At 61.9% G+C, this 48,220-nt stretch carries 47 protein-coding genes and 1 tRNA gene; 7 read left to right on the forward strand and 41 right to left on the reverse strand.

What is annotated here, in order from left to right; all coding sequences use genetic code 11:
* Nucleotides 1-157: 157 nt before the first annotated feature.
* The 21 genes from AC07VG_RS32600 to AC07VG_RS32700 all read right to left on the reverse strand — a co-directional run bounded on the left by AC07VG_RS32600 (nt 158) and on the right by AC07VG_RS32700 (nt 18,602).
* Complete coding sequence (locus tag AC07VG_RS32600; RefSeq protein ID WP_495003870.1) at nt 158-1,078, reverse strand: PfkB family carbohydrate kinase; 921 nt, start codon at nt 1,076-1,078, stop codon at nt 158-160.
* Nucleotides 1,071-2,537, reverse strand: a complete 1,467-nt coding sequence (locus AC07VG_RS32605; protein ID WP_495003869.1) for a purine-cytosine permease family protein — start codon at nt 2,535-2,537, stop codon at nt 1,071-1,073. Before AC07VG_RS32605 ends, AC07VG_RS32600 begins: the two co-directional genes overlap by 8 nt.
* Before the next feature lie 115 nt (nt 2,538-2,652).
* Nucleotides 2,653-3,657: an ADP-ribosylglycohydrolase family protein gene (locus tag AC07VG_RS32610; protein ID WP_495003868.1), complete on the reverse strand. Its 1,005-nt coding sequence runs from the start codon at nt 3,655-3,657 to the stop codon at nt 2,653-2,655.
* Nucleotides 3,654-4,367 carry a GntR family transcriptional regulator gene (locus tag AC07VG_RS32615; RefSeq protein ID WP_495003867.1) on the reverse strand — a complete coding sequence of 238 codons (714 nt, stop codon included), beginning with the start codon at nt 4,365-4,367 and terminating at the stop codon, nt 3,654-3,656. The genes AC07VG_RS32610 and AC07VG_RS32615 overlap by 4 nt, the downstream gene beginning before the upstream one ends.
* A gap of 195 nt (nt 4,368-4,562) precedes the next feature.
* A complete protein-coding gene (locus AC07VG_RS32620; RefSeq protein ID WP_495022505.1) occupies nt 4,563-5,126 on the reverse strand; it encodes a DUF1285 domain-containing protein in 564 nt (187 codons plus the stop codon).
* Nucleotides 5,127-5,128: 2 nt separating this feature from the next.
* Entirely contained in the window at nt 5,129-5,746 is a 618-nt protein-coding gene (locus AC07VG_RS32625) for a DUF4823 domain-containing protein (protein ID WP_495003865.1), read from the reverse strand.
* 244 nt (nt 5,747-5,990) lie between these two features.
* Nucleotides 5,991-6,959 (reverse strand): GTP 3',8-cyclase MoaA, encoded by a 969-nt coding sequence (locus AC07VG_RS32630; protein ID WP_495003864.1) that lies wholly within the window; start codon nt 6,957-6,959, stop codon nt 5,991-5,993.
* 198 nt (nt 6,960-7,157) lie between these two features.
* Nucleotides 7,158-7,796 carry a TetR/AcrR family transcriptional regulator gene (locus AC07VG_RS32635; RefSeq protein WP_100940748.1) on the reverse strand — a complete coding sequence of 213 codons (639 nt, stop codon included), beginning with the start codon at nt 7,794-7,796 and terminating at the stop codon, nt 7,158-7,160.
* A 553-nt stretch (nt 7,797-8,349) separates the two neighbouring features.
* On the reverse strand, nt 8,350-9,135 hold the full coding sequence (locus tag AC07VG_RS32640) for a TatD family hydrolase (RefSeq protein ID WP_495003863.1): 786 nt from the start codon (nt 9,133-9,135) through the stop codon (nt 8,350-8,352).
* Nucleotides 9,136-9,148: 13 nt separating this feature from the next.
* A complete protein-coding gene (locus AC07VG_RS32645; protein ID WP_103496781.1) occupies nt 9,149-9,505 on the reverse strand; it encodes a PilZ domain-containing protein in 357 nt (118 codons plus the stop codon).
* A gap of 43 nt (nt 9,506-9,548) precedes the next feature.
* Nucleotides 9,549-10,535: a DNA polymerase III subunit delta' gene (locus AC07VG_RS32650; protein WP_495003862.1), complete on the reverse strand. Its 987-nt coding sequence runs from the start codon at nt 10,533-10,535 to the stop codon at nt 9,549-9,551.
* Complete coding sequence (gene tmk / locus AC07VG_RS32655; protein ID WP_495022498.1) at nt 10,528-11,160, reverse strand: dTMP kinase; 633 nt, start codon at nt 11,158-11,160, stop codon at nt 10,528-10,530. Before tmk ends, AC07VG_RS32650 begins: the two co-directional genes overlap by 8 nt.
* A 19-nt stretch (nt 11,161-11,179) precedes the next feature.
* The gene (gene mltG, locus AC07VG_RS32660) at nt 11,180-12,436 is read right to left on the reverse strand and encodes an endolytic transglycosylase MltG (RefSeq protein WP_495003860.1); all 1,257 of its coding nucleotides are present in this window, start codon (nt 12,434-12,436) and stop codon (nt 11,180-11,182) included.
* 1 nt (nt 12,437) lies between these two features.
* The gene (gene pabC / locus AC07VG_RS32665; RefSeq protein ID WP_495022499.1) at nt 12,438-13,253 is read right to left on the reverse strand and encodes an aminodeoxychorismate lyase; all 816 of its coding nucleotides are present in this window, start codon (nt 13,251-13,253) and stop codon (nt 12,438-12,440) included.
* Nucleotides 13,253-14,497, reverse strand: coding sequence for a beta-ketoacyl-ACP synthase II (gene fabF / locus AC07VG_RS32670; protein WP_495003858.1), 1,245 nt, complete (start codon nt 14,495-14,497; stop codon nt 13,253-13,255). The genes pabC and fabF overlap by 1 nt, the downstream gene beginning before the upstream one ends.
* Nucleotides 14,498-14,608: 111 nt before the next feature.
* Nucleotides 14,609-14,845 (reverse strand): acyl carrier protein, encoded by a 237-nt coding sequence (gene acpP, locus AC07VG_RS32675; RefSeq protein ID WP_495003857.1) that lies wholly within the window; start codon nt 14,843-14,845, stop codon nt 14,609-14,611.
* Between the two features lie 196 nt (nt 14,846-15,041).
* Nucleotides 15,042-15,782 carry a 3-oxoacyl-ACP reductase FabG gene (gene fabG, locus AC07VG_RS32680; protein WP_121133400.1) on the reverse strand — a complete coding sequence of 247 codons (741 nt, stop codon included), beginning with the start codon at nt 15,780-15,782 and terminating at the stop codon, nt 15,042-15,044.
* Between the two features lie 16 nt (nt 15,783-15,798).
* Nucleotides 15,799-16,737, reverse strand: a complete 939-nt coding sequence (gene fabD / locus AC07VG_RS32685; protein WP_495003856.1) for an ACP S-malonyltransferase — start codon at nt 16,735-16,737, stop codon at nt 15,799-15,801.
* Between the two features lie 127 nt (nt 16,738-16,864).
* Nucleotides 16,865-17,875, reverse strand: coding sequence for a phosphate acyltransferase PlsX (plsX, locus tag AC07VG_RS32690; RefSeq protein ID WP_495022500.1), 1,011 nt, complete (start codon nt 17,873-17,875; stop codon nt 16,865-16,867).
* A gap of 3 nt (nt 17,876-17,878) precedes the next feature.
* Nucleotides 17,879-18,061, reverse strand: coding sequence for a 50S ribosomal protein L32 (gene rpmF, locus AC07VG_RS32695; RefSeq protein ID WP_003179396.1), 183 nt, complete (start codon nt 18,059-18,061; stop codon nt 17,879-17,881).
* Nucleotides 18,062-18,074: 13 nt separating this feature from the next.
* A complete protein-coding gene (locus AC07VG_RS32700; protein WP_495003854.1) occupies nt 18,075-18,602 on the reverse strand; it encodes a YceD family protein in 528 nt (175 codons plus the stop codon).
* Between the two features lie 106 nt (nt 18,603-18,708).
* On the opposite strand from AC07VG_RS32700, the gene AC07VG_RS32705 reads away from it, so the two are divergent.
* Nucleotides 18,709-19,287 (forward strand): Maf family protein, encoded by a 579-nt coding sequence (locus AC07VG_RS32705; RefSeq protein WP_495022501.1) that lies wholly within the window; start codon nt 18,709-18,711, stop codon nt 19,285-19,287.
* Nucleotides 19,288-19,420: 133 nt separating this feature from the next.
* Here AC07VG_RS32705 and sppA read toward each other — a convergent pair whose 3' ends face one another.
* From sppA to rluC, 3 genes are read right to left on the reverse strand one after another with little or no spacing between them, the layout of a single operon-like run.
* Complete coding sequence (sppA, locus tag AC07VG_RS32710; RefSeq protein ID WP_495003852.1) at nt 19,421-20,416, reverse strand: signal peptide peptidase SppA; 996 nt, start codon at nt 20,414-20,416, stop codon at nt 19,421-19,423.
* Nucleotides 20,417-20,436: 20 nt separating this feature from the next.
* On the reverse strand, nt 20,437-21,099 hold the full coding sequence (locus tag AC07VG_RS32715) for an HAD-IA family hydrolase (protein WP_495003851.1): 663 nt from the start codon (nt 21,097-21,099) through the stop codon (nt 20,437-20,439).
* On the reverse strand, nt 21,089-22,045 hold the full coding sequence (rluC, locus tag AC07VG_RS32720; RefSeq protein WP_495003850.1) for a 23S rRNA pseudouridine(955/2504/2580) synthase RluC: 957 nt from the start codon (nt 22,043-22,045) through the stop codon (nt 21,089-21,091). Before rluC ends, AC07VG_RS32715 begins: the two co-directional genes overlap by 11 nt.
* A 712-nt stretch (nt 22,046-22,757) precedes the next feature.
* Here rluC and rne point away from each other — a divergent pair.
* Both rne and AC07VG_RS32730 read left to right on the forward strand, forming a co-directional pair.
* Nucleotides 22,758-26,099, forward strand: coding sequence for a ribonuclease E (gene rne, locus AC07VG_RS32725; RefSeq protein WP_495003849.1), 3,342 nt, complete (start codon nt 22,758-22,760; stop codon nt 26,097-26,099).
* Between the two features lie 202 nt (nt 26,100-26,301).
* A complete protein-coding gene (locus tag AC07VG_RS32730) occupies nt 26,302-27,915 on the forward strand; it encodes a pesticin C-terminus-like muramidase (protein WP_495022502.1) in 1,614 nt (537 codons plus the stop codon).
* Nucleotides 27,916-28,298: 383 nt separating this feature from the next.
* Here AC07VG_RS32730 and AC07VG_RS32735 read toward each other — a convergent pair whose 3' ends face one another.
* The 12 genes from AC07VG_RS32735 to AC07VG_RS32790 all read right to left on the reverse strand — a co-directional run bounded on the left by AC07VG_RS32735 (nt 28,299) and on the right by AC07VG_RS32790 (nt 39,880).
* A complete protein-coding gene (locus AC07VG_RS32735) occupies nt 28,299-28,898 on the reverse strand; it encodes a nucleotidyltransferase family protein (RefSeq protein WP_495003847.1) in 600 nt (199 codons plus the stop codon).
* Complete coding sequence (locus tag AC07VG_RS32740; protein ID WP_495003846.1) at nt 28,891-29,877, reverse strand: XdhC family protein; 987 nt, start codon at nt 29,875-29,877, stop codon at nt 28,891-28,893. Before AC07VG_RS32740 ends, AC07VG_RS32735 begins: the two co-directional genes overlap by 8 nt.
* The gene (locus AC07VG_RS32745) at nt 29,877-32,195 is read right to left on the reverse strand and encodes a xanthine dehydrogenase family protein molybdopterin-binding subunit (protein WP_495022503.1); all 2,319 of its coding nucleotides are present in this window, start codon (nt 32,193-32,195) and stop codon (nt 29,877-29,879) included. The genes AC07VG_RS32740 and AC07VG_RS32745 overlap by 1 nt, the downstream gene beginning before the upstream one ends.
* Nucleotides 32,192-32,662, reverse strand: coding sequence for a (2Fe-2S)-binding protein (locus tag AC07VG_RS32750; protein ID WP_495003844.1), 471 nt, complete (start codon nt 32,660-32,662; stop codon nt 32,192-32,194). The genes AC07VG_RS32745 and AC07VG_RS32750 overlap by 4 nt, the downstream gene beginning before the upstream one ends.
* Before the next feature lie 362 nt (nt 32,663-33,024).
* Nucleotides 33,025-34,044 carry a UDP-N-acetylmuramate dehydrogenase gene (gene murB / locus AC07VG_RS32755; RefSeq protein ID WP_495003843.1) on the reverse strand — a complete coding sequence of 340 codons (1,020 nt, stop codon included), beginning with the start codon at nt 34,042-34,044 and terminating at the stop codon, nt 33,025-33,027.
* A complete protein-coding gene (locus AC07VG_RS32760) occupies nt 34,041-34,505 on the reverse strand; it encodes a low molecular weight protein-tyrosine-phosphatase (RefSeq protein ID WP_495003842.1) in 465 nt (154 codons plus the stop codon). Before AC07VG_RS32760 ends, murB begins: the two co-directional genes overlap by 4 nt.
* Nucleotides 34,505-35,269 carry a 3-deoxy-manno-octulosonate cytidylyltransferase gene (gene kdsB, locus AC07VG_RS32765; protein ID WP_495003841.1) on the reverse strand — a complete coding sequence of 255 codons (765 nt, stop codon included), beginning with the start codon at nt 35,267-35,269 and terminating at the stop codon, nt 34,505-34,507. The genes AC07VG_RS32760 and kdsB overlap by 1 nt, the downstream gene beginning before the upstream one ends.
* On the reverse strand, nt 35,266-35,451 hold the full coding sequence (locus AC07VG_RS32770) for a Trm112 family protein (RefSeq protein WP_007931663.1): 186 nt from the start codon (nt 35,449-35,451) through the stop codon (nt 35,266-35,268). Before AC07VG_RS32770 ends, kdsB begins: the two co-directional genes overlap by 4 nt.
* A gap of 25 nt (nt 35,452-35,476) precedes the next feature.
* Entirely contained in the window at nt 35,477-36,487 is a 1,011-nt protein-coding gene (lpxK, locus tag AC07VG_RS32775; protein WP_495003840.1) for a tetraacyldisaccharide 4'-kinase, read from the reverse strand.
* Nucleotides 36,487-36,915 (reverse strand): ExbD/TolR family protein, encoded by a 429-nt coding sequence (locus AC07VG_RS32780; protein WP_495003839.1) that lies wholly within the window; start codon nt 36,913-36,915, stop codon nt 36,487-36,489. The genes lpxK and AC07VG_RS32780 overlap by 1 nt, the downstream gene beginning before the upstream one ends.
* Nucleotides 36,912-37,547, reverse strand: a complete 636-nt coding sequence (locus AC07VG_RS32785) for a MotA/TolQ/ExbB proton channel family protein (protein ID WP_495003838.1) — start codon at nt 37,545-37,547, stop codon at nt 36,912-36,914. Before AC07VG_RS32785 ends, AC07VG_RS32780 begins: the two co-directional genes overlap by 4 nt.
* 116 nt (nt 37,548-37,663) lie before the next feature.
* Complete coding sequence (locus AC07VG_RS32790; protein ID WP_495003837.1) at nt 37,664-39,880, reverse strand: DNA internalization-related competence protein ComEC/Rec2; 2,217 nt, start codon at nt 39,878-39,880, stop codon at nt 37,664-37,666.
* A 136-nt stretch (nt 39,881-40,016) separates the two neighbouring features.
* Here AC07VG_RS32790 and AC07VG_RS32795 point away from each other — a divergent pair, with 136 nt between their 5' ends.
* Nucleotides 40,017-40,538 (forward strand): DUF2062 domain-containing protein, encoded by a 522-nt coding sequence (locus AC07VG_RS32795; RefSeq protein WP_495003836.1) that lies wholly within the window; start codon nt 40,017-40,019, stop codon nt 40,536-40,538.
* A gap of 6 nt (nt 40,539-40,544) precedes the next feature.
* Here AC07VG_RS32795 and AC07VG_RS32800 read toward each other — a convergent pair whose 3' ends face one another.
* The 3 genes from AC07VG_RS32800 to AC07VG_RS32810 all read right to left on the reverse strand — a co-directional run bounded on the left by AC07VG_RS32800 (nt 40,545) and on the right by AC07VG_RS32810 (nt 43,010).
* On the reverse strand, nt 40,545-41,324 hold the full coding sequence (locus tag AC07VG_RS32800; RefSeq protein WP_442438809.1) for an ABC transporter permease: 780 nt from the start codon (nt 41,322-41,324) through the stop codon (nt 40,545-40,547).
* Complete coding sequence (locus tag AC07VG_RS32805) at nt 41,321-42,253, reverse strand: ABC transporter ATP-binding protein (protein WP_495003835.1); 933 nt, start codon at nt 42,251-42,253, stop codon at nt 41,321-41,323. The genes AC07VG_RS32800 and AC07VG_RS32805 overlap by 4 nt, the downstream gene beginning before the upstream one ends.
* A gap of 133 nt (nt 42,254-42,386) precedes the next feature.
* Nucleotides 42,387-43,010 (reverse strand): glutathione S-transferase, encoded by a 624-nt coding sequence (locus tag AC07VG_RS32810; RefSeq protein WP_495003834.1) that lies wholly within the window; start codon nt 43,008-43,010, stop codon nt 42,387-42,389.
* Between the two features lie 309 nt (nt 43,011-43,319).
* On the opposite strand from AC07VG_RS32810, the gene AC07VG_RS32815 reads away from it, so the two are divergent.
* Together AC07VG_RS32815 and AC07VG_RS32820 are read left to right on the forward strand one after the other, a co-directional pair.
* Complete coding sequence (locus tag AC07VG_RS32815) at nt 43,320-45,767, forward strand: acyl-CoA dehydrogenase (RefSeq protein WP_495022504.1); 2,448 nt, start codon at nt 43,320-43,322, stop codon at nt 45,765-45,767.
* Nucleotides 45,768-45,869: 102 nt separating this feature from the next.
* Nucleotides 45,870-46,277, forward strand: a complete 408-nt coding sequence (locus AC07VG_RS32820; protein WP_100940784.1) for a PA2817 family protein — start codon at nt 45,870-45,872, stop codon at nt 46,275-46,277.
* Nucleotides 46,278-46,389: 112 nt separating this feature from the next.
* On the opposite strand, the gene AC07VG_RS32825 is transcribed toward AC07VG_RS32820, so the two are convergent.
* Nucleotides 46,390-47,325 carry a LysR family transcriptional regulator gene (locus tag AC07VG_RS32825; protein ID WP_495003832.1) on the reverse strand — a complete coding sequence of 312 codons (936 nt, stop codon included), beginning with the start codon at nt 47,323-47,325 and terminating at the stop codon, nt 46,390-46,392.
* Between the two features lie 115 nt (nt 47,326-47,440).
* On the opposite strand from AC07VG_RS32825, the gene AC07VG_RS32830 reads away from it, so the two are divergent.
* The gene (locus tag AC07VG_RS32830) at nt 47,441-48,079 is read left to right on the forward strand and encodes a LysE family translocator (RefSeq protein WP_495003831.1); all 639 of its coding nucleotides are present in this window, start codon (nt 47,441-47,443) and stop codon (nt 48,077-48,079) included.
* A gap of 65 nt (nt 48,080-48,144) precedes the next feature.
* Here the strand turns inward: AC07VG_RS32830 and AC07VG_RS32835 are convergent.
* A tRNA-Gly gene (locus AC07VG_RS32835) sits at nt 48,145-48,220 on the reverse strand.

Genomic DNA, 48,220 nt, shown 5'->3' on the forward strand with positions numbered 1-48,220 from the left:
ATAGATGCAACCGGGTAGCAGTGTTCAAAAGCGTGTTGACAGGGTGGGCGAGTCCATACATAGGAGCCGGCTTGCTGCGGACAGTACTCCGGGAACACCGTCAAAATCTCAGCCTATCGGCTGATCGCGAGCAAGCTGGCTCCTACCAAAATCGACTTCAGCCTTTAGCCAACAAGGCGTCCACTTCCTGCGTCCCGGGCGAAGTGGCCGGCCCCCAGCGCGTGACCGCCAGGGCCGCCGCCGCATTGGCGCGACGGGCCGCTTCGGCGGCATCGAGCCCGCCCGCCAGCCCAGCGAGGAACACCCCGGAATGGGCATCGCCCGCGCCGTTGCTGTCCACCGCCCGCACCTTGAAACCGGGCACATGCCGGTGCTCCCCCGCTCGGCTGACCCAGCAACCATTCGGGCCATCGCGAACCACCAGCAGCGCACCGTCGGCCAAACGTTCGGTCAGACAGTCGAGGGAACCGGCAATATCCGTCGCGCCGGTAAAACGCAGGGACTCGACACTGTTGCTGGTCCAGATATCGATACGCGGCAACAACGCGGCCATGGGGACAGCGTCCGGCGAGTTGACCAGAGGGCCCGGATCGAACACCACGGTTACCGCCTTCGGCAAGGCCAATACCCACTCCAGCAGTGCCGGCGCCTTGTCCGGGTATTGCAAGCTGTAGCCGCTGACATAGACGTAGTCGTCGGCCTGCACCGAAACCCGCGCCAGCTCTTCAGCCGAAACACCGCCCTCCGCGCCAATATAGGAAATAAAGGTGCGCTCGGCGCTGGCTTCAGTCAGCGATACGCAAAGCCCGGTGTCCTTCGCGCCATCGCGCTCAAGGGCGATCTCGACCCCTTCCGCCGCCATCGCCTGGCGGGCTATGTCACCAAAGCGCCCGTTACCGTGGCGCCCGAGATAGACCACCGACAAGCCATTGCGCCGGGCCGCGGCCATGACATTGAAACCCGCACCGGCTTCGAAGCTGGCGGCTTTCGCCAGCACGTCGCCACCGGTCGCCGGCAGTTGGTCGAGGGACATGACCAGGTCAACCATGACCTGGCCGGTATGCAGCAACTTAGCCATTGGCATTCTCTACAAAGGCCGCACGGCGATCCGCCGCACCGCCGAGCACGGCGTAAATACCGCCGGCAACCAGAAAGGTGACGATCCAGCCCAGGCCGTTGTGGCCCAGCCAGGAGTCGGACAGGAAACCGCGGAACCAGGTGGTCTCGGCGGTGGTGCCGATGGTGGTGAAGCTGAAGCCCAGGACAATCGCCACGGCCCAGGCGCCGAAGGCACGCCATTCGATGCCGCCGCTATACCAGTAGGCGCTGCTCGGACTGACGTCCAGCAGGTCCTTGGCGCTGTAGTGCTGGCGATGCACCAGGTCGACCACGAAGATCCCGACCCAGGCAGTGATCGGCACCGCCAGCAACGAGATGAAGGTGATGAACGGACCGTAGAAGCTGTCGGCGATCAACATGAAGTAGATAGAGCCGGCGAAGATCGCCACGATATCGACGATCACCGCGTGCACGCGCTTGACCTTCAAGCCCAGGGTCAAGGTGGTCAGGCCCGCCGAGTACACCGACAGGTTGTTCGACAGCAGCAGTCCACCGAATGCAGTGATCAGGTAGGGTACGGCCATCCAGGTCGGCAGCATGTCGCGGATCGCAATGATCGGATCAGTCGCCTGGGCCAGATCGTGGTTGCCTACCGACAGCAGGCCACCAAGGGTGATCAGCAGCACCAACGGGATACCCGCACCGAAGGCCGCCGAGGCCACCAGGCGGACCGCCTTGACGCTCTTGTGCTGGTAGCGCGACATATCGGCGCCGGCGTTGGCCCAACCGATCCCGGTACCGGCCGCCATGGTACCAATGCCGATGATCATCGCGCTCATCGGTGCCGGGGTGGCGTTGAACACCGCGCTCCAATCGATGGTCGCGCAGAGGAAACCGCCCACCAGGATGTTCAGGGCGCCGAAGACATAGGTCGCCCACTTCTGGATCACCAGCAAGGTGGCATGCCCCAGGCCCGAGACCGACAGGGTCAGCAGCACGAAGATGGCGATAAACAACAGGGTCAGCAGCGGGGCGCTCTTGGCCTCTACCGGCGAGTGGAACAGGATCGAACACAAGGACAGCAGCACGAATGCCGCGGTGGTGGTGTTGACCGTTTCCCAGCCCAGGCGCGACATCAGCGAAACGATGGTCGGGCCGATATTGCCGCGCACACCGAAAATCGCCCGCGACAGGGTCAGGCTCGGCGCGTGGCCGCGACGCCCGGCGATGGAGATGATCCCCACCACGGCAAAGGAACCCGCCGCGCCGAGAATCGCGACAATGATCGCCTGCCAGATCGCCAGCCCGCGAAAGGCCACCAGGGTCGCCCCCAGCGGCAGGCCGAGAATACTGATGTTGGCCGCGAACCAGACCCAGAACAGTTGCAGCGGATGGCCATTGCACTCGGCTTCCGGGACCGGCTCTATACCGCGGGTTTCCAGTTGGCCGGCACTTTGTCCGGCGTTTGATGAGGTCATGCTATTGCGCTCCTGATGCCAATTGTTGTGGTTGTTGGGCAGTGCGGAAGGTGTAGAAAACCCTGGGCCACTTCCGGGCCCCCTTCGTCTGCAGTCCATTGCGTGTTTTTATCTGTCAGACATTGCGCAGGGCGATCAGCCCTTGAACCAGGGGCACCAGCTCCAGCGCATTGACTTCAATGATTTTTGCAATCAGGTCGGCGGGCCAGCAGTCCAGGCCGTCGCAGGCCCCGAGCATGGCGCCGAGGATGCCGGCGATGGTGTCGGTATCACCGCCGATGCTGGCGGCCAGGCAGAGAGCGTCGAAGGCCTTGAGCTTGCCGAGCGCGACCCGTTGTGCCAGCGCGAAGGCCACCACCACCGACTCCTGGGACGCCACCGAGGTGCCGACCACGTCATACAGCAGGTCGGCCAGCTCGCTATCCGGGCAATCACGACTGAGTTCACGGGCCCAGCAGATGCGTGGCCCCAGGCGCCCGCCAGCGACCCAATGGCCATGCTGTTCGGCGGTAAAGGCCATCTCGGTGCCAATATTCAGCGCCTGCTCCAGGCCCTGGCGGTTGAGGCCGCTGGAAATCACCGCGGCGACCGCCGCCGCGCTGGAGATTCCCAGGCTGGTGTTGTGGGTGACCTGGCAGGCCTGGATCACCGCCGCGAGAAAGCGCTGAGGCTGGGCGATATCGGCAGCGATGCCCACCGGGGTGATGCGCATGGCCGCGCCGTTGGTGGTGCCGTAGCGCCCGGCTTCCTCGGGGCTGTGGCCGGCGAGGATCATTTCAATGGCGCGCTTGGTCGACGGGCCGAGCAGGTCCTGCGAACCCTTGGCCTGCATCTGCGCCTCCCAGGCGATCAACCGTTCGGCCAGCAGGGCCGGCTCGATATGGCCGTGACCGTCGATCAGCAACTGCCCGACCAGGATCGCCTGTTCGGTGTCGTCGGTGATGGAACCGGCGGGCATGTTCGGCGCGATCGGCTGGTCGGGACCGGCGTCAACCAGCGTGGTGATGCTGCCGAAGCGCACCTGGATCTGGGCGCGGCTCAGGGATTGGGTCGGCATGCCCAGGGCGTCGCCCAGGGCGAGGCCATAGAAGGCGCCAAGGGCGCGATGAATCGGGGTCATGTTGGGTTTCCAAATGCCAGGTGCAGGCGGAAATGCAGCGGATCGAGCAGGCTTTCGACCTGCTCCATAAAACGTCCCTGCTTGTCGTAGGTGGTGCGCAAGGCCTTGAGAAAAACCGTACCCGGTGGACGACCCAGCAGCTGCGCATCTTCGTCGGACAAGGGTTCGGCGCCGATCCATTGATCGCCGCGATCGCCGACATAGCCGTAGGCCGCCAGGGTAATGGTCAGGGAGTTGTCGATCAGGCCGATACTGGGCAAGCCTTCCAGGCCGCTGCTGGCCGGTATCAGCGAATGTTCGAGGGAGACCGCGGTGCCTTCGGTATTGCGCCGGCGCCGATCGAGGGCAACGAACTGCTCGGTACCGTAGCGACTGAACAGGTCCGGGCGCACCACCGCTTCCAGGCGCAACACCTCGGTGTTGATCAGCGCCCCGCTGTCCGCCAGGGCCTGAGCCCAGCCGGCGCGCTGGTCAAGGGGAATGCCATCGTAGGTGACGATGGAGCCCACGCCGCTCTGGGTCGCGATGTAATTGCGCCGCTTGAGCTCGGCCAGCGCCTCGCGCAGCGTGCCACGGCTCACCGAGAATTCTTCGGCCAACTGATGTTCACCCGGCAACAGCAAGCCGTCTCCAAGAAGACCGCTTTCGATGCGCCGGATCAGCTCATCGACCACCTTTTTTTTCTTATCAAATCGGACATGTCTAATCATGTACAAATTGATAACCGAAACAGGCCTTGGGAGGCAAGGGATTTATATTTCAGGGAGATGAATGGTGATGTTCTTCAGGGCGCCATCGCCAGCAAACTGGCTCCTACAGGTCAGGGTTCACCCTGGAAACAGCGCCCTACCCGACCCCTTTGTGGGAGCCGGCTTGCTGGCGATCCGCCGACAGGCGGAAATCACTCAAGGCTCGAGGCCGATCGGAAAAAACTCGCCGCCGCTCCACACGCCCAGCCAGGATTGGCCGTCGATTTGCCGGGGCACCGCCAGTTCCACCAGTTGGTAGAACACATTGCGGTGAATCAGGGCTTCGAGATTGCTGCGCACATGCACGTAAGGCGCCGGTTCCTGGCTGACCGGATCGATCACCACCCGAATCGGATGCTCGCCACCAGCCGTCACCTGCTCATCGACGTAAGTGGTAAATCGCAGCTGCTGTGCCTCGCCCTGCCCTTCGACCGTCAGGGTCACCGCGACAAAGGGCGCATCGTCGACCTTGATCCCGACCTTTTCCACCGGCGTGATCAGGAAATAGTCATCGCCGTCGCGGCGCATGATGGTGGAGAACAACTTGACCATCGGCTTGCGGCCAATCGGCGTGCCCTGGTAATACCAGGTGCCGTCACGGGCGATACGCATGTCGATATCGCCGCAGAACGGCGGATTCCACAAGTGGACCGGCGGCAGGCCCTTTTCCGTCTTGGGGATTTGTGCCAACAGGTCGTTGGCCTTGCCCGGCTCACTCATACTCAATCCGACATCCACTGTTCACCAATACCCAACAGACTACGCGCATATTCGGCCAAGGGGGCGGCGATCAGGTCTTCGGGCTTGTTGTTGTGGAACGTCAGCAAGCCACCACGGCTTTTGATCCGTGCGGTATCGATCAGGTATTGGCTACCGGTCTCGATCAACATGATCTGGATCACGCCGCTGTCCAAGCCCAGACGGTCGACGGATTCCTGGTCGGCCCATTCGTCGTAGTTGCCGATGCGGTCGTCCGCCTTGGCGAAGCGCGTGTACAGCAGGTAGTGGGCGCCGGCGGAACGGGCTTCGGCCATGGCCTGGTCCAGACCGAGGGGCCCACGGGCGCGGCGCACCATGGGGAAGTACTCGATGAAACCCTTGAAAGCTTCCTCGGCCACCACATTCGGACGCGGGTAGGCACTGCCGGGCGGCGTGAAGGCGCCCTGGGCAATGTAGATAAAGGAGTCCGGCTGGAGGCGGAACGAGTGGATCCGGCGCGTATCGCTATGGTCGAGCAGCCCCACATCGCTCATCTGATAGCGGACACCTTCGCCCATATCACTGACTTTCATGCAGCCGCCCAGCGCCAACAACGCCAGCAGCACAACCAGGCTACGCATCCTACCCTCCAGAGGCCGGTGACGGAAAACCGGCGAATAGTCGCCTGGATGCAGCTTCCGCGCCAGATCAACCAGGAAGATGATGCAAACCTGTGAGAGCGGTGCTTGTGTGAGAGCGGTGCTTGTGTGGGAGCGGTGCTTGCCCGCGAAGAGGCCCTTGAGATCGCTATAAGCTTCGCTGCGGTGCGGCGATCCGACAAGCACCGCGCCCACAATTAAATCGGCAGTGTTCTCAAAGCCGTGATCAGCCGCCGATGATTTTCATCACCGTCGCACCGCCCGAGAAGGCCACTTCCTGCTTGTCGCCCAAGGCCTTGACCAACAGCCGCTGCAGTGCCGGCAGCGCCTCGTGGCGGGGCTTGTCCAGCAGGTCACCGACATAATGCCGGTTGCTCGACGACAGACAGCCATGCAGCCAGCCGGTGGACGACAGCCGCAAGCGCGAGCAGGTCCGGCAGAATGGCACGCTTTCGTTGGCGATCACCCCAAAGTAACCGCGCCCCGGAATCGCATAACGCACCGCGGTGGCATCCACCGGCGCATCGGCCTGCAGGTATTCGTAGCGCTCGCCGATCAGGCCGAGCAACTGCTGGAGGCTGACGAACTGCTGGAGAAAAGCATTGCCGTCGCTGGCCAGGTGGCCCATGCGCATCAGCTCGATAAAGCGCAGCTCGTAACCATGCTCAAGGCAATAATCCAGCAGCGGCATCACCTGGTCCAGGTTCTGCCCGCGCAACGGCACCATATTGACCTTGATCTTCAGCCCCGCCGCCCGCGCCTGCGCCATGCCGTCGAGCACGCTGGCCAGATCGCCGCCACGGGCGATGCTGCGAAAAGCAGCGGCGTCCAGGGTATCGAGGGAAACGTTGATCCGCTTGATCCCGGCATCCACCAGCAAGGGCAGCTTGCGTGCCAACAACTGACCATTGGTGGTCAGGCTGATGTCTTCCAGGCCCATCTGGCCGACCGCGCCCATAAAGGCTTCCAGCTTCGGACTGACCAGCGGCTCGCCGCCAGTAATGCGCAAGCGCTCGATCCCCGCCGCCTCGATCAGGTAGGCCACGCCACGCGCCATGGCCTGCGCCGACAGCTCGTCCTGGGCAGCCACCAGCCGCTTGCCATTGGGCACGCAGTAGGTACAGGCATAGTTGCAGGCGGATGTCAGACTGATGCGCAGGTTACGAAAACGCCTGCCTTGACGGTCAACGATCATGGAACACTCCGGCGATGGACTGTGGCACGCGCAAAACTTGACCCATAAATCAAATTTTTACAAGCCCTATCCGTAGGAGCCGGCTTGCCGGCGATCCAGGCGACGCGGATTCAAGTTGCATCGCGTTATCGTTCATCGCCGGCAAGCCGGTTCCTACAGAACTCCACCGAGTATACGCCGCGCGCAGGGGCAAAGGGGTCAGGCGGCTGGCGTTTCGGGGTCGCGCTTGCGCTTGTTGCCCATGCGCACGCCGATGTCCATCAGGAACTGGAAGAAACCTTCCTGGTCCTCCAGCACATTGCTCCAGAACGGCGAGTGGTACAGCGCAACGGCGCCATGCACCAGGGCCCAGGCGGCGCAATAGTGGAAGTACGGCGGCACGTCCTCGAGCTTGCCTTCGCTGATGCGGCCCTTGATCAACAAGGTCAGGCGTTCGAAGTTGGAAGCACGGATCTTGTGCAGTTCCTCGACCATCTCTGGCACCTGGTGGCCCTTGACCACTTTTTCTTCCAGGCGGTCGAACAGGCGATAGCGCTGGGGATCGCGCATGCGGAATTCGAAGTAGGCCCGGGACAGGGCCTCCTTGTCCTTGTCGACATCCGCCGAATGCAGCAGCTCGTTCAAGTCACGCTCGTAGTCGAGCATCAGGCGCAGGTAGATTTCCGCCTTGGATTTAAAATGCTTGTAGATGGTGCCTTTGCCGATACCGACGGCATCCGCGATCATCTCGACGGTGACACTGTCTTCACCTTGCTCGAGGAACAGCTTTAGCGCGGTATCGAGAATTTCTTGCTCGCGGCGACGAAACTCACGGACCTTACGGGGTTCTTTGTGCATAAGAAAAGGTCTGTAGGGGCAAAATCGAAGCCAAGCATTATGCCTGACTCGCGCCAAATTGCACGAATCATCCGAGGCTTTTCGTTTTCACCGTCGACGAATCAGCCCGCGCTGGTCAGAAAGGCTTCGCAGTGGTCACCGATCGTCGCCTGCGGCGGCCACCGAAAAGCGTCCTGAGGCGATGAGAACTCAACAGAAGCGCCTGTATTCCAAATCTGTTTAAAAAATGAGCAATGCTGACTGGACGTCGGGCGATCCTGGCCAATACTTGAACTGTCGGCGCGACATCTCCCCCAAGTGACACGCCGATAAAGGTGCCGAAGGACCGCGTACCTTTGTTTTACTCCTAATGGTCTTAACCCGGATTCACCCCCCAGAACCCGGGTTTTTTTTGCCCGCGATTTGCAGGAGCCCCACAAACTGTGGGAGCCGGCTTGCCGGCGATGGCGACCGTAAGGACGACGCAAGACTCAAGGGCCTCATCGCCGGCAAGCCGGCTCCCACAAGATCGCGGCCCGACGATATGGTCGTGGTGAAACGCCCTTCGTTGCCCTCAGGAGCCTACATGCGCCAGCGGAAACAGGCGCTTGAAGTTCTCGGTGGTCTGTTCGGCAAGCTGCTCGTAAGGCACCCCGCGCAGCATCGCCAGGTAGTCCGCGACATCGCGCACATATTGCGGCAGGTTCGGCTTGCCGCGATGAGGAATCGGCGCCAGGTACGGCGAGTCGGTTTCCACCAGCAGGCGATCGGCCGGCACTTGCCGCGCCACATCGCGCAAGGCGTCGGCATTGCGAAAGGTGACGATACCCGAGAGGGAAATATAGAAGCCCAGGTCCAGTGCGGCCTTGGCCATCTCCCAGTCTTCGGTGAAACAGTGCAGCACGCCGGCCTGGGGCAGTTGTGCCTCGCGCAGCAACGTCAGGGTGTCGGCGCGCGCGCCACGGGTATGGACGATCACCGGCTTGCCGGTCTGCGCGGCCGCTTGCAGGTGCAAGCGGAAGGACGCCTGTTGCAGTTCGGCCGCCTCGGGTTCGTAGTGATAGTCCAGGCCGGTCTCACCAATGGCCACGACCCGTGGATGCTCAAGCTCGCGCAGCAACCAATCGAGCGCTGGCGCGGCGTCGGGTTTGACGTCCAGCGGGTGGACGCCGATCGAACAATCGACATCGGCATAACGCTCGGCCAGGGCCTTCACGTCGGCGGCGTTATCGACACTGACACCGATACACAGGAAGTGCCCGACACCGCGCTGACGCGCCGCATCAAGCGCTGCATCGAGGGAGCCCGAATGTTCGGCGAGATCAAGACGGTCGAGGTGGCAATGGGAATCTACAAGCATAAAAAGGCGACAACTACATCGTATGGGTGGGACGGTCGGACTTCAGGGCGCCGGCCAGATGGGTTTCGATCTTGCTGCGGGCGGTGTTGTCGCCGTCGTTGAATTGCACGCCGACCCCCGCCGCACGGTTACCCTGGGCCCCCTTGGGGGTGATCCAGGCGACCTTGCCGGCGACCGGGATTTTTTCCGGTTCGTCCATCAGGTTGAGCAACATGAACACTTCGTCGCCCAGCTTGTAGCTCTTGCTGGTGGGGATGAACAGGCCACCGTTCTTGATAAAAGGCATATAGGCCGCGTACAGCACGGACTTGTCCTTGATGGTCAGGGACAGGATACCGTTGCGCGGGCCGGGACCAATGGGTTCGTTCATACTCGCTCCGGTCTTGCAGATAGCCGATTCTAGGCCCATCGCCTCAGTGTTGGGTAGGTAAAGCTGCCCATTGCACCAACAGCGCTTCGAGCAACAGCACCCGGTTCAGGTTGGCCTTGCTCAGGACCTTCTGGCGCTGGGCGAGAATCCAGTCCTGGATCGACAGGACCTTGTCCCGGGCAGTTTTCTGCGCCAGGTATTGCACCACCTTGCGCATGTCCCCCAGACCCAGGCCAGCTTCGTCCTCGGTCAGTTGATAGCGCAGGATCAAGCTCGACCAATCGCAGAACCAGTCGAACAGCAACAACAATGGAATGGCGTTCCACCCCTCAGCCAACTGGGTGGCCGATTGCTGTTGCTTGAGCAATTTCTTCACCCCGTCGACCACCAGCGCCCGCTGTTCGCGAACGCCCTGGGCCTGGAGGCTGACAGCGGCCAGGGGCGAACCCGCCGCCAGGGTCAGCAATTCGACCCGCTCTTCTTCGCTGCTGTCCGGCAAGGCTCCAGCCAGCCATTGCAGGCTCATGGCCTCGCTCGGCAGCGGGCAGGCCTGTTGCACGCAACGGCTGCGGATGGTCGGCAACAACCGGCTGGACTGGTGACTGACCAGCAACAGCACGGTATCCCCGGAAGGTTCCTCAAGGCTCTTGAGCAAGGCGTTGGCGGCGTTGATGTTCATCGACTCCACCGGCTCGATCAGCACCACCTTGCGCCCGCCCAGTTGCGCGGTCTGGACCACGAAGCTGACCAGATCGCGAACCTGGTCGACCTTGATCGCCTTGTCGGCTTCTTCCGGTTCCAGGATGTAATTGTCCGGATGACTGCCGGCGTTCAGCAACAGGCAGGATTTGCAGTGACCGCAGGCATTGAGGTTTGCCGGGCTCTTGCACAGCAGCAGCGCCATCAGCCGTTCGGCCAGGGCGCGCTTGCCGATGCCCGCCGGACCGTGCAACAGATAAGCATGGGCATGCTGGGGCCGCCCGGCCATTTGCTGCCAGAGACCGTCCTGCCAGGGATAGGCTTCAGCCACGGTGCCGCTCCAGGATTTCCGGCAGCAGGCGGTCGAGGGACTGTTGCACCTGGGCCAGCGGCTGGGCCGCATCCACCAGCCGGTAGCGCGACGGATCGGCGGCGGCGCGCTTCAGGTAGGTGCTGCGCACGGCGTCGAAAAACACTCGGCCTTCCTGCTCGAAACGGTCCAGCCGCCCCCGAGCGCTGGCCCGAGCCAGGCCGACCTCCACCGGCAGGTCGAAGACCAGGGTCAGGTCCGGACGCAGTTGGCCCTGGACAAAACTTTCCAGGGTGGCGATACGCTCCTGGGACAGGCCGCGACCACCGCCCTGGTAGGCATAGGTGGCATCGGTAAAGCGGTCACACAGCACCACCGCGCCGCGGGCCAGGGCCGGGCGGATCACCGTGGCCAGATGCTGGGCGCGCGCGGCGAACACCAGCAGCAGCTCGGTGTCGGCACACATGACCTCGTCGCTGGGCGCCAGCAGCAGTTCGCGGACCTTCTCGGCCAGCGGCGTACCGCCGGGCTCGCGGGTCAGCAACACATCGACGCCTTGGGCCCGCAGGCACTCGGCCAGGTAATCGCGGTTGGTGCTTTTGCCAGCGCCTTCCGGGCCTTCCAGGGTGATAAACAAGCCAGTCACGGGCAATCCTTAATCAGGGTCATTGCGAGTCTTTCGTCTCGGCTTCGGGTGTCGCGGGTGTCGCGGGTACAGGTTCGACAACCGGGGCCGGTGCGGGGTTCGGTGCCGGCTCAGGCACCCCGGGAACCGGGCTCTGGACCGAGGCCGGTGCTGTCGCCGGGGCAGCCGGAGCGGGTGCCGTCGCCGGAGCAACCGGCGGAACCGTTGGAGCAGGTGCCACCGCCGGAGCTGTCGTCGGAACCGCCGGCGCGGGGCTGGAACGGTAGTCGGCCCGGCGCTTGAGCTGGAACTCGCGCACCGCGTTGTTATGCGAGTCCAGGTCGTCGGAGAAGACATGGCTGCCATCGCCGCGCGCCACAAAGTACAGGCTGTTGCCCGGCACCGGGTTCAACGCGGCGTGAATCGCCTCGCGGCCAACCATGGCAATCGGGGTCGGCGGCAGACCGGCGTTCATATAGGTATTGTAGGGGTTGGCCTCACGCAGGTGGGCACGGGTGAGCTTGCCGGTATAACGCTCGCCCAGGCCGTAGATCACCGTCGGGTCGGTCTGCAACAACATGCCTTGCTGCATCCGCCGGACAAACACCCCGGCGATCTGGCCACGCTCCTGGGGCACACCGGTTTCCTTCTCCACCAGCGAGGCCATGATCAGGGCCTGGTAAGGCTCGGTGTAAGGCGCATCAGGGGAGCGTTTCTGCCACTCCTGGGCCAGGACACTGTCAAGACGGTCGTAGGCCTTCTCCAGCAGCTCGGCGTCGCTCATGCCGCGCACGAAGCGGTAGGTGTCCGGGAAGAAGCGCCCCTCGGCGAACACGTCCTTGTGCCCCAACTTGGTCATGACCTCGCTGTCACTGAGGCCGGTCAGGGTTTGCTGGAGCTTTTCGTTTTTGGCCAGGGCATTGCGAACCTGGTGGAAATTCCAGCCTTCGACCAGGGTCAGGCTGTACTGCACCACTTCGCCGCGCTGCCACAGGGACAGCAGCCCGCGCACGTCCATGCCCGGCGTGAGCCGGTACTCGCCGCTATGGAAGGGTACGCCAGCAAGATTGAAGCGCCAGTAGAGGCGCAGCCAGAAGGCATCCTTGAGCAAGCCCTCGGACTCGAGGCGATTGAACGTGCCCGTCGGTGTCGCACCAGCCGGTACATCCAGCAGTTGTTCCTGCGTCAGGTTGAGGGACTGCTCCAGCGCCGAATGCAGCTTCCAGGCCGAACCGCCCAGCAGCAAACCGGCCAGCACCAGAACGGCTTGCAGCAGCACCAAGAATTTACGTCTCAATTCAAACTTCCAATAGCGCGCGGGCAATACCTTGCAGTTTACGGGTGAGCGGGCCAACCGACCAGCTCAGGTCGGCAAAAGCCCGAACGGGCCAGATGCCATAGACGCTGTTACAGAGAAAAACTTCATCGGCTTGCCGGAATTGCTCCAGGCTGATGTCGGAAATATCAACAGGGATTGCCAGTGCTTGGGCCTCTTCCAACAACTGCGCCCGCATCACCCCCGCCACACCACAACGGCTCAGGTCGGCGGTACGGAGCACACCCGCCTGCACCAGGAACAGATTGCTGAACACCCCTTCGATCACCCGACCCGAGGTGTCGAGCATCAAGCCTTCGGCATATTCGGTGCCCTGCCATTCTGCACGGGCCAGGACCTGCTCCAGGCGATTGAGATGCTTGAGCCCGGCCAGCAAGGGCTGCTCGGACAAACGCGTGGTACAGGGGAAAAGACCAATACCTTGCTGTTGGTAGGTCTGTGGATAAGTCGGCGACGGACTGCCTTGCAGGATCCGCCGCGGCAGCGTATCCGCCGACGCCGCATAGCCGCGCTGGCTGTCGCCACGGGTGAGAATCAGCTTGAGCACGCCCTCCCCCAGTGCGGCACTGTAGGCGAGCAGCTCGCAACGAACCCGTTCGTGATCCGCCACGATGCCCAGGCGTCGACAACCCTCCGCCAGGCGCTGCAGGTGCCGCTCCAGCAGCAGCGGTCGACCGCCTTTCACGGCGAGGGTCTCGAACAGACCATCGCCGTAGGCCAGGCCGCGGTCCTTGAGGGACAACGCATCGCCCGGCTGGCCGTCGACCCAGCTGTCCATCACTCGGCGAACCGGCGGAACACCAGGGAGCCGTTGGTACCGCCAAAGCCGAAGGAGTTGGACAGCACGACATCGATGGGCATGCGCCGGGCTTCGTGGGGCACGAAATCCAGGTCGCAGCCTTCATCGGGCTCGTCGAGGTTGATGGTCGGCGGCGCCACCTGGTCGGCGATGGCCAGCACGCTGAAGATCGCCTCGATGGCCCCGGCGGCGCCCAGCAGGTGGCCGGTCATCGACTTGGTGGAACTGATCGCCAGCTGGTAGGCATGCTCGCCAAACACCCGCTTGATCGCCTGGGCTTCGGCCAAGTCGCCGGTCGGGGTCGAGGTGCCGTGAGCGTTGATGTACTGCACCTGATCCAGGTTCAGCTTGGCATCGCGCATCGCATTGGCGATACAACGGGCCGCACCGGCACCGTCCTCGGGCGGCGAGGTCATGTGGTAGGCGTCGCCACTCATGCCAAAGCCGATCAGTTCGGCGTAGATGGTCGCGCCACGGGCCTTGGCGTGCTCCAGTTCTTCGAGCACCAGCGCGCCGGCACCGTCGGACAGCACGAAACCGTCACGTCCCTTATCCCACGGACGGCTGGCGCGGGCCGGCTCGTCATTGCGCGTGGACAGGGCGCGGGAGGCACCGAAGCCGCCCATGCCAAGGCCACAGGCGGCCATTTCGGCACCGCCGGCAATCATCACATCGGCTTCATCGTAGGCAATGTTGCGTGCGGCCATGCCGATGCAATGGGTGCCGGTGGTGCACGCCGTCGCGATGGCATAGTTCGGCCCCTGGGCACCCAGGTGGATGGACAGGAAACCGGAAATCATATTGATGATCGAACCCGGCACGAAAAACGGCGAAATGCGCCGTGGGCCCTGGTCGTGCAGCGTGCGGCAGGTTTGCTCGATATTGGTCAGACCGCCAATACCCGAGCCCATGGCCACGCCGATACGCTCACGGTTGGCATCGGTGACCTCGAGGCCGGCGTTACGCACTGCCTGGAAACCGGCTGCCAGGCCGTATTGAATGAACAGGTCGAGTTTGCGGGCTTCTTTGGCCGACAAATATTCTTCGACATTGAAGCCTTTTACCGAGCCGCCAAAACGGGTGGTATAGGCAGAAAGGTCTGTGTGTTCGATCAGACCAATGCCACTACGGCCAGCCAGAATGCCTTGCCAGGTACTCGCAACATCGGTACCCAATGGCGACAACATCCCCATGCCGGTGACTACGACGCGTCTACGCGACACAGCACTCTCCTTTATCCTGTTGACGACACTTTGCCTCACACCTAAAGAAAAAACCGCACGCCGTGATGGCAGTGCGGTTTTTCCATGACAGCAGGCAACGATTACAAACTATTACGCCTGATGCTTGGTAACGTAATCGATAGCGGCTTGTACGGTAGTGATTTTTTCAGCTTCTTCGTCAGGGATTTCGGTCTCGAATTCCTCTTCCAGAGCCATCACAAGCTCAACGGTGTCAAGGGAGTCGGCACCCAGGTCTTCAACGAAGGAAGCAACGTTGGTCACTTCTTCTTCCTTGACGCCCAGTTGCTCGGCAACGATTTTCTTGACGCGTTCTTCGATGGTGCTCATACCTTGTTTTCACTCCTAATGGAAAAATTCAGGCAGCTGGCCGGTGGGTAAGTGTATAGAAAGGCTTTTCAGCTTTTCAACCGAAAGCTTCAGCCTTTGCCCCCCTTTGCCCTCTGCCCCTCAATAAGTTGCAGCTTTATAACGGATTTTAGACAGCTGGTATGACATTTTTTTGAAGCAATCCGTCACATTTGAATTACATGTACATCCCGCCGTTCACCGGGATTGTAGCCCCAGTCACGTAAGCCGCACCGTCCGACGCCAGAAAAGCGACCACTTGCGCAATCTCTTGAGCCTGGCCCAGACGGCCCAGCGGAATCTGCGTCAGCAAGGCTTCACGCTGCGCCTCAGGCAATTCGCGGGTCATATCGGTGTCGATGAACCCTGGGGCCACCGAGTTTACCGTAATTGAGCGCGAACCGACTTCACGCGCCAATGCACGGCTGAAACCTTCGAGGCCGGCCTTGGCTGCTGCGTAGTTTACTTGGCCTGCGTTGCCCATGGCACCCACAACCGAACCAATATTGATGATTCGTCCCCAACGGGCCTTGGTCATGCCACGCAGAACCCCCTTGGACAGGCGGAACAGACTGTTGAGGTTGGTATCGACCACGTCGTACCACTCGTCATCTTTCATCCGCATCATCAGGTTATCGCGGGTGATACCGGCATTATTGACCAGGATCGCCGGCGCACCGAACTGCTCGCTGATGCTCGCCAGTACTGCGGCAACCGATTCATCGCTGGTTACATTAAGCTCCAGGCCGGTGCCTTGAATGCCATGCTCCTTGAGCGTCGCGGCAATCCGTTCGGCGCCCGAGGCCGAGGTCGCGGTGCCGATGACCACGGCGCCGAGACGCCCCAGCTCGAGGGCGATGGCTTGGCCGATGCCACGGCTGGCGCCGGTGACCAGTGCAACTTTACCTTGCAGACTCATGCAGGCTTCTCCTGATTCAGGCCCGCGCCGCGCGCGTGGCGGCGAAGGCATCCGGGGTATTGAGGTTGGACGTGTTGACGCCATCGGCGCAACGTTTGTTCAGACCGGCCAGCACCTTGCCGGGGCCGCACTCGACCAGTTCGGTGGCACCGTTGGCCGCCAGGCACTGGACCGACTCGACCCAACGCACCGGTTTGTAGAGTTGTTCCAGCAGGTCGCGCTTGAGGGTCGCGAGGTCCGTGACCACCTGGGCGCTGACGTTCTGCACCAGCGGGATCTGCGGTGCCTGCCAGTCGATGGCGGCAACCGATTCGGCAAAGCGCTCGGCAGCCGGACGCATCAGCTCGCAATGCGACGGCACGCTGACCGGCAGCGGCAGGGCACGCTTGGCACCCTTGGCCTTGCAGACCTCCATGGCACGCTCGACGGCGGCCTTGGCGCCGGCGATCACCACCTGGCCCGGCGAGTTGAAGTTCACCGCGCTGACCACTTCGCCCTGGGCGGCCTCGGCACATGCGGCAAGCACATCGGTATCGTCCAACCCGAGGATCGCCGCCATGGCGCCCTGCCCGGCCGGAACCGCTTCCTGCATCAACTGGCCACGACGCTCCACCAGCTTCACCGCATCGCCCAGGCTCAGGCTGCCGGCGGCGACCAGCGCACTGTACTCGCCCAGGCTGTGACCGGCGACATAGGCCGGACGCGCACCGCCCTCGGCCAGCCACAGACGCCACAAGGCAATGGACGCCGTGAGGATGGCCGGCTGGGTCTTGTCGGTCTGGTTGAGCTGTTCTTCCGGGCCCTGCTGGGTCAACGCCCAGAGGTCATAGCCCAGGGCATCGGAGGCTTCTTTGAAGGTCTCCAGGATCAGCGGGTATTGCGCGCCCAGCTCGGCCAGCATGCCGAGGGACTGCGAACCCTGTCCTGGAAAGACGAATGCGAGGGATGTAGACATGTAACAAGCCCCTAATGATCTTGTCGTCGGAGAATTGACGTCCCGCCGTGGCGGACGCAAGAAACTGTCAGTTTGGATGGCTGATTGAACTGAACGGTCACATTTAAGCATCCCCGCAGGAAAACGCCTAAAGCAATAGATCCTCCAGGCGACCATGCAGGCGCTCGGGGAGGTTTTCCTGGATCTCGATCAGGGCCCGCGCAATCGCGCTCTGGAAGCCCTCGACCCCGGCGGAGCCGTGACTCTTGATGACAATACCCTGCAGGCCGAGAAAACTCGCGCCATTATGCCGCGCCGGGGCGAGATCGGCCTGCAGGCGCTTGAGCAGCGGCAAGGCCAGAGCGCCGACCAGCCGCGAGGCCAGGCTCTGCTTGAACAGCACCTCAATCCGTGCGGCGATCATGGTTGCCAGACCTTCGCTGGACTTGAGCAGGATATTGCCGACAAAACCGTCGCAGACCACCACATCAGCCTCACCGCGATACAAGCCGTCGCCTTCGACGAAGCCGATGTAGTTCAACCCTCGTGCCTGTTGCAACAGGGTCGCCGCCAGCTTGACCTGCTGGTTGCCCTTGATGTCCTCGGTACCGACATTGAGCAAAGCGACACGCGGCCGCGCCACGCCCAGGGCCTCGGCGGCCACCGCGCCCATCACGGCGAACTGGAACAGGTGCTCGGCACTGCAATCGACATTCGCCCCCAGGTCCAGCAACTGGCAATAACCGCGCTGAGTCGGGATGGCCGCGACCATGGCCGGACGATCGATACCCGGCAAGGTCTTCAGCACATGCCGCGACAAAGCCATCAAGGCACCGGTATTGCCCGCACTGACACAGGCCTGGACCTTGCCATCGCGCAGCAACTGCAAGGCCAGGCGCATCGACGAATCCGGCTTGCCGCGCAGGGCCTGGGACGGACGCTCGTCCATGGTGATGATTTCGCTGGCAGGGGTAATGGTCAGGCGTGCGCGATCCACAGTCGGATGACTGGCGATCAGGGGTTCAAGCTGGGAAGGTTGACCGACAAGGGTCAGGTGCAACGAGGGTGTGGCAGACAGACAGGCAATACTGGCCTGGACAATGCTGCGGGGACCGAAGTCCCCGCCCATTGCGTCGATCGCGATGATCTGAGCGGACAAGATTTACTCGTCAGCGCCCTTGTCGATCACTTTACGGCCACGGTATACGCCTTCTGGCGATACGTGGTGACGCAGGTGAACTTCACCGGTGGTCTTTTCCACGGACAGGGTGCTTGCCTCGAGGGCGTCGTGCGAACGACGCATGTCACGGGCGGAGCGGGATTTTTTGTTCTGCTGAACAGCCATAATTGATTAACTCCTAAACGTTTGGGTCACGCTTTAACTGCGCCAATACACTGAACGGGTTGGACCGCGTTACCTCGTCCTCGCTCGGTTCGGGCTCATCGAGCCCCGCCGGCTGCTGGCATTCTTCCGGATGATGAGCAGGCACAATGGGCAAGGCGAGCAGAAGCTCTTCCTCGATCAATGCCTGCAGATCCAAAGGATCTTCGCCCAGTTCCAGCACGTCATAACCTTTCGGCAACGACTGGGTATTCGCACCCTCCTTCACCACAGCATAACTGCATTCGCTGTGGATCGGCAGGGTGACCAGCTCAAGACAACGCTGGCAAACCATTTTGACTTCGGTGTCGATAAAGCTGTGAATCATCACAGACTTACGTTCATCTCGTTCAAAAACGAATTTAGCCTGCACCGTACCGACAGTGTCGGAAAGCGAGTCGCAGAGTCTCTCCAAATTGGCCAGCAGCAGTTCACCTTGAAGGGTGGTGCCACGATCAGCCAATTTGCGCGGGTCAACGTGAGGTGGAATCGGGTCATTCAACATAGGCGCAGCATTCTAGGGATGCACCCTGCCACTGTCAAAGGAAATTAGGCCCTGTCCGTCAGCTGGCGGGCCGACTAGAATCGCCGACCTGCCTCAGGAGAACCGCATGCTGCCTTTGTTACTCGCCTCAAGCTCGGCCTATCGCCGGGAATTGCTGACCCGCCTGCGCCTGCCCTTCAGCTGCGCATCGCCGGATATCGACGAAAGCCAGCGCCCGGGAGAAGCCGCCATCGAGCTGGTCAAACGCCTGGCCGAGGAGAAAGCCCGGGCCCTCGCCGCCCGTCATCCGGCGCACCTGATCATCGGCTCGGACCAGGTCGCGGTACTCGACGGACGGATACTCGGCAAGCCCCACGGCTTCGAGAAGGCCCGCGAACAGCTGCTGGCCGCCAGCGGCAACCGCGTCAGCTTCCTCACCGGGCTGGCCCTGCTCAACAGCCAGACCGGGGCATGCCAAGTGGACTGCATCGCCTTCAGCGTGCTGATGCGCAACCTGGATGTCGAACGCATCGAACGCTACCTGCACGCCGAACAACCCTATGACTGCGCTGGTAGCTTCAAGGCCGAGGGATTGGGCGTGAGCCTGTTCCAGAGCACGGAAGGGCCGGATGCCACCAGCCTGATCGGATTGCCACTGATTCGCCTGGTGGACATGCTGCAGGCCGAGGGCCTGCAGATTCCGTAATACCTTTCATCACAAAACCCTCAGCCTGCCGGTTGATCGCGAGCAAGCTTGCTCCCACAAGATAGTGCGACGCAGTATTCAGCCAATAAAAAACCGGTCATTGGCGACCGGTTTTTTTATTGCTGCACGAATATCAGCGCAAGGTCGGCCCCTGGAAGCCCATCCACATTGCCAACTGCTCGGCGACACTGGCACCGAGCTTTTTCGAGAAGCGATCGAAAGGCGACTCCTGAACGGTAAAGTCCACCAACTCCTTCTCGCCGATCACGTCCCGCGCCACCGAACTGGCACTGCCCAGGCCATCGATCAACCCCAAGGGCAGCGCCTGCTCGCCGGACCAGACCAGCCCGGAGAACAACTCCGGATGATCCTTGTCTTTCAGGCGATCACCACGGCCCTTCTTCACACTGGCGATGAACTGGTTGTGGGTGGTGTCCAGCACGCCCTGCCAGAACTGGGTCTCATCGGCCTTCTGCGGCTGGAACGGGTCGAGAAACGCCTTGTGCTCCCCCGAAGAGTAGGCACGCCGCTCCACACCCAGCTTCTCCATGGTGCCGACAAAACCGTAACCGGCCGCCGTCACACCAATGGAACCGACCAGGCTGGACTTGTCGGCATAGATCTCATCCGCCGCACTGGCGATGTAGTAGGCCCCGGAAGCACCGACATCGGAAATCACCGCATACACCTTGGTATCCGGATGCAGACCACGCAGGCGACGAATCTCGTCAAACACATAACCCGACTGCACCGGACTGCCGCCCGGACTGTTGATACGCAGGATGATTGCCTTGACCTTCGGATCTTCGAAGGCAGTGCGCAGGCTGCCGACAATATTGTCGGCGCTGGCCGACTCCTTGTCCGCAATCACTCCACGCACCTCGATCAGGGCGGTGTAGTGAGCCCCACGACTGGCGCTCTTCTCCAGATTGATCAGCGGCGAGAACATCACCAGCACGCCAAGCAGGTATACAAAGGTCAACAGCTTGAAGAAGATTCCCCAGCGCCGCGAACGACGCTGCTCTTGCACTCCGGCCAGCAAGGTCTTTTCCAGCAGCTTCCAGCTTTTCTCATCAGCCGAACCCGATTCGGCATTCGCCTTTGGCGGCGCGCCCCACTCATCAGACATGCGTACTCACCCCAATGAATTCAATTGACCCGGCCATCGAGCCAGGCATGCAACTGTGGAAAACTGTCAATCGCCAAGCGCGGCTCGAACACCCGCAACTCATCCAGCGACAGGGCACCATAACCTACAGCCACTGAATCCATGCCAGCATTGCGCGCCATTTGCAAATCGAACGCCGAGTCCCCGACCATCAAGGCCTGGGAAGCCGGGACAGCACAATGGGCGAGAATCTGCTCAAGCATCAGCGGGTGCGGCTTGCTGGCGGTTTCATCGGCGGCACGGGTGATATCGAAATAATCCAGCCAGCCATGGGACTTCAACACCCGATCCAGCCCGCGACGGGCCTTGCCGGTCGCGACCGCCAACTGGTAACCGGCGGCACGAAACGCCTCCATGGACTGCACCACCCCAGGAAACAGGGGCGAGGGCTCTGCCTCAAGGGCGATGTAGATATCGGCATAGTGTTGACGAAAAACAATCAATTCATCATCGCTGATCATCGGGTACAGGGTGCGAATCGCCTCGGGCAAACCCAAACCGATAATCCCCTTGACCGCCGCCTCATCGCGCAGGACAAACCCCGAACGCGCGGCCGCCTCGCCCATCGCCTCGACAATCCGACCAATGGAATCGGCCAAGGTACCGTCCCAATCGAAAATCAACAGTTTGTATTCAGACCGCACTCAGTCTCTCCACTGTCTTGGCCCACATTTCATCCACCGGTGCCTGCAGCTTCAATTCGCCGCCATCAGGCAGCGGCACGGTCAGCATATAGGCGTGGAGGAACAGGCGCTTGCCACCCAGCTCGCGGATTTCCTTGGTGAACCCATCGTCACCGTACTTGCTGTCACCGGCAATACAGTGCCCGGCGTGCAGGGTGTGCACACGAATCTGGTGGGTACGACCGGTCACCGGTTTGGCCTCGACCATGGTGGCGAAATCACCGAAACGACGCAGCACCTTGAACACCGTGAGCGCCTCCTTGCCCTCCTCGTTGACCTCGACCATGCGCTCGCCGGAGCGCAGGTTGCTCTTGAGCAGGGGCGCGCGCACCTGCTTGATCGAAGCAGCCCAATTACCGCGAACCAGGGCCATATAGCGTTTGTCGATGCCGTCGCCGCGCAACGCTTCGTGCAGATGGCGCAACATGCTGCGTTTCTTGGCGATCATCAGCAGGCCAGAGGTATCACGGTCCAGGCGATGGACCAACTCCAGCTCCTTGGCATCCGGGCGCAACTGACGAAAGGCTTCGATCACGCCGTAGTTCAGGCCGCTGCCGCCGTGCACGGCAATGCCGGCCGGCTTGTTGATCACGATCAGCGCCTTGTCTTCGAACACAATCGAAGCCTCCAGGCGCTGCAACAGGCCCTGAGCCAGGGGCACCGGCTCGTCGCGCTCGGGAACGCGCACCGGCGGAACCCGCACGATATCGCCGGCCTGGAGCTTGTACTCGGGCTTGATGCGCCCCTTGTTTACCCGCACTTCGCCTTTGCGCAAAATGCGGTAAATCAAGGTCTTGGGCACACCCTTGAGCCGGGCGAGAAGGAAATTGTCAATGCGCTGGCCGGCATATTCCGGCGAGACCTCAAGCAGTTGTACGCCTGGAGTCGGGGGGGTAGTCGTCGTCATGCCGGCGATGATAACAATTTTTTATGGAATTGAAGCACTTAATCATTGCTGCTATAGTCGCGAACGTCGCCAAAAGCGGCTGGACAGAGGACCAACGGCCAACAGCCGGCCCTGCCCAACGTAATTCATCAGGATGCGAGGCCGTCCTACGGGGCTTTCGCCGTTCGAGGAAAGGTTCGCGATTGTAACGAGCGCAGGTGACATGAGGCCTGAAGCGCGCCGGAAAACTGAGTCAACACTCGTTTCCCGAGCCGGTATTAACGGCCAGTTCACAAAGTGCAGTCGATCACGGATCACACCTGGGCGAAGGCTTCGGAAACAACGCCTAATTAGCCATGAGCGTGCTTTCCCCTTTCGGAGAACACGGTAAATGCCAACCCGCTGCGGATTCTGCGCGCGGCCGCACCCGAATTATCAGGGATACGTGTAGGGTGGAGATGCACAACCGTCGGACTGTGTAGCATTAGGCTTTATCAAGACGCTTCATATCGTCCACACCCGCGGTTGATTCCTCCTCCTGACAGAGCTTTTGCTTGTGAGGTGTCTTTTGTCACCCCAAGAAGCAGGACGCGTGAGTCGCGATTTCGTCCCCTCTGGACGAACCTCGCCCGACACAGGAATGGCCAACCACTCCTGACGCACCTGACACCGACCGTGAGAAGTCGTGTGTGCCGAACGCCGTTTCCGGCAGCCCGGAAACCGACGGTACTACATGAAAAGAATGCTGATTAACGCAACTCAACCCGAAGAGTTGCGTGTTGCCCTGGTAGACGGCCAGCGCCTCTACGACCTGGACATCGAGTCCGGTGCCCGCGAGCAGAAGAAGGCCAACATCTATAAAGGCCGGATTACTCGCATCGAGCCAAGCCTTGAGGCTGCCTTTGTCGATTTCGGCTCTGAGCGCCATGGCTTCCTGCCGCTTAAAGAAATCTCCCGCGAATACTTCAAGAAAGCCCCCGAAGGCCGCGTCAACATCAAGGACGTCCTGAGCGAAGGCCAGGAAGTTATCGTCCAGGTCGAGAAAGAAGAACGTGGCAACAAGGGCGCCGCCCTGACCACCTTCATCAGCCTGGCCGGTCGTTACCTGGTACTGATGCCGAACAACCCGCGTGCCGGCGGTATCTCCCGGCGCATCGAAGGCGAAGAGCGCAACGAACTGCGTGAAGCGCTGAACGGCCTGGTGGCTCCGGCCGACATGGGGCTGATCGTGCGCACTGCCGGCCTTGGCCGCAGCAGCGAAGAAATGCAGTGGGACCTCGACTACCTGCTGCAACTCTGGACCGCCATCAAAGAAGCCTCGCTGGATCGTTCCGCGCCTTTCCTGATCTACCAGGAAAGCAACGTGATCATCCGCGCCATCCGCGACTACCTGCGCCAGGACATCGGCGAAGTGCTGATCGACAGCGTTGAAGCCCAGGACGAAGCCCTGACCTTCATCCGCCAGGTAATGCCGCAGTACGCCAGCAAGATCAAGCTGTACGAAGACAGCGTACCGCTGTTCAACCGTTTCCAGATCGAAAGCCAGATCGAGACCGCCTTCCAGCGCGTCGTCGAACTGCCTTCCGGCGGCTCCATCGTGATCGATCCGACCGAAGCCCTGGTGTCCATCGACATCAACTCGGCGCGCGCCACCAAAGGCAGCGACATCGAAGAAACCGCGCTGCAGACCAACCTGGAAGCCGCTGAAGAAATCGCCCGTCAGTTGCGCCTGCGCGACATCGGCGGCCTGATCGTCATCGACTTCATCGACATGACCCCCGCCAAGAACCAGCGCGCCGTGGAAGAAAAAGTCCGCGAATGCCTGGAAGCCGACCGTGCCCGTGTACAAGTCGGTCGCATCTCGCGCTTCGGCCTGCTGGAAATGTCCCGTCAGCGCCTGCGTCCGTCCCTCGGCGAAAGCAGCGGCATCGTCTGCCCGCGTTGCAATGGCACCGGCATCATCCGTGATGTCGAATCGCTGTCCCTGGCAATTCTGCGCCTGATCGAAGAAGAAGCCCTGAAGGACCGCACCGCCGAAGTCCGCGCCCAGGTGCCGATCCCGGTCGCCGCCTTCCTGCTCAACGAAAAACGCAACTCGATCACCAAGATCGAACTGCGTACCCGTGCGCGCATCGTGATCCTGCCGAACGATCACCTGGAGACACCGCACTTCGAAGTGCAACGTCTGCGTGATGACAGCCCGGAAGCCCACACCAACCAGTCCAGCTACGAAATCGCTGCGGCCGCCGCCGAAGTGGAAGAAGTCCAGCCGGCCGCGGCCACGCGCACCCTGGTTCGCCAGGAAGCGGCGGTCAAGACCGCTCCAGTCCGCGCCAACGCACCGGTTCCGGCCGAAGAAGTGGCGGCTCCTGTTGTCGCCCCTGCGCCGGTCGTGGCCGAACCCAGCCTGTTCAAGGGCCTGGTGAAGTCGCTGGTCAGCCTGTTCGCCAGCAAGGAAGAGCCTGTGGCTCCGGCCGTGGTTGAAAAACCGGCAGCCGAGCGTCCGGCCCGTAACGAAGAGCGTCGCAACGGTCGCCAGCAGAGCCGCAACCGTAACGGTCGCCGCGATGAAGAGCGCAAGCCGCGCGAAGAGCGTGCGCCACGTGAAGAACGTGCACCGCGCGAGCTGCGTGAAGAACGTACCCCACGGGAAGAACGTGCACCGCGTGAAGAACGTGCGCCACGTGAAGTCCGCGAAGCCCGTGACGAAGCACCGGCCGTAGCCCGCGAAGAACGCGCTCCACGCGCTCCGCGTGAAGAACGTGCACCGCGCGCCCCGCGTGAAGATCGTAAGCCACGTGGCGAGCGTGAAGAGCGCGTGCGTGAACTGCGTGAGCCGCTGGATGCCGCACCGGTAGTCACCGCCGCGGCAACGACTGCCGCCGTGATCGCGGAAGAGCGTCCGGCCCGCGCCCCACGTGAAGAACGTCAGCCGCGCGCACCGCGTGAAGAACGCCAGCCGCGTGCCGAGCAGGTTGCCGTCGCCGGTGAAGAAGAAGTGTTGCAGGGCGAAGAGCAGTTGCAGGACGATGGCCAGGACAACGCCGAAGGTGGCGATCGTCCACGTCGCCGTTCCCGCGGTCAGCGTCGTCGCAGCAACCGTCGCGAGCGTCAGCGTGATGCCAACGGCAATGTGATCGAAGGTTCGGAAGAAGGCAGCGAAGAACACCACGAGCCAGCCACCGCTGCCGAACTGGCTGCCGGTCTGGCCGTGACCGCTGCTGTCGCCAGCAGCGTGATCAGCGCTCCAGCCGAAGCCGAAGCGCATCAGCAGGCCGAACTGGCCACTGCCGCGATCCAGGAAACACCAGCGGTTGAAGCCCCGATCGTTGAAGCAACCACTCCAGTGAAAGCGCCTGCGGTGCCGGAAGTGGAAGTTGCTCCGGTTCGTGAAGCCGAGCCAGTGGTTGAAATCGCTGCCGAACCCGCTGTTGTCGCTGAGCGGCCGGTATTCGTGGCGCCTGAGCCGGCCATCGAAACATCGGTTGTCGAAACACCGGTTGTCGCGGCGCCAGTCGTTGAAGAACCAGTGGCTCACACCCCGGTTGCCGAAGCCATCGTTGAAGCTCCGGTCTCGGAAGCAGCGCCAGAGCCGACTCAGGAAGTCCAGGCCACGTTCCAATGGTCCGAACCAGCGGTCGAAGCCCCTCAGGCAGCCGTGACTGAAGCGGTGATGGCTGAAGAGCCAGCCGTGGTTGCACAGCCAGAGCCTGCTCCGGTGGTTGCCCCAGTCGTGGCTGAAGTCGCTGCACCGGTTGTCGAGGCGGCTCCCGCCAGCGCCCTGACCAGCAACGGCCGTGCACCGAACGATCCACGTGAAGTGCGTCGTCGCAAGCGTGAAGAAGAGCGTCTGGCTCAGGAAGCTGCCGAACGTGCCGCTGCTGCTCCCGCAGTAGAAGCCGTGGTCGCTGCCGAACCGGCGCCCGCACCTGAAGCCGCTCCGGCGCCGTTCGTCTCGACCGAAAGCGAAACGGCTGCACCGACCATCGACGAAAACCTGCAGTCCGTCGATGAAGTGGTTGAACACAACCACAAAGCCCCGGAAGAAGCCCACGAGCCTAAACCCCTCGCCTGACTCTGAAGGCTGTTGAAAAGCCCCGCCTGCAGTGATGCAGGCGGGGCTTTTTTTGTCCGTGGGCCAGGCCCCTCCTCTCGCAACTGAAGATTCAGCTGCCATATAGCCAGGAAAAGTCCCACATGACAGATTGAAGTCTACTGACTGACTCCAGTTTTTCGGCGGCGCACAGTCAAGCCTCTCAGGGACGGGTGAGAGGGCGATGTTCATAACGGACACAAACAAGACGCTGGCCTGGTGCTTTCCTTTCAAGAGGGCTGGCGCTCAAAGCCGGGAAGTCGCGGATCCACAAATCTGCTACGACGCCTTGGCCAAGGCCACGGGCGGCACCTACCCGCTGGGGCAAGGTGGCCTCTGGCACGGCGGGGTGCATTTCGACAAAAACACCGCGGAGCTCCTCGACCAGAAAGCCGTGCGTTGCATTGCCGATGGCGAAGTCATTGCCTACCGCATCGATCAGGCCTATCCCACCGCCCCCAAGGCCAACGGCGAGCCGGCGACCTATTCAACGGGGTTCGTGCTGGTCAAGCATGACCTGAGCCTGCCTGGCGAGCCGCACAGCGCCATAGCCCCACTGCCGCCACCGTCGCTGACGTTCTACAGCCTTTATATGCATTTACTCAGTTGGGAGCGCTACCAGCGCGAGCCTGACAGAGCCAGGCCTGTGTTCTGGATAGGAGAGCCGCAAACCAAGGGGCAAGTGATCGTTCTCGACACCCCATTCGCCATCAAGTCCAGGGAATTGATCGGACATCCCGGCACTTTCAGCACACCCAGCCATGCGGATGGCGAAGGCCTGCTGCATCTGGAAATCTTCAGTTGCGACGATGCTCCCGCTTTTATCGACAAGAGCCGAGCCTATGCCGCTCGCCTTCCCGAGAGTGCAAGAGGCCTGGTAGGCATCAGCACAATCGCCAGCGCGCTGGCACCTCACACAGCGCAGATCAATGCCGCCAATCCACCGAAAATGGCCATGCGCAGCCTGCGGACGCTCCCGGGCCTGATCCTGCCACGGGCGGTCCTCGACAACCGGTCCAATGAACGCTGGATCGAGGAGAAAAAACGTATCCGGAAACTGTCCTGGTGGGCCGAGTTGGCGGGAAAACACGGGATCAATCCGAACGGGAAAGCCTGGCACTTCCATCCCATCGGATTATTGGCGAACTTTGTGGCCATCGAAGATGAAAACGACCTCAAGTGGCTCACGGTGGAGCGAGGACAACTGACATTTGATGTGGAGGGTAATGATATTGATGATCCGGCGCATCCGCTGCATATCTACTTCAGTCGCAAGGTGCATTGGCCGGGTGGAGCTTCGGGGATAACCATTGGTCGTGGGTATGATCTAGGGCAGAGAGAGAATGTCGAACTTGATCTGACTGCAGCGAATATCGATGAACCGCTGTATAGCTGGCTGATCGGGGCAAAAGGGCTTAAAGGTCAAGCGGCAAAAAACCACCTCAAGACTGCCAGCACAGAGATCAAGCGATTTACCATTTCCAGAAAGCAGCAGCACGATCTGTTTATACCCGTATATGAAAAAATGAAAAACGATGTCCTACGTATTTCAGCCCAAGAGTTCAACGTCTTCCATTATGGAGCATTAAAATGGAATTCTATAGACAAGAAAATTCAAGACTTGATAGTAGATTTAACCTACAGAGGAGACTACAGCACTCACTCCAGGCCGTTAATACAAAAGCACTTTGTAAACAATGACCTTTCAAAGCTGACAGGCATAATGAGCGATAGCTCAAACTGGCAAAATGTACCATCTGACCGTTTCAATAGACGAATAGGACATCTAACAAGGTAAACTTATGAAAAAAACAATATTTCTCCTACTTGCTTACACCGCCAATATAAGCGCGGAACAGATTAGCTACGAATCAATTTACGAGGTAAAGTCCGAACGCATTGGCAATATAGTTGCCCGGTATTTGATAAGCAGAAACAACTACCCCTGTTTAAATATAGAAACCCTGGACCCCGAAAAAAAATGGACAATCTCCTCAAGGAAACAATTCTGTAGTTTTGAGGAAAAATCCTTCATGACAGACTTTACTGACGCCAACTTCGAAAATATAGTATTTTCAGAGAAAGGATTACATGCAACGTTATCAATCACACGACTCAGGATCTCGGGCGAAGAACTATACGAATGTTTGGTTCCTATACAAGGGAATCACATAGGAAATCTCAACTGTAGTCGCCAGGAATAAGCATTCCAGGTACGTCCACATCCCAAAGCACACCTGGGTCTTCGACAGACACTTCTCGCACTTTGCCGCCCACAAACAAAGGCTTGGCTCCGCGATCCCCAGACAGCCCCATCAAGGCCGGCCCAAACGAGCGACCAAACCCAACCGGATGCCCATACTCGCCCTGAAAAATCGGCACACAGATGCCATCGTCTTCAGTTCTCTCCAGCACCTGTGCAACCGTCTGCGGCAGGATAAACGGCATATCCCCCAGCAACACCAGCCACCCTGCCTGATCGATCGTCGCCGCCACCGCGGCGGCGAGACTGTCGCCCATGCCCGTCGATTCGATCAGCAACACCCGACAGTCATACGCCCGCGCCAGGCCAATCACCTCGACCCGATCCGCCGTCGTCACCAACAAGCGGGTTCCAAGCCCCTGCGGCAACCCCAGCAGTACATGCTCCAACACTGCCCGCTCGACACCATCACGGCCAACACAACGCGCCAGCAACTTGTCCTGATCGGCCCCCGCCGCCTGTCGAAAACGACTGCCCTGCCCCGCCGCCAGGACAATGGCCGCAACAGAATTACTCACTGGCTGCCAACTCCGGCTTTTTCTGCCGCAACTCGACACCGTTCTTGATCGCCACGATTTCCGCCATCAGGGACAAAGCAATCTCCGCCGGCGTATGACTGCCGATATGCAAACCGATCGGGCCATGCAGACGAGCAATGGCATCCGCGGCCAAGCCGAGCATTGCCAGGTTGTCCCGGCGTTTCTGGCTGTTGACCCGCGAACCCAATGCACCGATGTAGAACGCCCGGGAATTCAATGCCGTGAGCAATGCCATATCGTCCAGTCGCGGATCGTGGGTCAGGGCGACGATGGCCGTACGCTCGTCGGTCTGGATATTCAGCACCGCCTCATCGGGCATACCCGGCACAAAACGCCCGTGCTGTTCTTCCCAGCCGTAGACGAACTCCTTGCGTGGATCGCAGATCAAGACTTCAAAATCCAGCAACCGGGCCATTTCCGCCACGTAGCGCGACAACTGACCGGCACCGATCAACAACAGGCGCCAACGTGGACCGTAGATCGCCCGCAAACGCTCACCGTCAAAACTCAAAGTGTCGGTTTTGCCCGCTTCGCTCAAGGTCACTGAGCCGCTGGCCAGGTTCAGCTCCCGGGCGACAATCTCATGGGCCTCGCAGCGCGCCAGCAACTGCGCGACCCAGGCCGGATCGCCGACCCGCTCCTCGGTCAGGCGCAAGGTGCCGCCACAAGGCAGGCCAAAACGCGCCGCCTCGTCACGGGTCACGCCATAGGTCACCAGTTGCACCGGCGGCCCATCTTCTGGCAAGCGGCCATCCTGCAAGCGGGCAATCAGATCGTCCTCAATACAGCCACCGGACACCGAGCCAATCACCACGCCATCCTCGCGCAGGGCCAACATCGCCCCCGGCGGACGTGGCGCGCTCCCCCAGGTCTGGACCACGCTGTACAGCACCACTCGCTGTCCCGCGCGGCGCCATTGCAGCACGCTGCGCAGGACATTCAGATCAACACTGTCCATCAGACTTTCACCTGGTTCCAGCCTTGCAGCTGGTAACGCACCGGCAGGTTACGGATGCGCTTGCCGGTGGCGGCAAAGATCGCATTGCACAGTGCCGGCGCAATCGGCGGCACGCCCGGCTCACCGACGCCGCCCAACGGCACCTCGCCCGGCGGCGTGACCAGATGCACCGCCACCTCCTTCGGCGCCAGGGACATGCGCGCCACTTCATACATATGGAAATTGTCCTGCTGCACCTTGCCCTCCTTGAAGCTGATCTCACCCAGCATCGCGTTGCCCAGGCCCATGACGCAAGCCCCTTCGAACTGCGAGCGAATCCGCTCCGGGTTGATCTGCGGGCCACAGTCCACGGCGATATCGGCCTTGTGCACGATCAGGCTGCCATCGTCCTTGACCTCCACCTCGATCACCGCCGCCACATAGGTGACGAAGCTGTAATGCACCGCCAGCCCCAGGCCGCGCCCTGGCGGCAACTTGCGGCCCCAGCCGGCGGCCTTGGTGGCGGTTTCCAGGACCGTGCGCATACGCCCGGTATCGATTGGATAACGCTCGGGGGATTCACCGTAGTTCCACTGCTCGCTCAGGGTTCGCGGATCGATCTGGCGATCCGGCCCCAGCAACTTGAGCTGATAAGCCAGTGGATCCTGGCCGGCTTTATGGGCCAGTTCGTCGACGAAACTCTGGATGGCGAAACCATGGGGGATGTTCGACACCGAACGGTACCAGCCGACCCGCGTATGCACCTTGGCCTCCGGGTTTTCCAGGCGCACGTTGGGAATGTTGTAGGCCATGTTGGTAAAGCCCATGCCCATTTCAAAGGCGCCCTCGTTGTTCATATTGGGCGCAAACAGTGCCGTGATACTCGGTGCCACGGTGCGATGCAGCCACCCGGATGGCGTGCCGTCCTTGTTCAGGCTGGCCCGCAGGTATTCCGCTGACACGGTATGGAAATACGAGTAATGGATATCGTCTTCGCGGGTCCACTGCACGCGCACCGCCTTGCCCGGCATTTCCTTGGCCAGGATGGCCGCCTCGATGATGTAGTCCGGCTTGGACTTGCGCCCGAAACCGCCACCGAGCAGGGTCACGTTGACGGTGACCTGGTCGAAGCCGATCCCCAGACGCTCGGCAATCCGCTCGCGGGTGACCTGAGGCGCCTGGGTGGGCGCCCAGGCTTCGCAGTGGCCGTCGTGGAAACGGGCAATGGCGACCATCGGCTCCATCGGCGACTGGGCCAGGTGCGGCAGGTAATAACCGGCTTCGAACTGGCTGTCGGCGCGCTTCAAGGCCTCTTCGACATTACCGGTATCGCGTACCACCTTGCCGGGCTGGCGCGCCGAAGCTTCCAGTTCCTGACGATAGGCAATCGAGTCATAACTGGCGTTGACGCCGTCATCCCAGGCGATCGTCAGCGCCTCGCGGCCCTTGATCGCCGCCCAGGTATTGCTGGCAATCACCGCCACACCGCCCAGCGGCTGGAACTCGGAAGGCAGCGGGCGGCTTTCGATTTCCACGACCTTGAGCACGCCCGGGACCTTCAGCGCGGCGGCGGCATCGAAGGATTTGAGCTTGCCGCCATACACCCGCGGACGAGCCACGGTGGCGTAGAGCGTGCCCTCGAAATGCACATCGGCACCGTACAACGCACGGCCGGTGACGATATCCGCCCCGTCGATGGCCCGGAACGCTTCCTTGCCGATATAGCGGAACGCCGACGCTGGCTTGAGCTTCAGGCTGTCACGGGCCGGAACGGCCAGTGCAGCGGCAGCCGCCGCCAGGGCCCCGTAACCGAGTTCACGCCCGCTCGGGCTGTGGATAACCTTGTGCAACTGCGCTCGGCACTCCGCCAGCGGAACGTTCCACTGCGCGGCCGCCGCCTGTTCAAGCATGCTCCGGGCCGCCGCGCCGCAACGCCGCATCGGTTCGTACCAATGGCGCATGCTGCGTGAACCGTCGGTGTCCTGGTTGCCGAAACGCACCTCGTCCCCCGGCGCCTGCCTGACCTTGACCAGGGCCCAGTCGGCCTCGAGCTCGTCGGCCACTACCATGCTCAGGCTGGTACGCACGCCCTGGCCCATCTCCGCGCGGTTGCAGATCACCGTCACGCTACCGTCGGCCTCGATGCTCACATAGACCTTGGGATCATCGACCCAGCCATTGGGCATATGATCGGCCCCGTATTTCTGCTCGCCTTCGGCAAAGGCCTCAGGCAGCCCCCAGGTCGCCGCCAGGACCAGCGCACCGGTGGCGCCGACGCCCTTGAGAAAGCCGCGCCGGCTGAAATTGCTCAGGGCGAAATCGTTCACGGACAGGTTCATGCCTTAGTCTCCCGCAGATGGGCCGCGGCCTGGTGAATGGCCGTCTTGATGCGGTTGTAGGTCCCGCAACGACAGATATTGCCAACCATGGCCTCTTCGATCTGGGCATCGCTGGGCTTTGGGTTGACCTTGAGCAAGGCCGTGGCCGACATGATTTGCCCGCCCTGGCAGAAGCCACACTGGGCTACCCCACCGTCCAGCCAGGCTTGCTGCAGCGCCTGACCGACCGGGTCGCTGTGCAGGTTGTCGATGGTACTGACGCTCTGCCCCGCCACGGAGCCGACGGGGGTGATGCAGGAGCGCACCGGCAAGCCATCGATGTGCACGGTACAGGCGCCGCACAGGCCCATGCCGCAGCCGAATTTGGTCCCGGTATAACCCGCCACGTCGCGGATCGCCCAGAGCAGCGGCATGTCCTCGGTGACGTCCAGTGGATGGTCTTGACCGTTGAGTTTCAGGGTAATCATGGGCACGCCCGCATAGTTCAAGGTTATGGGGTCGAGCCATCCGCCGTTGAATGCCACGGTTCGACACGGGGCGGATCGACTCAGGCTAAGGGGCTCTCTCATGAAGCGAACGCTTCATCGGGCCTTTCATGGGATCTGTTTTTACGCCGTTGGCCGGCGAAGGGAAAGCCGTATTCGGAAAAAAGCCAGGTGTACGCTGGATCGCTCTGAATCGGGCTTGTCCGTGATAACGGCGGTGAATGCCGCAGCGCTATCGCCGGCAAGCCGGCTCCTACAGGGTTTCGCGTACGACGACAGAATGCGGCGAAACACCGAGCGTTGACGATAGTGAATATGCCACCGCTATCGCTAAGAGCATAGCTTCAGTAGAGATTCGGCTCCATTTCCAGCTCAACGGAAAAGCGTTGCAAAATGTCGGCCTGAATCCGCCGCGCCAGCGCCAGCAATTGCAGGCCGCTCGCCGCGCCATAGTTGACCAGCACCAGCGACTGCAAGCGATGCACCCCTGCGTCTGCATCGCGAAAGCCCTTCCAGCCTGCCGCCTCGATCAGCCAACCCGCCGCCAGTTTCACCTGACCGTCAGCCTGTGGATAACTCACCAGGCCAGGATGCAGCGACTTCAGTTCGGCGGCCAATGCCGCTGAAACCAGCGGGTTCTTGAAAAAGCTGCCGGCATTGCCCAACACCGCCGGGTCCGGCAGTTTTTCGCTGCGAATGCTGCAAATCGCACGGCTCACATCCAGCGCGGTCGGCTGGTTGATTCCCTGCTCGGCCAGGCGCGTGGCCACAGGGCCGTAACCCAGGTGCAAATGCTCGACGCGACTCAAGGCAAAGCGCACCCGCAGAATCAACCAGCGCCCGGCGGCGTGCTTGAACAGGCTGTCGCGATAACCAAACTGGCACTCTTGCAGGGAAAACTCGCGCAGCTCGCCAGTTTCACGATCCAGGGCGGTCAGGCCCGCAAACACATCCTTGATCTCGACCCCGTAGGCACCGATGTTCTGCATCGGTGCGGCGCCGACGGTACCGGGAATCAGGCTGAGGTTTTCCAGACCCGACCAGCCCTGGGCCAGGGTCGACAGCACAAACGGATGCCAGGGTTCGCCGGCCTCGGCTTCGATCACGACATTGATGCCGTCATCGTGCAGCCGCCGAATCCCCCGGGTGCCCATGCGCAACACCAGTGCCTGGATATCCGCGGTCAACAGCAGGTTGCTGCCGCCACCGATCACCAGCAGCGGCAATTGCTGCTGCGCCGCATAGGCCAGGGCCTCATGGACATCGGCATCGCTATGGGCCTCGGCGAACCACTGCGCACGGACATCGACGCCAAAACTGTTGTAGGGTTTAAGGGACACCCCGGCTTGCACTTGCAGGGTCATAGACGCCCCTTGAGTTCGATCACCAACCGATCGCAGGCTTGTTCGATCAGGTGCAGCACCTGCTCGAAACCGTGTTCTTCGTCGTAATACGGGTCCGGCACTTCCTCGACCTCACCGTCATAACGGCGCAGGAACAGGTCCAGTTCGGCCTTGCCCTGGGGCGGTTGCAGTAACTTGAGGTTACGCAGATTGCTCTGGTCCATGGCCAGGACCAGGTCGTAGCGGTTGAAATCCGCCGCGCCGACCTGCCGGGCGCGCTGGGCCGACAGGTCATAGCCGCGCATCCGCGCCGCCCGCTGGCTGCGAGTGTCCGGCGGCTTGCCGACATGCCAGGGACCGGTGCCAGCGGAGGCCACCTCGATCTGCTCGGCCAAGCCGGCCTCACGCAATTTGTGCCGCAAGACACCTTCGGCCGTGGGCGAACGACAGATATTGCCCAGGCAGACAAACAGAACCCGCATCAAGCCTCCAGCAGACGACGAACGCGATCGAGGTCTTCCGCGGTATCGACGCCGGTAGGTGGCGCCTCCAGGGCATCGGCGACGTGAATCCGTACGCCGTGCCACAGCGCCCGCAGTTGCTCCAGGCGTTCGGTGGTTTCCAGCCAGCACGGGCCCCAACTGACGAAGTCATGCAGGAAGCCGGCGCGATAGGCGTAGATGCCGATATGACGGCGGAAAGGCACGCCTTGTGGCAGTTGCTCGCGACTGACGGCAAAGTCATCCCGCGCCCAGGGCAGGGTCGCCCGGCTGAAGGTCAGGGCCAGGCCATTGATGTCGCTGACCACCTTGACCACATTCGGGTTGAACAGGGCTTCCAGGTCATGGATCGGTTCGGCCAGGGTGGCCATGCGCGCTTCGTCATGGGCCGCCAGGTTGGCCGCGACCTGATCGATCACCGCCGGCGGAATCAGCGGTTCGTCGCCCTGGACATTGACGACAATGGCATCCGCCGCCAAGCCCAGCAAGGTGGCCACTTCGGCCAGCCGATCGGTGCCGGACTCGTGATCTTCGCGGGTCAGCAGCACTTCGGCACCAAAGGCCTGGCAGGCCTCGACGATACGCGCATCGTCGGTGGCCACTACCACCCGCTGGGCGCTGCTTTTGCACGCCTGTTCCCAAGTGTGCTGGATCATCGGTTTGCCGGCGATCAGTTGCAATGGCTTGGCCGGCAGGCGGGTGGAGGAAAAGCGCGCCGGAATGACAACGACGAACGGGGTGGTCATTTGTCCAGGCGCTCGTCGGTGCTCAGGGTCCGGGCTTCGCTTTCCAGCATCACCGGGATGCCGTCGCGGATCGGATAGGCCAGGCCCGCGCCCTTGCTGATCAGTTCGGTCTTGTCGGCGCTGAGCTTGAGGGGACCCTTGCAGATCGGGCAGGCGAGGATGTCGAGCAGTTTGGTGTCCATGAAGGTTCCCTGGATAAAAACGGGTTTAGGGCAAGAGTCGGTCGGGCAACAGGCGTAGCAGTTGGGTGTCGAACCAGGCCGTGAAAGCCTCGGACGGTAACGCATCCACCGCCAGGTACCACCAGTCGGGCGCCGCGAAGGCCCGGCATTTCACCGCATCTTTTTCGGTCATCACCAGTGGCAGCGTCGGTTCGAAGCTCAAGGTCCCGGCGCTGTACTCGGCATGGTCGGCAAAAGCATGGGGTACAGGCTGCCAGTGTAGCGTTTCGAGGGTGTTGAAGAAACGTTGTGGGTTGCCGATACCGGCGACCGCATGCACGACCTGTCCGCGGGGGAAATGATCGACGGGCTTGCGCTCGCCGGTCAGCAGGTTGACCAGCGCCGTCGGTTGCAGGCGAAAGGCGAAGCCGTTGTTACGGTCTTCGCTGGCGCCGTTGTAGAGCACCCCATCGACACTTTGCAGGCGTTCAATCGGTTCACGCAGCGGACCGGCGGGCAGGCAGCGGCCATTGCCCAGGCCGCGGGCGGCATCGATCAGCACCAGTTCCAGGTCGCGGGCCAGGCGGTAATGCTGCAGGCCATCATCGGACAGGATCAGGTCGAGTTTTTCCGTCGCCAGCAAGGCCCGGACCGCTCGACCGCGGTCCGGATCGATCATCAATGGCACGCCATTGCGCTGGACGATCAACAGCGGCTCGTCACCAACCAGCGCCGCCGCCTGGTCGGCCCGCACCCGCCAGGGCAACTGGGGCGGCTTGGCGCCATAGCCGCGACTGACCACGCCGACCCGCAGGCCGCGCTGCCGACAATGCTCGATCAGCCAGAGAATCATCGGTGTCTTGCCGGTGCCGCCGACGGTGATATTGCCCACCACGATCAACGGCACCGGCGGCTGGTAGATCGATCCCTCGCCCGCGACGAAACGCGCACGCTTGCCGTCGACCACCCGGCGATACAGCCACTCCAGCGGGCGCAGCAGGGCCAACGCCGGATGACCGTCATACCAGGCGGCGAGCAGGCGCTCGGAGAAGCTCATCAGGGGGCCGGCGCTGCTTCGACGGTGGTCATGCGCAAATGGCTGAAGCCCAGCTTGCCGGCCGCATCCATCGCCGTGATCACGGCCTGGTGCTGGGTCTTGCCGTCGGCGCTGATCGACAGCGGCAAACTGGTATCGCCGCCGGACTCTTTCTGCACCGCGTCCATCAGGCTGGCCAGGTCATTGCTCGGCAGGCGCTGGTTGTTCACCGTGTAGACACCCTCGGCACTGATGGCGATATCCAGTTGTTTGGGAATACGGTCCTCGGCTGGCGAGCCGCTGACCGCCTGCGGCAGGTCGACCCGCAGTTCGGTCTGGCGGGTAAAGGTGGTGGTGGTGACGAAAAACAGCAGCAGGACGAACACCACGTCGATCAACGACGTCACGTTGATATCCACGGGCTCCAGGGGCTTGCGGCGGAATTTCACGCTTTACCCTCTGGCATGTCGACGTCGCGATCGCCCTGCACCACCTCGACCAGCTTGATCGCTTCCTGCTCCATGCCCACCACCAGCTCATCGACCCGACGCAACAGGAAACGATGGAAGAACACCGCCGGAATCCCGACCATCAGGCCCGACGCCGTAGTGACCAGCGCCTTGGAAATCCCCCCGGCGAGCACGCTGGCATTGGCGGTCATGCCCGTACTCATGAACGAACTGAAAATATCGATCATGCCCAGCACCGTGCCCAGTAGCCCGAGCAAGGGCGACATGGCGGCAATGGTGCCGAGGGCGCTGAGGTAGCGTTCCAGTTCGTGGATGACCCGGGCGGCGGCTTCCTGAATACACTCTTTCATGATCTCGCGACCATGCTTGGAGTTCGCCAGGCCCGCGGCGAGGATCTCGCCCAGGGGGGAATCGGCGCGCAGTTGCTTGAGTTTTTCCTTGTCCAGTTGCTTGTCCTTGATCCAGCGCCAGACCTGCCCGAGCAGATGCTCCGGGGTCACGCGGCTGGCCCGCAGCGTCCACAGGCGCTCGGCGACGATGCCCGTTGCAGCAATGGAGCTCAAAATGATCGGCAGCATCATCCAGCCGCCGGACTTGACCAATTCCCACACAGTGACAGTCCCCTCGAAAAAGTGCGCCACTCTAACATAGGGGTTGCGCGGGCCGAAGATCGTGATGTCGCATGCCGGAGGACTTTAATAACCCAGGGTTATTGAACAACACCGGGCTATTGCCGCCAGAAGCGCCGCGCGGCTTGCAGGGCCCGCGGTTCGTCGAAACGACCCAGCAGCAAACGTAGCGCGCCCTGTTCCGCGCTGTCGAAAATGGCCATGTCCAAGGCTTTGTAACGCGCGATGACCTGCGGGTGGGGATGACCGAAGGCGTTACCGCGTCCACGGGAAATCAGCACGCCACGGGGGGACAAGCGTTGCAGGAAAACCACCGACGAGGAACTGCGGCTGCCGTGATGGGGGGCCTGCAGCCAGTCGCTACTGATCGCCAGTGGACTGTCGAGAAAGGCCCGCTCGGCCTCGACATCGATATCGCCGGTCAGCAGCAGACGCTCGCCATTGGCCTCGATCTGCAGGACGCAGGAAGATTGATTGCTGTCCCGGGCCTGAGGCCAGCGCCACAGGGTAAAACGCACGCCATCCCACTGCCAGTGCCGGCCGCTGACACAGGACTGGGCCCGCAACACCGCGGGCAAGCCCTCGGGGTCGCCGCCGAGCACTTCGCCCACCGGCAAGCCACGTCGTACGGCCAGGGCGCCGCCGGCATGATCGGCATCGGCATGGCTGAGCAGCAACGTATCGAGTTGCCGCACACCCAGCTTGCGCAAGGACGGCAGCACCACCCGTTCGCCCTGGTCAAACTCGCCAAAGCGCGGTCCGGCGTCGTACAACAGACTGTGTTGGCGGGTTCGGACAAGGATCGCCAGGCCCTGGCCGACATCCAGTTGCCAGACCTCGGCCTCGCCCGGCGCCACCTGCGCCGAAGGCGCAAACACCGCCAGCGCCGCCAATGGCCAACCCAGGGGCCGCAGGGGCAGACCAGCGGGCAGCAACAACAGCAGGATACCCAGGCCACTCAGCGCCCAGGCCCAGAACGGAACGGCCGCCGGTACCCAGGCCGGTACCTGTGCGGCCAGCCATTCAAGCCCTTGAAACAACCCGCCGAGCACGCCGCCGGCCAACCACAGCAGTCCCTCGCCCAGCCATGGCAAGGGCAACAGCAGCGTGCCGAGCAAAGCCAAGGGCAAGACCAGCAGACCGATCAAGGGGACGGCGAACCAGTTGGCCAGCGGCGCGCTGAGACTGACCGGCAGCCCCAGCAACAGCAATGCGGGAAACAAGCCGAGGGCGATCACCCATTGCGCGCGGGTCCAGCTCTGCCAGAAGCTCCAGGCGCCCAGTCGTCCACTGAAGGTGAAGATCAGCACCGCCACGGCGGCAAAGGACAACCAGAATCCCGCTTGCAGACTCACCAGCGGGTCGAACAACAGCACCAGGTTCAAGGCCGCCAGCAGCGGCACCAGCGCCCCCAGGTGGCGATAACGCAAACGCCACAGCAGCACCATGGCGAGCATCACACAGGCCCGGCGCACCGGTACGCCGAAACCGGCCAGCAGCGCATAGCCCAGCGCCGCCGCAAACGCCAGGGCGCACGCCCACGGCAGCCAGGGCAGGCGGCCCGGCCACAGACCATAACGCGCCAACCCGGCGATCAAAGCGTAGACCAGCCCCGCGAACAGGCCGATATGCTGGCCGGAAATCACCAGCAGATGCAGGGTGCCGGTGTCCTGTAGCACGCGCCAGGTCTGTGTCGACAGTCCCGAGCCGTCACCGAGCACCAACGCCACCAGGATTGCCGACTGCCCCTGGGTATCGACTTGCAGCAAACGCCGCCTGAGCGTATCGCGCCAGCCGCCGCTGGCAGGGGCTAGCAACTGCCCGTCCTTGATCGTGCCGGTGGCGCCGATGCCGCGAGCGAGCAACCAGGCCTCATAGTCGAACCCGGCGGGATTGAGCAAGCCATGCCCCCGTTTGAGCTGTACCGCCAGGCGCCAGCGCTCGCCACCGCGCAGATCCGGGCCACCGAACCAGGACACACGCAAACGAGCCGGCAACCGGGCTCGACGCGACGTCGCGCCCTCCAGCTCGAAGCGCACCACCTGTTCGTCACGTTGCGGCAAACCGACCACCCGGCCTTCCACCCACAGCGTCTGACCGTCCAGCGCTGTCGCCAGCCGATCATCCAGCCCCCGTTGTGCCTGGAAACAGGCCCAACTGAAGCCGAACAGAAACAACGCCAGGGGATAAGTGCGAAACGGCAGCAGCATCCAGCCGAGTACCGGCAGCACCAGCAGCAGCCCACCGGGCGGCAGTTGTGGCAGGAAACGCAAGGCCACAAGCCCCGCCGCCAGCGCCAACATCCCTGTGCGCATAACCCCCTCCTTGAACCCATTCAGTTCTCGGAATAGCCGGGTTACGCGGACGGTGCTTTATTTACTGTCACAAAATCTGAATCGGCCGCCCGTAAAATCCGGGCATACTGCCCGCCTGAATCGCCCGAGAAGCCTTATGCCGCGTCGCTTATTCAAACGCTACATGCCGGACCCGACCCGCATCAGGGAACATAAACACTTACGTTTTTTCGGTCCGCTGCTCCACGATCCGAACCTCTGGCACCTCAATCGGCACTCGGTGGCGCGGGCCATGGCGGTGGGTTTGTTTGCGGCCTTGATGCCGATGCCCTTGCAGATGCTGCTGGCGGCACTCCTGGCGATTCTCGTGCGCGGCAACCTGCCGATTGCCGTCAGCCTGGTGTGGCTGACCAATCCGCTGACGATTCCGCCGATTTTCTATTGTGCCTACCAACTCGGCGCCTGGTTGCTGCACGTGCCGCCCCGCAGCCTGCCCGACGAGTTGACCTGGGCCTGGATCAGCGGGCAGCTGTCGACGCTCTGGCAACCGCTGTTGCTCGGTTCGCTGGTATTGGGAGTGGCGCTGGGCGCCTTGGGTTATTACCTGACCATGAGCTACTGGCGCTGGTGGGTGGCCAGGCAATGGAAACGGCGCCTGGAACGGCGCCGTCATCCATGAAACCCGTTACTGGCGCATACCGCGGCCGCTGACCAGCAACCGCGCACAACCGATGTAGAGGGCCAGGGTCGCCACGACCATGAAAGTGATGGCCACGCTGATGCGGATGTCCGACACCCCGAGAATGCCGTAGCGGAAGGCGTTGACCATGTGCAGCACCGGGTTGGCCAGCGACACGGTCTGCCAGAACGGCGGCAGCAGGGTAATCGAGTAGAACACCCCGCCGAGGTAGGTCAGCGGCGTCAGCACGAAAGTCGGGATAATCGAGATATCGTCGAAGTTACGTGCAAAGACCGCGTTGATGAACCCCAGCAGCGAGAAGATCGTTGCCGTCAGTATCACCACCAGCAGGGTCACGCCCAGGTGATGGACCTGCAAATGGGTGAAGAACAGCGACAGCAGGGTCACGATAATCCCCACCATCAGCCCGCGCAGGACACCGCCGAGGGTGTAGCCGATCAGGATGGTATGCGGCGAGACCGGGGAAACCATCAACTCTTCGATGGAGCGTTGGAACTTGCTGCCGAAGAAGCTCGAGACCACGTTGCCGTAGGAGTTGGTGATCACCGACATCATGATCAGCCCCGGCACGATGTACTCCATGTAGGTGAAACCACCCATCCCGCCGATCTGCTTGCCGATCAGGTTACCGAAGATCACGAAGTACAGGACCATGGTAATGGCCGGCGGCAGCAGGGTCTGTGGCCAGATCCGGGTAAAACGCCGGACTTCGCGGTAAACGATGGTGTTGAGGGCGACCAGGTTGGGCTGCAGTTCCGAACTCATACCGCCACCTTCGACAGGTTTTTTTCCACCAGGGACACGAACAGCTCCTCCAGGCGATTGGTTTTGTTACGCAGGCTCAGAACTTCGACCTGCTGCGTGGCCAGTTGCCCAAACAACGCCGTGATCCCCGCCGCCTTGTCGACCTGGACTTCCAGGGTGCGACTGTCCAGCAGCTTGCTCGGATAACCGATCAACTGCGGCGCGTGCTGCAGATCGTTCTTCAGGTCCAGCAGGAACGTCTCCACATGCAGTTGGCTGAGCAACTGGCGCATGCTGGTGTTTTCGACGATGGTGCCGTGATCGATGATGCCGATATTGCGGCACAACTGCTCAGCCTCCTCCAGGTAATGGGTGGTGAGGATGATGGTGATGCCTTTCTGGTTCAGTTCGGTGAGGAAGGTCCACATCGAACGACGCAGTTCGATGTCGACCCCCGCGGTCGGCTCGTCGAGGATCAGCAGGCGCGGTTCATGCACCAACGCCCGGGCGATCATCAGCCGGCGCTTCATGCCGCCGGACAACGACCGCGATGGCACGTCGCGCTTGTCCCACAGGCCCAACTGGGTCAGATACTGCTCGGCGCGTTCCTTGGCGATTTTCGCCGGAATGCCGTAGTACCCGGCCTGGGTCACGACGATATCGAAGGTCTTCTCGAACTGGTTGAAGTTGAACTCCTGAGGCACCACGCCAATACAGCGCTTGAGTGCGGCGGGTTCGCGATCCAGGTCGTGACCGAACACCTTCACCGTACCGCCGCTCTTGTTCACCAGGGTCGAGAGAATGCCGATGGTCGTGGATTTGCCGGCACCGTTAGGACCGAGCAAGGCGAAAAAATCACCTTCGGCGACATCCAGATCGATACCACTCAGGGCCTGGAAACCGTTGCCGTAGGTTTTGGTTAGCTGCCGGATGGACAGAGCGGAACTCATATCGGATTCATGCACCAAGAAGGGAAGAAAGAACTAAATAAGGGCACGCCGTTTTGAATACAACAGCGGCGAACCGGCCTCATGTTGCTTGGGCTCGCCGCACAAGTACAGCAACCGACGTTAATAGTGGCTATTAAGTCAACGCGGTCATCACCGCACGCTGATAGGCCGGACGCTGCTTCAGGCGTTCGTACCAGGCACTCAAATGAGGCATCGGCGGGCGTTCGATGGGCATTTCGAACCAGGCATAAATAAAGCTGCCCAGGGGAATATCGCCCATGCCGATCTCATCACCCGACAGGTAGGGTTGCTCGGCCAGCGCCGCATCGGCCCGCTGCAGCAGGTCGGCGCAGATTTTCAACGAGGCGTTGATCGCAGCCCAATCCTGTTGTTCGACGGGGGTACGCAATACGCCCCAGAACACCCCGCGAAACGGTGTGGCAAAGGACGAGGTGGTCCAGTCCATCCACTTGTCCGCCTTGGCCCGCGCCTGCGGATCATTGGAGAACCAGTTGGAGCCGGCGGCATGCTTGGCGGTCAGGTAGCGCACGATGGCGTTCGATTCCCAAAGGACGAAATCACCGTCCTCGATCATCGGCACCAACTTGTTAGGGTTTTTCGCACGATATTCGGGAGTATCGACTACGCCGAACGCTCCTCCGGCATCCAGAGACTCGTAAGGCAGGCCAAGCTCCTCGGCACACCACAAAGCTTTTCTGACGTTCGATGAATTTTTCCTACCCCAGATCTTCAGCATGACAGCCTCTCTATGGATAAATGCCGACGCAGTCTACCCCTGAACAGCCCTGGCTCAAATCCTTGCACCTGCGGAAAGTAGCAGAGCGAATGAGGCCAGTCGCGACGCCAAGCATGACGAAGATGGGCGAACTCCACTCGCACGGGACGGTCACTATCGATAGCCTGCTTACTGTTCGAGCCGGTCGCCCGGGCCGTTGCACGTGCAAGCATCTGCCTACAGATTTGGACACACTGCCCCATGCCCTGTTTACCGGATGCCGACTAAGCTCTGGGAATGCCTTGGCGCTATCTTTATGGAGGATTGCATATGCTGTTGTTGTGGATATTGGTACTGGTGATCGGCGTCGCCTGGCTGGCACATCGCCGAATCGCTGCGCTTCCCGTCCTCGGCATAGTCGCCGTCTACCTCATCGCGATGGGCCGGTTCGGCCATGCACCGGGCACACTGATGCTGGTGCTGTGGGTGTTGCTGGCGGTTGTCGCGGCCGCGCTGCTGCTGCCCGATCAGCGACGCAAGCGGTTCAGCGCCCCGCTGTTCGCCTGGTTCCGTAAAGTCCTGCCGCCGATGTCCGAGACTGAACGCGATGCCATCGACGCCGGAACCGTCTGGTGGGATGGCGAGCTGTTCAGCGGACGTCCGGACTGGAACAAGCTGCTGGCCTATCCCAAGGCCCAGTTGAGCGAGGAAGAACAGGCGTTTATCGACGGTCCGACCGAGGCACTCTGCGCGATGGTCAGCGACTGGCAGATCGGCCAGGCCATGGACCTGCCGCCCGAGGCCTGGGCGCACATCAAGCAGCACGGCTTCTTTGCCCTGATCATTCCCAAGGAGTTCGGCGGCAAGGGCTTTTCTGCCTATGCCCACTCCCAGGTGGCGATGAAACTGGCGACCCGCAGCGGCGACCTCGCCTCCACCGTGATGGTGCCCAACTCGCTGGGCCCGGCGGAACTGTTGCTGCATTACGGTACCGACGAGCAACGCAATCATTACCTGCCACGCCTGGCCCGCGGCGACGATATTCCATGCTTTGCCCTGACCGGCCCGCTGGCCGGTTCCGACGCCGGTTCCATGCCGGACACCGGCGTTATCTGCAAGGGCCAATGGCAAGGCGAGGAAGTCCTCGGCCTGCGCCTGAACTGGGAAAAACGCTACATCACCCTGGGCCCGGTGGCGACCCTGCTGGGGCTGGCCTTCAAGGCCCATGACCCGGAGCACCTGCTCGGCGAGGAGGAAGATCTGGGCATCAGCCTCGCGCTGATTCCCACCGACACCCCGGGGGTCGAGATCGGCCGACGCCACCTGCCCCTGGGCGCCGCCTTCATGAACGGCCCGAACTCGGGCAAGGATGTGTTTATCCCGCTGTCGTTTCTGATCGGCGGCCAGGACATGCTCGGCAAAGGCTGGATGATGCTGATGAACTGCTTGTCGGTGGGCCGCTCGATCTCGCTGCCGGCAGTGGGCACGGGGGCGGCCAAGTTCACCAGCCTGGTGACCGGCCAGTACAGCCAGGTCCGCGAACAGTTCAACGTACCGCTGGCCGCCTTCGAGGGTATCCAGGAAGCCCTCGCCCGTATCGGCGGCAACGCCTGGCTGATGGACAGTGCGCGAATGCTCACGGCCAATGCCGTCGACCTCGGCGAGAAACCCTCGGTGCTCTCGGCGATTCTCAAATACCACCTGACCGAACGCGGTCGCGAGTGCATCGGCCACGCCATGGACGTGCACGGCGGCAAGGGCATCATCATGGGCCCGAACAACTACCTGGGCCGCAGTTGGCAGGGCGCGCCGATCTTCATCACCGTGGAAGGAGCGAACATCCTGTCGCGCAACCTGATGATCTTCGGCCAGGGCGCGATTCGCTGCCACCCCTTCGTCCTCAAGGAAATGGCCCTGGCTGCCCGCGAGGATCACGAGCAGGCACTGGTGGAATTCGACAAGCTGTTGCTCGATCACATCGGCTTTGCCATCAGCAACGCCGCCAGCACCCTGGTCCTGAATCTCGGGCTAGGACATTTCGAGGCGGCGCCGGGCAATCGTCTGAGCCAGGGCTATTTCCGCGCGCTGAACCGCCAGGCGGCGGCGTTCGCCCTGCTGGCGGACCTGTGCATGATGCTGCTGGGCGGCGAACTGAAGCGTCGCGAACGGCTGTCGGCCCGCCTGGGGGATGTACTCAGCCATCTGTACCTGGCGTCGGCGGCGCTCAAGCGTTATCACGACCTGGGCTCCCCGGAATACCTGCAGCCACTGCTCACCTGGGCCATGGAAGAAAGCCTCGGGCACTCGGAACGGGCCCTCGACGAATTGTTGAAAAACTTCCCGAACCGCGTGCTTGGCTGTCTGTTGCGCGCGGTGGTATTTCCGTTCGGTCGTCGGCACACCGGCCCTTCCGACGAACTGGATGCCGAAGTCGCCGCCGTGCTCGGTCGGGCCAAGGGCGACCCGGCGCTGGAAGCCGTGCTCGAAGGCTGTTACCGCCCGCAATCGGCAAGCGATCCGGTTGGAGCCCTGCAACACGCCTACGACCTGTTGAGTGCCAGTCACGAGCTACAGAAAAAACTGCACAGCGCACTCAAGAGCGGCCAGGTCAAGCCGCGTGCCGAGGAGTCGGCTATCGATGCGGCCCTGGAGGCCGGCGTGTTGCAACCCGCCGAAGCCGAAACCCTGCGCCAGGCAGAAGCCGCCCGGCGCAAGGTCATCGACGTGGATGACTTCAGCAAGGAACAACTGCGCCCAGGCAAAGGCAAGGTTCGCTAGGGTCCGAGCGCCGGCAGGTCGGCTGGGTATATAGCCTGACACGACAACGGGCGCCGAGAGCCTTATACTCTCGCGCCCGTTTTACCCTTGAGGACCCCTGTCATGTCCAACCTCGTTGCCGATCACCTGGTCCTGCTCGACCACCTGCGCAGCATTCTGGTCGCCGTCGGCGAAGCCGAGCAGGTCCCCGAAGAAAGTCACGCGCTGTTCCTCGAACGTTTCGATGAGTTGCGTGCACAGCTGCCGGTCGAGCCGGTGGAAAGCCAGTACCTGGGCCAAGACCTGCTGTGCCAGGTAATCCTGCGCTATCCGCAAATTGCCCATCTGGTGCCACGCGACCTGCTGTGGTTCTTTGGCGGCGACTGCCTGCATTACATGCCGGATGACGAGCTGGAGCTGTACCAGGCGCTGGAAGAGCGCCGTTATGAAGCCGAACAGAACGACGAGCCGTTCGACTGGAATCAGGAAAAGCAGTTGCTGGCGCTCTCGACCCAGGACAGCAAGCACTGATACGCACCGCTCGCCCAGGCTGGATGCGGCCCTTGTGGGAGCTGGCTTGCCGGCGATGAAGCCCTTGAAACAGGCATCGCCTGTCCGGCCGCCATTGCCAGCATGCCGGCGCCTACAACGCTTTGCGCAACGTCGGCTCCCGGGCCAGGCGCTCCACCAGGTAGTCGATAAACACCCGCAACTTTGGCGACAGGTAGGGCGTCGGCGTATACAGCAGCCAAAGGCCGCCGTGATAGGACGCCAGAAACGTCCAGGCGGGTAGCACCTGGACAATCAAGCCCTGCTCCAGCGCATGCCGCGCCGTGAAATACGGCAGGCTGCCAATGCCGATATGCTGCAGCACCGCATCCAGCCGTACACCGGTGTGATTAGCCGCATAACGCCCGCGCACCCCGACGGTCACCGACTTGCTGCCCTGCCTGAACTTCCAGCGCGCGTCGTTGGGTGTGTCCCCCAGATAGATGCAACTGTGCTCCAGCAGGTCATGGGGATGCTGCGGCGTGCCGTGCTCGGCCAGATACTGCGGGGTCGCACAGAGCAGATGCTCGATGGGCATCAACTGGCGTCCCACCAGCCCGACCGGTGGATGGTCGGTGATGCGCAGGATCAGGTCGACATTGTCCTCGATCAGGTCCACCGGCCGATCCTCGAGAATCATCTGTACATCCACCTGCGGATAACGCCGCAGAAACTCCGGCATATGCGGATGCACGACAAAACGCCCCACCGCCTTCGGCACGCTCACCCGCACCAGTCCCCGGGCCTCATGGGTGTACTGACCGCTGATCTCCATCACCGAACGGGCTGCGCTGACCATTTCCCGGCAACGTTTGAAGGTCTCCTCGCCACTGTCGCTCAGGCGCAATTTGCGTGTGGTGCGTTGCAGCAGCCGGGTCGCCAAGGCCTTTTCCAAGCGGGAAATCGAGCGACTCACCGCTGAAGGCGAGGAACCGAGCTGGCGTGCGGCTTCGGAGAAGCTGCCGGTCTCGACCACCTTGACGAAAATCGCCATTTCACTCAGCAACGCCAGGGGCGGATTTATGCTCATGACGCACAGGTCCATTGAGATTTGATCGGATTATCACAGGCTAGCAGCCTTTTTATACTGGCGACACACCCACCCGATCCGAACCGGCATCCGATCATTTCCCCCTGGAACCATCATGAATCCCCAGTACCTGAACGAATTTATCGCCCTGGCAGGCATCCACTTTCTCGCCGTGGTCGCCCCCGGCCCGGATTTCGCCGTGACCATCCGCCAGAGCGTGCGCTTCGGCCGGCTGATCGGCGCGATCACCGCCCTCGGCATCGGCGCCGGGATCTCGGTGCACGTGCTCTACACCCTGCTCGGCGTCGGCGCCTTGATGCACAGCGCGCCCTGGTTGCTGAACGTGGCCAAGGTGATCGGCGGCGGCTACATCCTCTACCTGGGTATCAACCTGCTGCGCAGCAAAGCCCAAGCGGCGCGCGCGGATTTCGATCAAGCCGCCGACGAGCTCCCGCGGCAGAGCCTGACCAAGGCCTTTATGGTGGGCTTCCTGACCAACGCCACCAACCCCAAGGCCACGCTGTTCTTCCTGGCGATCTTCACCACCGTGGTCAGCGCCTCGACGCCAATGAAGATCCAGGCGCTGTATGGCCTGTGGATGTGCAGCGTCAACGCACTGTGGTTCATCCTGGTCAGCCTGCTGTTTTCCAGCGAACGGATCCGCCAGGCGTTCCTGAAGATGGGCCACTGGTTCGAACGCACCATGGGCGTGGTACTGATTCTGTTTGCGGGGAGGCTGATGCTATCTTTATAAGAAGCCTGAAAAATCACGCGCAAACAAAAACGCCGCTCATTGCTGAGCGGCGTTTTTGTTGAATATGGAGCGGGAAACGAGACTCGAACTCGCGACCCCGACCTTGGCAAGGTCGTGCTCTACCAACTGAGCTATTCCCGC

It is taken from the genome of Pseudomonas sp. GW821-FHT03C07, from assembly GCF_059420925.1.

What these genes read in the sequence shown, in the direction of transcription:
- AC07VG_RS32600 (WP_495003870.1), bottom strand. Translation starts at nt 1,078, where the DNA reads ATGGCTAAGTTGCTGCATACCGGCCAGGTCATGGTTGACCTGGTCATG.
- AC07VG_RS32605 (WP_495003869.1), bottom strand. Translation starts at nt 2,537, where the DNA reads ATGACCTCATCAAACGCCGGACAAAGTGCCGGCCAACTGGAAACCCGC.
- AC07VG_RS32610 (WP_495003868.1), bottom strand. Translation starts at nt 3,657, where the DNA reads ATGACCCCGATTCATCGCGCCCTTGGCGCCTTCTATGGCCTCGCCCTG.
- AC07VG_RS32615 (WP_495003867.1), bottom strand. Translation starts at nt 4,367, where the DNA reads ATGATTAGACATGTCCGATTTGATAAGAAAAAAAAGGTGGTCGATGAG.
- AC07VG_RS32620 (WP_495022505.1), bottom strand. Translation starts at nt 5,126, where the DNA reads ATGAGTGAGCCGGGCAAGGCCAACGACCTGTTGGCACAAATCCCCAAG.
- AC07VG_RS32625 (WP_495003865.1), bottom strand. Translation starts at nt 5,746, where the DNA reads ATGCGTAGCCTGGTTGTGCTGCTGGCGTTGTTGGCGCTGGGCGGCTGC.
- AC07VG_RS32630 (WP_495003864.1), bottom strand. Translation starts at nt 6,959, where the DNA reads ATGATCGTTGACCGTCAAGGCAGGCGTTTTCGTAACCTGCGCATCAGT.
- AC07VG_RS32635 (WP_100940748.1), bottom strand. Translation starts at nt 7,796, where the DNA reads ATGCACAAAGAACCCCGTAAGGTCCGTGAGTTTCGTCGCCGCGAGCAA.
- AC07VG_RS32640 (WP_495003863.1), bottom strand. Translation starts at nt 9,135, where the DNA reads ATGCTTGTAGATTCCCATTGCCACCTCGACCGTCTTGATCTCGCCGAA.
- AC07VG_RS32645 (WP_103496781.1), bottom strand. Translation starts at nt 9,505, where the DNA reads ATGAACGAACCCATTGGTCCCGGCCCGCGCAACGGTATCCTGTCCCTG.
- pabC (WP_495022499.1), bottom strand. Translation starts at nt 13,253, where the DNA reads ATGGACAGCTGGGTCGACGGCCAGCCGGGCGATGCGTTGTCCCTCAAG.
- acpP (WP_495003857.1), bottom strand. Translation starts at nt 14,845, where the DNA reads ATGAGCACCATCGAAGAACGCGTCAAGAAAATCGTTGCCGAGCAACTG.
- fabG (WP_121133400.1), bottom strand. Translation starts at nt 15,782, where the DNA reads ATGAGTCTGCAAGGTAAAGTTGCACTGGTCACCGGCGCCAGCCGTGGC.
- fabD (WP_495003856.1), bottom strand. Translation starts at nt 16,737, where the DNA reads ATGTCTACATCCCTCGCATTCGTCTTTCCAGGACAGGGTTCGCAGTCC.
- rpmF (WP_003179396.1), bottom strand. Translation starts at nt 18,061, where the DNA reads ATGGCTGTTCAGCAGAACAAAAAATCCCGCTCCGCCCGTGACATGCGT.
- AC07VG_RS32700 (WP_495003854.1), bottom strand. Translation starts at nt 18,602, where the DNA reads ATGTTGAATGACCCGATTCCACCTCACGTTGACCCGCGCAAATTGGCT.
- AC07VG_RS32705 (WP_495022501.1), top strand. Translation starts at nt 18,709, where the DNA reads ATGCTGCCTTTGTTACTCGCCTCAAGCTCGGCCTATCGCCGGGAATTG.
- sppA (WP_495003852.1), bottom strand. Translation starts at nt 20,416, where the DNA reads ATGTCTGATGAGTGGGGCGCGCCGCCAAAGGCGAATGCCGAATCGGGT.
- rluC (WP_495003850.1), bottom strand. Translation starts at nt 22,045, where the DNA reads ATGACGACGACTACCCCCCCGACTCCAGGCGTACAACTGCTTGAGGTC.
- rne (WP_495003849.1), top strand. Translation starts at nt 22,758, where the DNA reads ATGAAAAGAATGCTGATTAACGCAACTCAACCCGAAGAGTTGCGTGTT.
- AC07VG_RS32730 (WP_495022502.1), top strand. Translation starts at nt 26,302, where the DNA reads ATGTTCATAACGGACACAAACAAGACGCTGGCCTGGTGCTTTCCTTTC.
- AC07VG_RS32740 (WP_495003846.1), bottom strand. Translation starts at nt 29,877, where the DNA reads ATGGACAGTGTTGATCTGAATGTCCTGCGCAGCGTGCTGCAATGGCGC.
- AC07VG_RS32745 (WP_495022503.1), bottom strand. Translation starts at nt 32,195, where the DNA reads ATGAACCTGTCCGTGAACGATTTCGCCCTGAGCAATTTCAGCCGGCGC.
- AC07VG_RS32750 (WP_495003844.1), bottom strand. Translation starts at nt 32,662, where the DNA reads ATGATTACCCTGAAACTCAACGGTCAAGACCATCCACTGGACGTCACC.
- murB (WP_495003843.1), bottom strand. Translation starts at nt 34,044, where the DNA reads ATGACCCTGCAAGTGCAAGCCGGGGTGTCCCTTAAACCCTACAACAGT.
- AC07VG_RS32760 (WP_495003842.1), bottom strand. Translation starts at nt 34,505, where the DNA reads ATGCGGGTTCTGTTTGTCTGCCTGGGCAATATCTGTCGTTCGCCCACG.
- kdsB (WP_495003841.1), bottom strand. Translation starts at nt 35,269, where the DNA reads ATGACCACCCCGTTCGTCGTTGTCATTCCGGCGCGCTTTTCCTCCACC.
- AC07VG_RS32770 (WP_007931663.1), bottom strand. Translation starts at nt 35,451, where the DNA reads ATGGACACCAAACTGCTCGACATCCTCGCCTGCCCGATCTGCAAGGGT.
- lpxK (WP_495003840.1), bottom strand. Translation starts at nt 36,487, where the DNA reads ATGAGCTTCTCCGAGCGCCTGCTCGCCGCCTGGTATGACGGTCATCCG.
- AC07VG_RS32790 (WP_495003837.1), bottom strand. Translation starts at nt 39,880, where the DNA reads ATGCGCACAGGGATGTTGGCGCTGGCGGCGGGGCTTGTGGCCTTGCGT.
- AC07VG_RS32795 (WP_495003836.1), top strand. Translation starts at nt 40,017, where the DNA reads ATGCCGCGTCGCTTATTCAAACGCTACATGCCGGACCCGACCCGCATC.
- AC07VG_RS32800 (WP_442438809.1), bottom strand. Translation starts at nt 41,324, where the DNA reads ATGAGTTCGGAACTGCAGCCCAACCTGGTCGCCCTCAACACCATCGTT.
- AC07VG_RS32805 (WP_495003835.1), bottom strand. Translation starts at nt 42,253, where the DNA reads ATGAGTTCCGCTCTGTCCATCCGGCAGCTAACCAAAACCTACGGCAAC.
- AC07VG_RS32810 (WP_495003834.1), bottom strand. Translation starts at nt 43,010, where the DNA reads ATGCTGAAGATCTGGGGTAGGAAAAATTCATCGAACGTCAGAAAAGCT.
- AC07VG_RS32815 (WP_495022504.1), top strand. Translation starts at nt 43,320, where the DNA reads ATGCTGTTGTTGTGGATATTGGTACTGGTGATCGGCGTCGCCTGGCTG.
- AC07VG_RS32820 (WP_100940784.1), top strand. Translation starts at nt 45,870, where the DNA reads ATGTCCAACCTCGTTGCCGATCACCTGGTCCTGCTCGACCACCTGCGC.
- AC07VG_RS32825 (WP_495003832.1), bottom strand. Translation starts at nt 47,325, where the DNA reads ATGAGCATAAATCCGCCCCTGGCGTTGCTGAGTGAAATGGCGATTTTC.
- AC07VG_RS32830 (WP_495003831.1), top strand. Translation starts at nt 47,441, where the DNA reads ATGAATCCCCAGTACCTGAACGAATTTATCGCCCTGGCAGGCATCCAC.